Raw genomic sequence first — 57671 nt, 5'->3', positions numbered from 1 at the left:
ATTTCCCGCTGGCCGAAATCCGCCTCTATGACATTGATGCCGCCCGTCAGGAGACGATTGCGCCGGTTGTCGAGAAGGTCATTCGCGATCACAGCCAGAGCATCGTGTTTACCGTGACCAGCGACCCGGAGGTGGCCTTTAGCGGCGCACATTTCGTATTCGCCCAGATGCGCGTGGGACAGTACAAAATGCGTGAGCAGGATGAGAAAATCCCGTTGCGTCACGGTGTGGTAGGTCAGGAGACCTGCGGACCCGGCGGGCTGGCGTATGGCCTGCGGACCATCTTGCCGATGGTAGAACTGATCGACAGCGTGGAACGTTACGCGCACGAAAAAGCCTGGATCGTTAACTATTCCAACCCGGCAGCCATCGTGGCGGAAGGGGTACGTCGTCTGCGTCCTCATGCGCGCGTGCTCAACATCTGCGATATGCCGGTCGCGGCGATGCGTAACATGGGGGCGATACTGGGCGTTGACCGACATAAACTCGAAGTGGACTATTTTGGTCTGAACCACTTTGGCTGGTTTACCAGCGTGCGGGTAGACGGCGAAGAAAAATTACCTGCCCTGCGTCAGCACATCGCAAAATTCGGTCTGTTAACGGAAGATGCCGCCAAAACCGATCCGCAGCATTCCGATCCGTCCTGGGTGAAAACCTGGCGCAACATTAAACCGATCATGGATAATTTCCCCGAGTATCTGCCCAATCCGTATTTGCAGTACTACCTGATGCCCAATCAGATCGTCGAACATCAAAATCCGGACTACACGCGTGCGAACGAAGTGATGAACGGACGTGAGAAAAAGCTGTTTGCGGCAGCCGAGGAGTACAAACGAACCGGCGTGCTTTCAGATGCATTCCACGTGGGCGTGCACGGCGAGTTTATCGTGGATGTGGCCCGCTCTCTGGCCTTTAACCTGCGCCAGCGCCATCTGGTCATGGTTGAAAACAGAGGCGCGATCGTCAATCTTCCGTACGATGCAGTGGTTGAAGTCCCGGCCTATATTACCTCTGAAGGACCCGAACCCGTCCGCGTGGGCAAAGTGCCTCTGTTCCATCAAACCCTGCTTCAGCAACAGCTGGCGTCAGAACAACTGCTGGTAGAAGCCACGGTGGAAGGCAGCTACGAAAAAGCGCTGCAGGCCTTCACCCTTAACCGTACCGTACCGACGATGGAGCATGCAAAAGCGATCCTCGATGAGATGATCGAGGCCAACCGGGACTACTGGCCTGCCCTGCAAAAAGCCTGGCAGGACGGCGAAGCGGTGAAAAAATAAGGGGTTGCTCGCGAGTTGAACGTGGGGTGCTTGTCGGTGTCAGAAAAAACACCGACAATCCTTTTTTAAGGAAAAATGGAGGCACCCCATGTCCACCTCATATTTTGTCTCTGCCGACTGGCTTATTGAGCACGGCGACGACCCGGAAGTGCAAATCCTTGATGCAAGAATGGCCCCTCCCGGTCAGGAGCACCGTGACGTTCCCGCGGAATACCGCGCCGGGCATCTACCTGAAGCGGTATTTTTTGATATCGAAGCCCTCTCCGATCACCACTCTCCCCTGCCGCACATGCTACCGCGCCCTGAAGCCTTTTCCGTTACCATGCGCGAGCTCGGCGTCAGCCGTGATAAGCACCTGGTGGTGTATGACGAGGGGAATCTGTTTTCCGCCCCGCGTGCATGGTGGATGCTGAAAAATTTCGGCGTCGAAAAGGTGTCGATTCTGGCGGGCGGGCTTGCTGGCTGGAAACGGGATGAACTGCCCTTGCAGGAAGGCGATGTGCGTCTGCCGGAAGGGGAATTCGATGCCACCTTCGAGGCAGAGGTCGTCAAACGTCTGACCGATGTGCTGGTGGTCAGCCACGAAAAGACCGCGCAGATCGTTGATGCCCGTCCTGCCCCACGTTTCAACGCCCAGGCGGATGAACCGCGTCCGGGACTGAAGCGTGGCCACATTCCCGGCGCGCTGAACGTACCCTGGGGCGATCTGGTGTTTGAAGGTGAGCTTAAAACCACCGACGAATTGCGGGACATTTTTGAGCGACAAGGCGTCGATTTGCAGCGTCCCGTCATTGCCAGCTGTGGCTCCGGCGTGACGGCGTGCGTGGTCATTCTGGCTCTCGCCACGCTGGGCATGACCGACGTAACGCTTTACGACGGTTCGTGGAGCGAATGGGGCGCACGGGACGACCTTCCCGTTGAACCGGCTCGATAATGGATAACCGACTGGCAACGCTGCTCACGCGGGGGGAATCCCTTACGCGTGCAGAATATCGGGTGCTGGCGCATCTGACGGAACACCCGTTGCTGGTCGGCAATATCACGGTACGCGAACTGGCGCAGGCGACCTTTGTCTCAACCGCCACCATCATGCGACTGTGCCAGAAACTGGGCTTCAGCGGTTTCAGCGAGTTTATCTGGCACTGCAAACAGCTGCTCACCGACACGCCGCATATTCCCTCTCAGGTGCAGGGGGCGTTGCATCTCCCCGCCCTGTTTAGCCAGTTCATCGCCAACTATCAGCGCACGTTTCACTGGGTGACCGAAGAGAAGCGCTATCAGTTTTCGTCCCTGCTGCGTGAAAAAGAGAGCTTTTTCCTTTATGGCGCCGGGTTTTCTTATCTGTTTGCGGAGTATCTCACCAAGAAGCTGCAGGTGCTGGGGAAGACGGCGTTTATTTCCGGGCCGGGCGACAGCCGGAATATTTTTCTCAGCAACGCGGCTCGGTATCAGGTGTTTATCGCGGTGTCCCGCAGCGGCGAAACGGAGCAGGTGCTGGATAAGGCGAAAATCGCCAAAAATGTCGGCATGACGGTGGTGGCCTTCACCCGGGCATCAGCGAACTCGCTGGCAGGCATGGCCGATCTGCATTTTGCACTGTACGACGAAGCGGTGCATTACGCCGCCGAGGCCGCGGGCGTCACCTCGTTTGAGTCGAATCTGGTATTGCTGATGGATCTCCTGCTGCTGGAAGCGACGGGGTGAAGACTCACCCCGCGTCATCAGATAATGCGGGTAGTTTTAAGATCGCGCAGGAAACCGCCCCAGCGACGCTCATAAAACGGCGTGATGTGCTCAGTGATAAAGTGGCTAATGCCCTTCTCATCCTTTCTCACCTGACAGATATCAATGGGTTCATCACCCGGCAGCGTATCGGTGGCAACGCTGCCCGCCGCCTGAATAATTTCATCGATATCGCCGTCTGCTTCAATGCCGATCAGCAGCACCGGCTGTTCTTCCGTGCTCTCTTTAATCGAACACAAGAACGCGCGCCTGACGGGTTTCAGGGTCTTGAAAAGCGTAGTCAGTGAATCAATCATCTGGGCTGGCGGCTCGGCCACTTCTGAAAGCAACAGCGTTTCGCCCCCTTCCAGCACCTCCTGCGTGCTGAGCGGGTTACCCTCTTCGCCGATCAGATGGCTGATTTCACGCGGCGTGAACTCTTTACCCGTTGGCAACTTCGCGTTCAGGAAAAGCGTTTCGCCGAGCGTCATTTCAAACAGCGTGCGTACCGGCATCACCACAAACGCCTGCTCATCTTCAACGGCTTCCTGGAGGGCTTCAAGCGATGTGAAAAACGGAATAACCGAGGTGCCGTCCTCTTTTTCCCAGTGCAGCAGATCCAGCGCACTGTCTTCAACAACCTGCTCGCCTTCCGCTGCGGTGCCTGGCACCCAGACGGTCGACTCCAGCAGGCTGCGGAAAAATGCCGGACGGTGGGCAGGTTCCGTTGCCGCCTTTTCAAGCAGCGTTTCTAATTCGTTTTTGGTTTCTGACATAGTTTGGCTACTTCGTAAAAAAGCCGGGTGGCGCAACGCTTTACCCGGCCTGGAAAATCCGTAAGCCCGGTAAGCGCAGTGCTCCCGGGCAAGAGAATTACTCGGCGGTCAGCAGATTTGCAATGGTACGCACGCCCAGACCGGTGGCGCCTGCAGACCACTGCTCAACGCCCGCTTTACGGTAGGTCGCGGAACAGTCGATGTGCAGCCAGCCTTCGTGGTAGTTCTCAACAAAGTGAGACAGGAAACCTGCCGCGGTGCTTGCCCCAGCCGGATACGCCGCGCTGGCGGTGTTATTCAGTTCGGCAAAATTAGACGGCAGCTGGCTGCGATGGAATTCGGCCAGCGGCAGGCGCCAGAATGGCTCGTTCTCTTGTGCAGCGCTGGCGAGCAGACGAGCGGCCAGCTTGTCGTCGAAGCTGAACAGGGCATGGTAGTCGTTGCCAAGGGCAGTTTTCGCCGCACCGGTCAGGGTCGCCATATCAATGATTAACTCTGGTTTCTGCGCAGACGCGTCAATCAGACCATCCGCCAGCACCAGACGCCCTTCTGCGTCAGTGTTCATCACTTCAACGTTTTTACCGTTACGGTAGCGAATGATATCCCCGAGCTTAAAGGCATTGCCGCTGACCATGTTATCTGCACAGCACAGATAGAGCTTCACGCGCTTGTTCAGACCACGATTAATCGCAAAGGCCAGCGCCCCGGTAATGGTGGCAGCGCCGCCCATGTCCGATTTCATGGAGTCCATGAACGCGCTCTGCTTCAGGCTGTAGCCGCCGGTATCGAAGGTGATACCTTTACCCACCAGGCAGGCATAAACCGGGGCTTCTTTATCGCCGGTTGGGTTGTAATCAAGCGCCAGCAGGACCGGTGGACGTTCAGATCCGCGGCCTACGGTGTGGATACCCATGTAATTTTGTTCGCGGAGATCTTCGCCTTTGGTGATGCGGTAGGACATTTTATCTCCTGCCGCGCCGCTCAGCAGATCGACTGCACGCTGAGCCAGCTGCTCCGGCCCCAGCTCTTCTGCTGGCGCGTTGATCGTATCACGCACCCAGTCGATAATGGTGAGGCGGCTTTCCAGCTCTTTCTGACCTGCTTCGTCGAGGCTTGCCCACTCCACTTTACGCGTGCCTTTAGGTCCTTTAAAACCGGCCCAGAATGCCCAGCTGCGGTCGATGTCCCAGCCTTCGCCTGCCAGCGTAACGTGCTTAATACCCAGACCGTCGATTTTGCGTGCAGCACGCTGAATCAGCCCCAAATCATCGGTGCCGTTCAGGTGCAGAGTGATGCCGTCATTGTTGATGCTGTAGGGCGCTTTTTCGCCCCAGCGTGCGTCCGCTGGCTGAGTCGAAATCGTAATCTTCATCGCTTCGGTCATTGTCTTTTTCCTTATTAGCAACTAGCAAACGGGCCGCCCAGAGGCAGCCCGTTTCGTTATCTATTCTGCTTCATCTAACCAGACTAACAGAATCGCCTCCAGAATTTTTTCACTGGATGCGCTGGGATCGTCATCAAAATCCTCCAGATCGCAGATCCACTGATGCATATCGGTGAATCGCACGGTCTTCGGATCGAGATCCGGGTTGGCGTCGTACAACGCTTCACCGATTTCACGGCTGTCGGTCCACTTGAGTCCCATACTCACCTCTGTTAATGCTCGCGAGCATGGTTAATGGTGTAACGCGGGAATTCAACCACCAGGTCTTCATCGGTAACGCGTGCCTGACAGCTTAAACGGCTGTCTGGCTCCAGACCCCAGGCCTTATCCAGCATATCATCTTCATCTTCCGTGCTCTCCGCAAGGGAGTCAAAACCTTCACGGACAACGCAGTGGCAGGTGGTGCAGGCACAGGATTTTTCACAGGCGTGTTCCACTTCGATACCGTTACGCAGGGCAACATCGAGAATGGTTTCGCCGGTCTCAGCTTCCAGAACTACGCCATCCGGACAGAGGTCCGCATGGGGCAGAAAAACAATCTTTGGCATATCAAACCTCGTCCACGGACTGACCTTTCAACGCAACACGAACAGATTTGTCCATGCGGCGAGCGGCAAAGTCCTGGGTTTCTTTATCAACGTTTTTAATCGCTTGTTCTATTGCGTCAGCGTCATCTTCTTTGGCAACGGTGCGTAAATGCGCCGCCGCCTCATCAATCACCTGGCGCTCTGCGGCGCTTAGCAGCGCGGCATCAGCAGTGAGTGCGCCTTCCAGACTTTCCAGCACGCGTGCCGCTTCAACTTTTTGTTCAGCCAGCATGCGCGCCTTCACGTCCTGTTCGGCATAGCTCATTGAATCCTGAATCATGGAGGCGATTTCGCCATCGGTCAGACCGTAAGACGGTTTCACCTGGATGGACGATTCCACGCCGGTGGATTTCTCCATCGCCGTCACGCTCAGCAGTCCGTCCGCATCGACCTGGAAAGTGACGCGAATATGCGCCCCGCCCGCAGGCAGCGCCGGAATGCTGCGCAGGGCAAAGCGTGCCAGAGAGCGACAATCCTGAACCAGTTCGCGCTCACCCTGCATAACGTGGATGGACATCGCGGTCTGGCCATCTTTAAAGGTCGTGAACTCCTGGGCACGCGCCACCGGAATGGTGGTGTTGCGTGGGATCACTTTCTCAACGAGACCGCCCATGGTTTCTAAGCCCAGGGAGAGCGGGATCACGTCAAGCAGCAGCATTTCGCTGTCCGGCTTATTGCCCACCAGAATGTCGGCCTGGATAGCGGCACCCACGGCAACGACTTTATCCGGGTCGATAGAGGTGAGCGGCGTGCGGCCAAAGAACTCACCTACGCGGTGACGCACCAGCGGTACGCGCGTTGAGCCGCCGACCATCACCACTTCAAGCACCTCGCTCGCCTCTACGCCAGCATCTTTCAATGCGCGGCGACAGGCCAGCAGGGTACGTTTAACCAGCGGGGCAATCAGATCGTCAAACTGTTCACGGGTGATTTCACCCTGCCAGCCCGCCACGTTAACGGTGACAGTCTGCGCATCGCTCAGCGCAATTTTGGCGTCGATAGCCGCGTCCAGCAGTTCACGCTGCACGCGGTCGTCGCTACGATCGGCCACGCCCGCCTGCTCGCGAATATAATCCGCCAGCAGATGGTCAAAATCATCGCCACCCAGCGCAGAATCGCCGCCGGTGGCCAGCACTTCAAACACCCCGCGGCTTAAGCGCAGAATGGAGATATCAAAGGTGCCGCCGCCCAGGTCATACACGGCAATGACGCCTTCCTGACCGGAGTCCAGACCATACGCGATTGCCGCTGCGGTCGGTTCATTGAGCAGACGCAGCACGTGCAGGCCCGCCAGACGCGCCGCGTCTTTCGTGCCCTGACGCTGTGCATCATCAAAATAGGCCGGAACGGTGATCACCACGCCGTCCAGCTCGCCTTCCAGCGTTGCCGTCGCCCGTGCCGCCAGCGCTTTTAAAATATCGGCAGAGACACGAACCGGGTTCAACAGACCTGCAGGGGTGTGAATCATCGGCAGACCGTTTTCGCTGGCCTGCAGCTGATAAGGCAGATGCGGATAACGTTGCTGAATGTCAGCAAGGGAGCGGCCCATCATGCGTTTGACCGAACTGATGGTATTCGCAGGATCTTTGGCGGCATTGGCGCGCGCGGCGTACCCGACCGTGTGCCCCTCTTTCTGGTAGTTCACCACGGAAGGCAGAAGATGACGTCCGTCGACATCCGCCAGGGTTTCGGCCTGCCCACTACGGACGGTTGCCACGAGGGAATTGGTGGTGCCTAAGTCTATGCCCACCGCCAGACGACGCTGGTGCGGTGCGGCGCTCAGGCCAGGCTCACTAATTTGTAATAAGGCCATAATTGCTTCCGAAATTAAAAATCGAGCAGTTTTTCTTCGAGTTGTTCTGCACTGCTGCGTAGTTTATCGAGAAAACGGAGCTTGCGTACAGTGTCCGCTGCCACGTCCCACGTCTCGTGATTCAATTGTTCAACCATGAGCTGATGGCGAGAATCAAACATTCCCTTCACCCGTTTGATGAAGCTTTCAAGGCGCGCTTCGTCTTTGGCGTGTTCAATCTCATCCAGCTCTTCGCGCAGTTCAAGCTGCTCCATCAGGAACGCCGTGTCGCGCACGGTGTGCTGTTCGCTGGCCAAATCAGTACCGTGGAGTGAAAGGAGATACTCTGCACGGCTGAGCGGATTGCGCAGCGTCTGCCAGGCCTGATTGATGGTCGCGGATTGCGATACGGCTGCCAATTGCTCTGACGGGGTACCACTGGCGAATTTGTCCGGATGGTACTGACGTTGCAGATCCTGGAAACGGACCGTCAGCGCCGGGAGGTCAATGGAGTATTGAGCGGGTAATCCGAAGAGAGTGAAGTAATCCATAACAATCTCAGGGGTAGGCTTTGAACAAACCCCACGCGCAGCGTGGGGTTTCGGATGACGCGCGGTTAAACGTGGAAGCTTTCGCCGCAACCACACTCGTCTTTAACGTTCGGGTTCGTGAATTTAAAGCCTTCGTTCAGGCCCTCTTTCACAAAGTCCAGCTGAGTGCCGTTGAGGAACTGCAGGCTCTTGCCATCGACCACTACCTTCACGCCCTTGTCTTCAAACACGGTGTCATCAGTCGCCGGTTCGTCAACAAACTCCAGTACGTAAGCCATACCGGAACAGCCGGAGGTGCGTACGCCCAGTCGCAGGCCAAAGCCTTTACCACGGTTCTCCAGGAAGGAGCTTACTCGCGCGGCAGCACTGTCGCTAAGGGTAATCGACATACTCAAACCTCAATTATTTTGCTTCACGTTTGCTTTTGTAATCCGCAATAGCGGCTTTAATCGCGTCTTCTGCCAGAATAGAACAGTGAATTTTCACCGGCGGCAGTTCGAGTTCGTCAGCAATATCGGTATTTTTAATTGCCTGTGCTTCGTCCAGAGACTTGCCCTTCACCCATTCGGTGACCAGAGAGCTGGAAGCGATAGCAGAACCGCAACCGTAGGTCTTGAAACGTGCGTCTTCAATGATACCGTCATTGTTGACTTTAATCTGTAATTTCATCACGTCGCCACAGGCAGGTGCACCCACCATGCCGCTGCCTACGCTGTCGTCGCTGTTGTCAAAAGAGCCAACGTTGCGTGGGTTTTCGTAATGATCAATAACTTTTTCGCTGTATGCCATGATTGAATTCTCCTTACCTGCCGATTAGTGATGTGACCATTCGATGCTGTTCAGATCCACGCCCTGTTTGAACATTTCCCATAGTGGAGAAAGGTCACGCAGACGGCCGATAGAGTTACGAACCAGCTTGATGGTGTAGTCAATCTCTTCTTCGGTAGTAAAACGACCCAAAGAGAAGCGGATAGAGCTGTGTGCCAGCTCGTCAGTCATACCCAGTGCGCGCAGCACGTAGGATGGCTCCAGGCTTGCAGACGTACAGGCAGAACCAGACGATACCGCCAGGTCTTTCAGGGCCATAATCAGCGATTCACCTTCAACATAGTTGAAGCTGACGTTAAGAATGTTAGGAGCGCCCTGCTCAAGATCGCCGTTCAGGTACACTTCTTCCATGTCCTTCACGCCGTCCCACAGACGGTTACGCAGCGTACGCAGGCGTGCCATCTCGGTTTCCATCTCTTCTTTCGCGATGCGGTAAGCTTCACCCATGCCCACAATCTGGTGAACAGGCAGCGTACCGGAACGCATACCGCGCTCGTGACCGCCGCCGTGCATCTGTGCTTCGATGCGGATACGTGGCTTACGACGAACGTACAGTGCGCCAATCCCTTTCGGGCCATAGATTTTGTGGCCGGAGAAGGACATCAGGTCGACTTTCAGCTGGCTCAGGTCGACAGGCAGTTTGCCCACGCTCTGGGTCGCATCAACGTGGTAGATGATGCCGCGCGCACGGCACATTTCGCCGATAGTCGCGATATCCTGAACCACGCCGATTTCATTATTCACGTGCATGATGGAGACAAGAATCGTGTCTTCACGCATCGCAGCTTCAAGCTCTTTGAGATCGATAATACCGTTGCTCTTCGGCGCAAGGTAGGTCACTTCGAACCCTTCACGCTCGAGCTGACGGCAGGTATCCAGCACGGCTTTGTGCTCGGTTTTGCTGGTGATGATGTGCTTGCCTTTTTTCTGATAGAAGTTGGCCGCACCTTTAATCGCCAGGTTATCGGATTCAGTCGCACCGGAGGTGAAAACAATTTCACGCGGATCGGCACCGACCAGGTCAGCAATCTGATTACGGGCGATATCAACCGCCTCTTCAGCATGCCAGCCAAAACGGTGTGAACGGGACGCTGGGTTACCAAAGTTTCCGTCCAGGGTCAGACACTGCATCATTTTCTCGGCAACACGCGGGTCCACCGGCGTGGTTGCGGAGTAATCGAGATAGATCGGTAATTTCATTGCTCTATAAACTCCGTACATCGCTTCAATGCAAGGAACCAGGCTACCGGCTGGATGTACGACCGTGTAGACGGGGCGCGTGCCCCGGCCTGATTCTGAAATCTTTTTACGCTTTTGTTTTCAGGCCGCGTTTAACCAACCTGAACCGTATCGCGTCTTTTATTTATGCGCGCAGCTTAACGTTAATGGCGTCTTGCCCGCGGGTACTGCGTTGTGATTCATGGCTATGCTGACGTCCTGACACATCAAGAACTTCCTGGTTATTCACCAGTTCGCCCAGCGTGATGTTATTCAGGAAACCGGTCAGACGATCGCTCAGGTCGCGCCACAGCGCGTGGGTCAGGCATTTGTCGCCGCCCTGGCAGCCGCCTTTACCCTGGCAACGGGTCGCGTCGACGGATTCATCCACAGCGCTGATGACTTCACCAACGGCGATGCTGCCCGCATCTTTACCCAGGAGGTATCCGCCGCCCGGGCCACGAACGCTGGAAACCAGTCCATTTTTACGCAATCTGGAGAACAATTGTTCCAGATAAGATAATGAAATTCCCTGTCGTTCAGAAATATCAGCCAACGGAACCGGGCCCGTTTCAGAGTTGAGCGCGACGTCCAGCATCGCGGTCACGGCATAACGCCCTTTAGATGTCAGTCTCATGTCTTACTTAACCTCAAACTCGCCCCTGCCCGGGGTTTTTTATTGTAAAATGGGGGTCTTGCATAGCAGGGCCAAGTCTGACATTCCCGACTAAATTGGTCAACTATTTACTTGACTGTTTTAGTCAGGTATTAAACGTTCTGTGCCATTTTGCCGTAGCCTGAGCGTATGCCCTGACCACGGCGCTTTCCCCCGGGGAGAGGGAAACAGGGGGCACTATTCTTTATTCTTCTGCTCAATCGACGCCAGAATCCCGCGCAGGATATTAAGCTCCTGGCTTTCCGGACGCGCACGGGTAAACATTCGGCGCAGTTTATTCATTACCTGCCCCGGATGCCCTTCCCGAATAAAGCCGGTAGACAGCAACGTCTGCTCAAGATGGCCGTAGAAACGCTCCAGATCGTCCACCAGCGGATAGGGTGTCTCTTCATCCTGCACAGCGTCGCCTGACTCCTGCTTTGCCAGCCAGGCCATGCGCACTTCGTAGGCGATAACCTGCACCGCCATGGCCAGGTTGAGCGAGCTGTATTCCGGGTTTGCCGCAATCGCCACGTGGTAATGGCACTTCTGCAACTCTTCGTTCGTCAGGCCCACGCGTTCGCGACCAAACACCAGCGCGACCGGCGCATGCTCGGCTTCTGCGGTGCTTTTCAGGCCACATTCACGCGGGTCGAGCATCGGCCACGGCAAGGTGCGCGAGCGCGCACTGGTACCCACGACCAGGCTACAACCTGCCAGCGCTTCGTCCAGGGTGTCAACGATGTGCGCACTGCCGATGACATCGCTGGCACCGGCGGCCAGCGCGATCGCCTGCGAGTCTGGTTTTACCAGCGGATTCACCAGCCAGAGATTGGTTAAGCCCATGGTTTTCATTGCGCGGGCAACAGAGCCCATATTGCCGGTATGCGATGTTTCGACCAGCACGATTCGAATGTTTTGCAGCATAATATTTAGTTGTCTGAGGCCAGTGTCTGAAGAATATTCCGGCATATTATCATAAACGAGAGACATGATCCGAACTCGCTGCTATACTCTGCGCCGTTTTCGTTTCCCCTGTTCTTTAACATCCAGTGAGAGTAACCGATGCAACATCCTATGTTGACCATCGCCGTGCGCGCAGCGCGCAAGGCGGGTAATGTAATTGCCAAACACTACGAAACGCCAGATTCTGTAGAGACCAGCCAGAAAGGCAGCAATGACTTTGTGACTAACGTCGATAAAGCCGCAGAAGCGATGATTATCGAAACCATTCGCAAATCTTACCCGCAGCACACCATTATCACCGAAGAAAGCGGTGAGCATGCAGGCGAAGATCAGGATGTTCAATGGGTTATTGATCCACTGGATGGCACCACCAACTTCGTTAAACGTCTTCCTCATTTCTCTGTATCCATTGCCGTACGCATTAAAGGCCGTACAGAAGTGGCCGTGGTTTACGATCCAATGCGTAACGAACTGTTCACCGCGACCCGTGGTCAGGGCGCACAGCTGAATGGCTATCGTCTGCGTGGCACCAACGCTCGCGATCTGGATGGCACCATTCTGGCGACCGGTTTCCCGTTCAAAGCCAAACAGCACGCGACCACCTACATGAAAATCCTCGGCAAACTCTTTACCGAATGCGCGGACTTCCGTCGTTCAGGTTCTGCTGCTCTGGATCTGGCCTACGTGGCTGCCGGGCGTGTGGACGGTTATTTTGAAATTGGCCTCAAGCCGTGGGACTTTGCTGCGGGCGAGCTGATTGCACGTGAAGCAGGCGCGCTGGTCTGTGACTTCACTGGCGGACATAACTTCCTGATGAGCGGCAATATCGTGGCGGGTAACCCACGCGTGGTGAAAGCCATGCTGGCGAACATGCGTGACGAACTGAGCGACGCGCTGAAGCGCTAAATTCCGCTTCTGGCGGTTCTCTCTTTTCAGGGAGAACCGCTTGTACTCAAAACGGACGCAGTCCCCTACCTACCGGCACCGCGCTTACCCAAAGCGTCACAGCTGCCGCCAGGAGAATCACCCCGCCCGCCAGGGCCAGCGTTGTCCAGCCAACCTGCTTCCAGAGAACCGGCGTTGCGTTGCCGCTTAGCTTGACGGCCAGTTGCCGAAAACTGTGAACCAACAGCGCCAGTGATGTAATGGTTAACGACGTGCCTGCCGCCATCGCCAGAGCGGATATCACTCCCCAGCTAAAGACCCCAATCACTTTACTGAACAACAGCACCATGATCGCTCCCGAGCAGGGTCGCATTCCCATAGAGAGTATGATCATCAGCCGTGCCCGCCAGTCCTCCCCGCTTTGAAGCTGTGCCTGGGTCGGTAAATGTTGATGCCCGCAGCCGCAATGCGCATCATGGACATGATGCGGCGTAAAGGTCTTAAACACGGGCTTTCGCACTAACAGGCGCAGTTTTTTCAGCGCTCGCCAGCACAGGAGCAGCCCCAGGACACCCACCAGGGCATAGCTGCCTTTCTCCAGCCAGAAACTGCTCAGATGCAGCTGGCGTGCGGGTAACTTCAACAGCGTTAACACCACCACCACCAGCACGATCGCCACAATCCCCTGCAACAGCGAGGAAGCCAGCGTCAGGCCAATACTTGATTTCAGTTTTGAGGGATGGGTCGCGAGCCATGTTGTGATGACGATCTTCCCGTGTCCCGGCCCCAGCGCATGAAGCACGCCATAAAGAAAGCTGAAGATCAGCAGCGATCCGCCAGCCTTTGTCGGATCGGCCGCCACGGCCTTCAGCAAACTGCTCATCTGCTGATTGACCTCGCGCTGCCAGAGAATGCTTTTCATCATGACCTGCGGCCACGCCTGCCATAACCAGAGTGCACCGGCGACCGACAACAGCAGGAAGAGCATCAGCGGCCACCACTGCAGCCAGCGGGGTCTCTTTTTCACGGAAGTTATGATTACTGACATTGTACTTTCACCACCTGCGCAAATTGTTTACCCAGCTCCATGTCCTCCGGCGGGGCATCTTCTTTATCAAGTGAAATAGCAAAGTTAAGCGTTTCTTCACTGGGGTTGGGCGTGGTTACGCTGATTTTACACTGCTGCTGCAATGCCGCAGGGAGGCTGACGTCACTCTCTTCGGCATAGCTCATATCAACATAGTAAGTGGGATCAAAGGTCGAAAAGGTATAGGTTTGCCCGTCGAGCGGCTGAGGCTGCGCCAGCGGCAGAATAAAGGTCAACACCGCCTGGTGCCCCTCGCGCGCCATTCCGTAGGTTGTGGGCCGATTGAGGAATTTCACCTTTTGCCCGTTATGCCAGAACTCGGTGAAATAGTGCTGGCCCAGCACGTTTGCCATCACCTCTGCCGCCAGCTTTTTCCAGACTTCATCACCCGGCTTTGCATTTCCGGCATCATAAAGCAGATCGGCTGAGGTGATCTCATCCATAGTCCAGCGCATTTTCAGGCCGCTAAGCTGATGGTTTTCGGCCACCAGCGTCGTTTGCAGCGTGATAAAACTGTGAGGATGCGCCACCGCACTGAAAGATAAAACCGCACATATTATTGCGCAGGCGCTGTGTTTAACTGTTTGCATCAATTCCTCACGTCATAAATTCTGTGATGTTCGCCCGCAATCCTGAGTGAAAGAGCTGCCGGCGCGCTTTCCAGCCCACATCCTTTAGCTATTCTTATCAAATACTCTTACTGGATACCCTGCAGATGATGACGACTCTCGAAATTCCATCTGTGCTTTCCAGTTCGCAGCGTCGCTGCCAGGTGCTCATGATGTTTTACCTGCCCGGATTCGCCGTAACTTCGCAATCGATTATTGATTTAAACGGAGTCGACAGCGACATTGCACGGCAAGATATAGCGGAGACGCGCGATGAAATCCAGCGCTATCACCGTCTGGACATCGCCACGCATCATGACGGCAGCTACCGGATGGAAGGCACAACCCTGGACAAACGTTTATGCCTGTTACACGGATTGCGCCGGGCGCTGCGTCTGTGTCCGCACTTTGTCTCGGGGCAGTTTACCCCGGCGCTCAAAACAGCCCTTAAACAGATGGGCATTCCCCGCACGTTATACGATGACACCAACCTGCGGGCGCTGATCAACTTCTGTTCGCGCCGTCTGCAACGGCAGTTTGAGTGTCGAGATATACAGTTTTTGCAACTCTATCTGCAATATTGCCTGATTCAGCATCACCTGGGGCAAACGCCGCAGTTTTCTCCCGTCCAGCGTAACTGGGCGCAGTCTCGCGGGGAATATCTTACCGCCCAGGAGATCGTTCGTCACTGGCAGCGCCGGGTTGCGCAGCTGCCCCACGACGATGAACATCTCTTTTTATCCCTGCTTTTTATGATGTTGCGAACGCCCGATCCCCTTCGCGACGCGCATCAGCAGGATGAACGCCTGCGCCAGACTATCGTTCGGATGATCGCCCGCTTCCAGGCAGAAACCGGCATGCGCTTTAGTGACGAACAGGGGCTTACCGATCAGCTCTATATTCACCTTGCCCAGGCGCTGGACCGCTCTCTGTTTGGTATCGGCATTGATAACGCGCTGCCCGAGGAAATTGGTCGCCTTTATCCGCGTTTAATGCGCACCACCCAGGCCATTCTGTCTGAAGTGGAGGCTGAGTTTGGCCTGCGATTTTCGGATGAAGAGATGAGCCTGGTGGCGGTTATCTTTGGCGCCTGGCTGATGCAGGAGACTGACCTGCACGAAAAGCAGGTGGTCTTGCTAACCGGGGAGGATAAAACCTGCGAAGAGGTCATTGAGCAACAGCTGCGTGAATTGACCCTGTTGCCGTTGAATATCCGCTATCTGGCGTTAAATGTGTTCCAGCAGGAGGGCGCACCGCGGGAAGCCGCGCTGGTCATTACCCCCTACGCCACCGCCCTGCCGCTGTTTTCACCGCCGCTCATTCACGCCGTCGAGACGCTTAATGAGCAGCAGCAAAAACATATCCGCGCCATGCTGGAGTCCTGAGGTTAGCGTCGCGCCGCGACCTTTGGACGTACCAGTATGGCCGGTATCGCCACCAGCGCCATCACCCAAAACACGCCGTGCCCCAGATGCTGATACAGGAAGCCGGCAAAGACGGTCATGATGGCGATACTGCCGCCCATCGCCACGGCGGAATAAATGGCCTGAAGACGAATGACATCGCCCCCTTCACGCGCCGCGATATAGCGCATCGCCGCAAGGTGGCAAACGGTGAAGGTACCGCAGTGTAAAATTTGCGCCACGATGAGCCAGGGCAACTCCGTCGTCCACCCCATAATTCCCCATCGCGCCACGCCGCAGAGGGCGGACAGCAGCAGTAAATCGCGCGCGCCAAACCGACGGAACAGTTTTTTGCTCAGGGCAAAAATAACCACTTCGGCTACCACGCCCAGCGACCACAGATAGCCCACCGCTGAAGCGGAGTATCCCGCCTCCTGCCAGTAAATTGCGCTGAAGCCATAGTACGCCGCATGTGCGCCCTGCAGCAGACAGACGCAGGCAAGGAAACGCCAGCTTTGTACCACTAACGTGCGCCAGGCGGGCCAGCCAGCACTCTCCTGCTGTCGTGTTTCACCGTGCGGCATGACCGATGGACGCAGCAGCATCCCCAGCACCATCGAAGCAATCCCCACGCTAAGCAACGCCAGGATCGCCCGATAGTCATATAGGCTGACCAGTTTCCCCACCAGCGCAGAGCCGATCACAAAGGCAATTGATCCCCACAGGCGGACACGGCCATAGTCCATGGTGATCTGTTTTTGCCAGGTATTCGCCAGCGCATCGGTTAAGGGCACCAGCGGCGAGAAGAAGAGGTTAAATCCAACCATCACCACCATCAGCCAGGCAAACTGATGACTGACCCAGAAAGCGGCCAGGAACACCAGCGTCAGGAGTGAGAGCACCCGCAGCGCTTTAATGAGCAGGGAAGGATCGCTCACGCGTGGGGCAATGATCAGGCTGCCAAGGAAACGAGCGACCAGCCCCGATCCAAGCAGGATGCCGATCGTTTCAGGCGTCAGGCCAATACCGGCCAGCCAGACGCTCCAGAAGGGCAAGAAAATACCGTAGCTAAAGAAGTAGGTAAAATAGCTGAGTGCCAGCCAGCGCGTGGAATGCAAAACCATGAATCCCTCCCGTTTTGGAGGCGATAGTCTGGCGGGAATAGGGAAATATAGCAAGTCGTTAGCGGGCTATAAATTAACGTTTATTTAACAAAAAATGTCCTGTCCATGCCCAAAAACAAAAAAGGCCGCAAGCGCGGCCTTTTTGATACGGGCAAAGCAGGATTATGCGTAAACCGGGAAGCGTGCGCAGATATCCAGAACTTTACCTTTAACGCGCTCGATTACCGCGTCGTCATTGATATTGTCCAGCACATCACACATCCAGCCAGCCAGCTCTTTCACTTCGGCTTCTTTGAAACCGCGACGTGTCACAGCCGGAGAACCGATACGGATGCCGGAGGTCACAAACGGGCTCTTCGGATCGTTTGGCACGCTGTTTTTGTTCACGGTGATGTTCGCACGGCCAAGGGCTGCATCCGCTTCTTTACCGGTCAGGTTTTTATCCACCAGATCCAGCAGGAACAGGTGGTTCTCAGTACCGCCGGAGACCACTTTGTAGCCACGGTTCAGGAAGACTTCGACCATCGCTTTGGCGTTTTTTGCCACCTGCTGCTGGTAAACTTTGAACTCTGGCTCCATGGCTTCTTTCAGCGCCACCGCTTTCGCCGCGATCACGTGCATCAACGGGCCGCCCTGCGCGCTTGGGAAGACGGCAGAGTTCAGTTTCTTATACAGATCTTCGTCGCCGCCCTTCGCCAGGATCAGGCCACCGCGTGGACCCGCCAGGGTTTTGTGGGTGGTGGTGGTCACAACGTGAGCGTGTGGAACCGGGTTCGGGTAAACATCTGCGGCAATCAGGCCCGCAACGTGTGCCATATCAACGAACAGGTACGCGCCGATGCTGTCTGCGATTTCACGCATTTTTGCCCAGTCAACCACACCGGAGTAAGCAGAGAAGCCACCGATAATCATCTTCGGTTTGTGCTCTTTAGCCTGCTTCGCCATGTCTTCGTAGTCGATTTTACCGGACTCATCAATGCCGTAAGGGATAATGTTGTACAGTTTGCCAGAGAAGTTAACCGGAGAGCCGTGAGTCAGGTGGCCGCCTTGCGCCAGGTTCATACCCAGAACGGTATCGCCCGGTTGCAGCAGCGCGGTGTAGACCGCGAAGTTAGCCTGAGAGCCGGAGTGCGGCTGGACGTTAGCGTAGTCGGCGCCAAACAGCTCTTTTGCGCGATCGATGGCCAGCTGTTCAACAATATCAACGTATTCGCAGCCGCCGTAATAGCGCTTGCCTGGATAACCTTCAGCATATTTGTTGGTCAGCTGAGAACCCTGTGCCTGCATCACGCGCGGGCTGGTGTAGTTTTCGGAGGCGATCAGTTCGATGTGCTCTTCCTGACGTACTTTTTCCTGCTCCATAGCCTGCCACAGTTCGGCATCATAATCGGCAATGTTCATTTCACGCTTTAACATCCGCATCTCCTGACTCAGCTAACAATAAAATTTTGGCCTTAAAAGCCAGTCCTGTTGGACAACGCGCAACAGTATAACCGAATCGTTCTGCGATAACAGGTCTTGACAAACGAATTTACGCAAACGATTACCTTCACGCCACGCAAGGGTTTGAGGAATAAAGCTCTCGGGATATTCAAGGGATTTCTTTTCAGGTTTGTGATGCATATTTTTCACGTTGCAAAGAACCATTTACAACGCAGGGTTATTTTTTATAAGATGCATTTAAAATACATCATTAAAGTAACATTAAAGGAAGCTGCTATGCTCGACGCTCAAACCATCGCTACCGTTAAATCCACTATCCCGCTGCTGGTCGAAACCGGTCCGAAGCTTACCGCCCACTTTTACGACCGCATGTTTGCGCATAATCCGGAGCTCAAAGAAATTTTTAATATGAGCAACCAGCGTAATGGCGATCAGCGTGAAGCTTTATTCAACGCCATCGCCGCGTATGCCAGCAATATCGACAACCTGGCGGCCCTTCTGCCTGCGGTCGAGAAAATCGCCCAGAAGCATACCAGTTTCCAGATCAAACCCGAGCAGTACAATATTGTTGGTAGCCACCTGATCGCGACGCTGGACGAGATGTTCAGCCCGGGTCAGGCGGTGCTGGAGGCCTGGGGCAAAGCCTATGGCGTGCTGGCAAATGTCTTTATCCAGCGTGAAGCCCAGATCTACAGTGAACATGCTGAAAAAGCAGGCGGCTGGGAAGGCACGCGCGCTTTCCGTATCGTGGAAAAAACACCGCGTAGCGCGCTGATTACCAGCTTTGAATTCGAACCGGTCGACGGCCAGGCGGTGGCGGATTATCAGCCAGGCCAGTATCTGGGCGTGTGGCTGAAACCTGAAGGCTTCCCGCATCAGGAGATTCGCCAGTACTCCCTGACCCGTAAACCCAACGGCAAGGGTTATCGCATTGCGGTAAAACGTGAAGACGGCGGACAGGTATCCACCTGGCTTCACAACGAAGCTCGCGTGGGAGATGTGGTTCACCTTGCGGCGCCTGCAGGCGATTTCTTTATGGCCGTGGACGCCGATACGCCGGTGACCCTGATCTCCGCAGGCGTCGGCCAGACCCCGATGCTGGCGATGCTGGACACGCTGGCAAAATCGCATCACCGCGCGCAGGTAAACTGGTTCCACGCCGCGGAAAACGGCGAGGTGCATGCGTTTGCGGATGAAGTGACAACGATTGCAGCCAGCCTGCCGCGCTTTACTGCCCATACCTGGTATCGACTGCCGACCGAGGCCGATCGCGCCGCAGGACGCTTTAACAGCGAAGGTCTTATCGAGTTAAGCCAGCATGAAAGCGCGTTTAGCGCACCGGAGATGCAGTTCTATGTCTGTGGGCCGGTAGCGTTTATGCAGTATGCGGCGAAACAGCTGGTTGACCTGGGCGTCAACAAAGAGAACATTCACTACGAATGTTTCGGGCCGCATAAAGTGCTGTAATCAAAAAGCCCCTCAATGTGAGGGGCTTTTTTTGCCGGGTAGCGGCTGCGCCTTACCTGGCCTTTAAAATGCGGGCAGCGTTAAATCGCGGCGTCGTCTTCTTCACCAGTACGGATACGGATGACGCGCGCCACGTCAAAGACGAAGATTTTACCGTCGCCAATTTTGCCCGTTTGCGCCGTGCGAATAATGCTATCCACGCAGGTGTCCACGATGTCGTCGGTGACCACAATCTCAATTTTGACTTTCGGCAGGAAATCCACCATATATTCAGCGCCACGATACAGCTCGGTGTGGCCCTTCTGACGACCAAAGCCTTTCACTTCTGTCACGGTCATCCCGGTGATGCCGACCTCTGCCAGCGCTTCACGTACATCATCCAGTTTGAAAGGTTTAATAATCGCATCAATCTTTTTCATGGTGGGTCCTTAAACGCTTGCCAGTCAGTCGCTTCGTAATCGATTGCTCACAGTACCATATTCAATCCATTTTTGCGGTACTACTCTTTAAAATCGTTGGCTTCCAGCTCGTGCCGAGACAGCAGTTTATAAAACTCGGTGCGGTTGCGTCCCGCCATGCGCGCAGCGTGCGTGACGTTACCTTTGGTGATCTGCAACAGCTTACGCAGATAGTTCAGCTCAAACTGATTACGCGCCTCTACAAAGGTCGGTAGCGCTGTGTTTTCCCCTTCCAGCGCCTGCTCCACCAGCGCATCGCTGATCACCGGCGATGAGGTCAGCGCCACGCACTGTTCAATCACGTTCACCAGCTGACGCACGTTACCAGGCCAGCTTGCCGTCATCAGGCGCTTCATGGCATCGGTTGAAAAAGCGCGGACAAAGGGCTTATGCCGGTCGGCTGACTGGCGAAGAAGATGATTTGCCAGCAGAGGAATATCTTCCGCACGCTCTGCCAGTGCGGGTATTTTCAGGTTGACCACGTTCAGACGGTAGTAGAGATCCTCACGGAACTCTTTACGCTCCATGGCCTTGGGCAAGTCGCGGTGCGTAGCGGAGATGATACGCACGTTAATGTCGATATCACGGTTACTGCCCAGCGGGCGCACTTTGCGCTCCTGCAAAACACGCAGCAATTTAACCTGCAGCGGGGCGGGCATATCCCCGATTTCATCGAGGAACAGCGTGCCGCCTTCTGCCGCCTGGAATAACCCTTCCCGGCTGCTCACCGCCCCGGTGAAGGCGCCGCGCGCGTGGCCAAAGAGTTCAGACTCCAGCAGTTGTTCCGGCAAGGCCCCGCAGTTGATGGCGATGAACGCATTTTTACTGCGCGGGCTGGCGTTATGTATGGCCTGCGCCAGGATCTCTTTGCCCGTACCGCTTTGCCCGTTGATCAACAGGCTTACATCAGACTGCGCCACCATGCGCGCCTGCTCTAGCAGGCGAAGCATCATCGGGCTGCGGGTGACTATCGTCTCGCGCCATTTTTCATCGACCGACGGCGCGGCATGCTCCAGCGCATCATCGATGGCTTTATACAGCGCATCTTTGTCGACCGGCTTGGTCAGAAAACTAAAGACGCCCTGCTGCGTGGCAGCCACAGCATCCGGAATTGAACCATGCGCGGTAAGAATAATCACCGGCATTCCAGGCTGCAGCTTTTGGATCTCGGCAAAAAGCTGCATCCCGTCCATTTCATCCATGCGCAGGTCGCTAATGACTAAATCGACTTTCTCGCGGCCCAGCGCTTTCAACCCTTCCATACCGCTTTCTGCGGTCACAATGCTATAACCTTCGCTGACCAGACGCATCCCTAAGAGCTTAAGCAAGCCGGGATCGTCATCCACCAGCAAGAGATGAGCAGGTTTGCGGCTTGTCATGGCTTCACATCCTCTTGTTTTGGCGCGTCACTGTCCTGATCCGACGTTTTTTCTGACTGCGCCGCACCTTTCTGTCCGTCTGGCAGATAGCTGCTGGCGGGCTTACGGGTGGAAAGTTGACGTTCGATATCCGTCAGGTTTTCCAGCTTGCGGGTGGTGGTTTCAAGCTGAGCACGTAAATACTGTTGCTGCTGGCGAAGGGTATCCAGCTCCGCGTCGGTGGACTGCTGGAGTTTACCGTAACGGTAACGCTCCTCGGCAAGCTGTAACTGCGAGGCCTGACCATCACGCCAGAGCTGATAAAGCGGACGAACCTGGGCGGGTATTTGTGGGCTGAGCGCATCCAGACGCGTGGTATTGGTTCGGCGTTCCACCGGATTGATTTTGGCATTCGCCAGTAAAATGCCGAGTTTAAAAGAGTCCTGCCAGGTGTTATCCGTCCACTGATGGGCCTGCGCGCGGGCATCTGCCGGCGATAAACGCTCGGCGCAATCCATGCTTCGCAACCAGTATAGCGGGTTGGCCTCCACGTCATGCCCCTTCAGCCACCAGATGTTGTCACACTCGGTAGACAAAAAATCCGCCAGCTGATGCTCAGGCAATTTATCATCCTGCTTATCGCTGATGGCGCTTTTCGGGGTATGCGCTGCGCAACCGGCCAGAAGTAAACAGGGCAGGCTGACGCGAAAAAATGTGCTGGAAAACACCGCGTTACAAGCGCGGGAAAAAACGTGTGACATACTCACCAGACTTAATTTCATTTCATTAATTTATTCGGTTCAAGGGGCAGCTCAATGCGGAAACAGACATCCACGCGGGTATCCTGCGCGATGTAAAGCTCCCCATGCATACGGCGTATACAGTCCCGGGCAATGCTTAAACCCAGGCCGCTTCCTTTGACCGCACCTTTTCGCTGATGACTTCCCTGGAAAAAAGGTTCGAAGATCATCGCTTTTTCATCATCCGGAATAGGCGTGCCGGTATTGGCGACATCAATACATACGCGCGGGCCATTTTGAAAACTGCGTATATAAATGTTACCGGATTCAGTACCATAGTGCACCGCATTGGAATAAAGATTATCCAGCACACTCATTAATAGCATGGGTTCGGCAAAACAGGCCGATTCATTGAGTTCCAGCTCGGTATGCATCATTTTAGCTCGTGCCGGCAGGCTATGAGCGGAAATCACCATATCGATTAACGGCTCAATCTCGACGCGCTCCAGCTCCACCGCACCATCAGCCAGTTTACGGTTATAGTCCAGCAATTGCTCAATCAGCTTTTGTAAATTTCGACTACTGGCATCCAGGATATCGACAATCTCTTTTTGCTCCGTCGTCAACGACCCAGCCACCTCATCGGCCAGCAGTTCCGTGCCTTCGCGCATGCTGGCAAGCGGGGTTTTTAATTCATGGGAGATATGACGCAGAAACTGGTGGCGTTGCGATTCGAGCCACGCCAGGCGTTCAGAAAGCCAGATAATGCGCTGACCGACTGACCGCAGTTCGCGAGGCCCCTTGAAAACAACGGTATTACCCAGCGATTTCCCTTCGCCAAGACGATTGATCATGCGTTCAATGCCTTTTACCGGACCGATAATCATTCGGGTAAAGAGCATGACCAGGCCGAGGCTCACTAAAAACAGCACCAGCGCCTGCCAGCCAAAAAACTGCCCGCGCTCGGCGATCTCCTGCTGGAGTTGCTGCCCTCGCGAGAAAATCACCGTACGGGTTGCCTGTACCATTTCCGTATTGGCATTGGCGAAGGCTTCAAGGCGAGGCGTCGCGATCTCATCCGGGCCACTATTTTTACACCGCAACTGCCCAAGATCGTTCAGATCCTGACGTAGCGCCTGGTAGAGTTTATCGTCAGGTAAAACGCCCGCATGCGCATCCAGCATTTCGCTGTAGCGCTTGCGTTGATTTTGATAGACCCTTTCCAGCGTTCGGTCGTCCAGTACGCAATACTGGCGATAGCTCCGCTCCATTTCGAGCGCAGCATTGGTCATCGCCTCGCTACGACGTGCATCGATAAGCGTGGTACGGTTAGTGAGTGCGGCCTGTGCGCTAAGCGCGTTCAGGCTTTGCCAGGCTTGCCAGGCCAGCACCAGCAAGGGCAGCAGGATGAGCAAAAAAGCCATCATCACGAGCTGTCGCAGGGAACGGGGGAAAAGGGACCAGCGTCTCAACGCATTACTCTCTTATCAGGGGTGTTGAGTGATGCTAACTGAGTCAGCCCTTCAGATACAACAAAGCCGGGTAAAAACCCGGCTTTGTGTTGGAATGAGGCGGTGCCTTACTCGACGTTTCGCCCGGATCTGATAAAGCCGAAGCAATAATCAGTAGTTGGACGGCAGGCACCTTTTTGTGCGTCATTCGAAGTTTATGTAGCGCTTCCCGAAGGGGCTGACATAAGAAGGTGAATGAGCCACTGATTACTATTATGCAACACCCGTGCCAGATATCAAATAATATTATTAACTAGCTAATTTTATTAGGTTTTATAGATTTATTTACTTCATTTCTCAGCGAATGATTTCCAGGCTAACTGTCTCTGATTAGCAACACCTTAAGAACAACCTTATTACCACCAGTAAAATCAATACTTTAAGTGTCGCCTTTTGGAGACACCTCTTTTGGCGCTTTGTCGCAATTTACCGACAGCCATAAAAAAGCCCTCCGAAGAGGGCTTACAGGTCATTAAACGTTTAACCGAGCTGCTTACGCGCGTTGCGGAAGATACGCATCCATGGGCTGTCTTCGCCCCAGTTTTCCGGATGCCAGGAGTTACTGACGGTACGGAACACACGCTCAGGGTGCGGCATCATAATCGTCACGCGGCCGCTTTCATTGGTGACTGCCGTGATCCCGTTGGCTGATCCGTTCGGGTTTGCCGGGTAGGTTTGCGTGACCTTACCGAAGTGATCGACGAAGCGCAGCGCCACCAGACCTTTGCTTTCAAGCGTGGCCAGATGCGCGGCATCACGCACTTCCACCTGCCCTTCACCATGAGAAACGGCAATGGGCATCTGCGATCCAACCATCCCCTGCAGCAGGAGTGACGGGCTTTGCGTCACTTCGACCAGGCTGAAACGCGCCTCAAAACGATCCGACTGGTTACGTACAAAGCGTGGCCAGGCTTCGCTGCCCGGGATCAGCTCGCGCAGATTAGACATCATCTGGCAACCGTTACATACCCCTAAGGCCAGGGTTTGTGGACGATGGAAGAAGGTTTCAAACGCATCGCGTACACGGTTATTGAAGAGGATGGATTTTGCCCAGCCTTCCCCCGCGCCCAGCACGTCACCGTAAGAGAAGCCGCCGCAGGCCACCAGCGCCTGGAAATCTTCCAGACCGGTGCGCCCTGCCAGCAGGTCGCTCATGTGCACGTCGATAGCATCGAAGCCCGCACGGTAGAAGGCCGCAGCCATCTCAACGTGGGAGTTCACGCCCTGCTCGCGCAGAACGGCAACCTTAGGACGTGCGCCAGTGGCAATGTACGGAGCGGCGATGTCTTCGTTAATATCAAACGAAAGCTTCACGTTCAGGCCCGGATCGTTGTCATTGGCTTTTGCTTCATGCTCCTGATCGGCGCACTCCGGGTTATCGCGCAGGCGCTGCATCTGCCAGGTCGTCTCTGCCCACCACATGCGCAGGGTGGTACGGCTTTCGCTGAATACCGCCTTGCCGTCCGCTTCGATCACGAAACGGTCGCCCTGCACGGCTTTGCCCAGATAGTGTACGCAGTCTTCCAGACCATGCTGTGCCAGTACGGCTTCCACGGCGTCACGGTCTGCCGCACGAACCTGAATCACCGCGCCCAGCTCTTCGTTGAACAGGGCCGCAAGACGATCCTCGCCCAGGGAGGCGATGTTCGCTTCCACACCGCAGTGACCGGTAAAGGCCATCTCAGCCAGGGTCACCAGCAGACCTCCGTCTGAACGGTCGTGGTAGGCCAGCAGTTTGCGGCCTGCTACCAGCGCCTGAATGGCGTCGTAGAACCCTTTCAGTTTGGCGACATCGCGCACATCGGCGGTTTTGTCCCCCAGCTGACGGTAAACCTGCGCCAGCGCGGTCGCGCCCAACGCGTTATGACCTTGTCCCAGATCGATAAGCAGCAGGGCGTTATCTTCCGTAGACAGCTGCGGCGTCACGGTGTGGCGCACATCTTCTACGCGGGCAAAGGCGGTGATGACCAGCGACAGCGGAGACGTCATCTCGCGCTGCTCGTTCCCTTCCTGCCAGCGGGTTTTCATCGACATGGAGTCTTTCCCCACCGGAATGGTCAGACCCAGCGCCGGACATAACTCCTCACCCACCGCTTTAACGGCTTCATACAGGCCTGCATCTTCGCCCGGGTGACCGGCTGCGGCCATCCAGTTTGCGGAGAGCTTAATGCGTTTGATGTCGCCAATCTGTGTGGCAGCAATGTTGGTCAGCGCCTCGCCAACCGCCAGGCGGCCGGATGCGGCAAAGTCCAGTAAGGCAACGGGAGTACGTTCGCCCAGCGCCATCGCTTCGCCGTAATAGCTGTCGAGACTTGCCGTGGTGACCGCGCAGTTGGCTACCGGGATCTGCCAGGGGCCTACCATCTGATCGCGCGCCACCATACCGGTGACCGAGCGATCGCCAATGGTGACCAGGAAGGTTTTTTCGGCGACCGCAGGCAGATGCAGCACGCGGTTTACCGCATCGGCAAGGGTAATGTCCCGACGGTCCAGAGCTTTACCCGCCGCTTTACGCGTTTGCACGTCGCGCGTCATCTTCGGCGTTTTGCCCAGCAGCACATCCAGCGGGAGGTCGATAGGCTGGTTGTCAAAATGCGGATCGTTCATGGTCAGGTGCAGGGCTTCTGTCGCTTCACCAATTACCGCATACGGCGCACGCTCACGGCGGCATAATTCGTCGAAGAGCGGCAACTGATCGGCCGCCACGGCCATCACGTAGCGTTCCTGAGATTCGTTACACCAGATTTCCAGCGGGCTCATGCCTGGCTCATCGCTGAGGATTTTACGCAGATCGAAACGTCCGCCACGCCCGCCGTCGCTCACCAGCTCCGGCATGGCGTTGGACAGGCCACCTGCCCCGACGTCGTGAATAAACAGAATCGGGTTCGCGTCGCCAAGCTGCCAGCAACGGTCAATGACTTCCTGGCAACGACGCTCCATTTCCGGGTTATCGCGCTGTACGGAGGCAAAATCGAGATCGGCATCAGACTGACCGGACGCCATGGAAGAGGCTGCCCCGCCGCCCAGACCGATATTCATTGCCGGGCCACCCAGCACAATCAGTTTCGCGCCAACGGTGATCTCGCCTTTCTGAACGTGATCCGCACGGATATTGCCAATCCCGCCCGCCAGCATGATCGGTTTGTGATAGCCGCGCAGCTCTTCGCCGTTGTGGCTGTCGACTTTCTCTTCATAGGTACGGAAGTATCCGTTTAACGCAGGACGGCCAAATTCGTTGTTAAACGCCGCGCCGCCCAGTGGGCCTTCGGTCATGATATCCAGCGCGGTGACAATGCGTTCCGGCTTGCCGAAATCCTCTTCCCACGGCTGTTCAAAGCCCGGGATGCGCAGGTTGGAGACGGAGAAACCGACCAGGCCCGCTTTAGGTTTTGCCCCGCGTCCGGTAGCCCCTTCATCACGGATCTCACCGCCGGAACCGGTCGCCGCACCCGGCCATGGGGAGATAGCCGTCGGGTGGTTGTGTGTTTCGACCTTCATCAGGATATGCGCAGGCTCCTGATGGAAATCGTAGCGCCCTGCTTCGCGATCGGCGAAGAAGCGGCCCACCTCGGAACCTTCCATGACCGCCGCATTGTCTTTATAAGCAGACAGCACGTGGTCCGGGGTACATTCAAAGGTATTTTTAATCATTTTGAACAGCGATTTCGGCTGCTGCTCGCCGTCGATGACCCAGTCGGCGTTAAAGATTTTATGGCGGCAGTGCTCAGAGTTAGCCTGGGCGAACATGTACAGCTCAATATCATTTGGGTTGCGGTTCAGCTTGATGAACGCATCCTGCAGATAATCGATTTCATCTTCCGCCAGCGCCAGACCTAAGCGCTGGTTAGCCTCCGTCAGTGCCTGACGGCCCTGTCCCAGCAGATCCACACTTTGTACGGGCGCAGGCTGATGATGGGCGAAAAGCTGTTGCGCGTCGTCGAGAGAGGAAAACACGCTCTCCATCATGCGATCGTGCAGTTCATCGGCCACCGTCTGCCACTGCCCGTCGGTCAGCGTGGAGGCTTCAACATAATATGCCACGCCGCGCTCAAGACGATTAATCTGGCTCAGGCCGCAGTTGTGGGCGATATCGGTGGCTTTGGAAGACCAGGGGGAGATAGTACCGGGACGAGGTGTGGCGAGGATCAGTTTGCCGGATGGCGTATGGCTGCTAAGGCTCGGACCATACCTGAGCAGGCGACCAAGCTGCTCTTGTTGCTGCGCGTTCAACGGCGCATTCAGGTCAGCAAAATGGACATACTCAGCGTATATCGTGCTTACCGGAAGGTTGGCTGCCTGAAAACGTGCCAGCAGTTTGTTAATACGGAAGGCAGACAGTGCAGGCGAACCACGCAGAATTTCCATCATAAGTCTCTCGTCTTCGAAGCGCCTGAGGCGCTTACAGTGTGCGCAAGGGGAAAACGGGCGTCATTATAGAGAATAGTGCGCGCCGACGAAACCGTTTGCGTCGAAATAAAATCGACGTTTACGTTTAACAATAGATGTCACCGAATTCTCTAATTTGTTGCCAACTGGCGCAAGTTTACGCAAAATGCCGCTCATTCAATGACAAACCTTACACCAAACATGACTACAGCACGTTGAGGCATCGCACGGCGCAGAGAATTAACTAATTGAAAAAATTAAAGATTAATTATCTGTTCATCGGCATCGTCACCTTGCTGCTGGCAGCGGCCTTATGGCCTTCAATCCCCTGGTTCGGCAAAGCCGAAAACCGTATCGCTGCGATTCAGTCGCGGGGAGAGCTGCGCGTCAGTACCATTAACTCCCCCCTGACTTACACCAACATTAACGGCAAAATCATTGGGCTGGATTATGAAATCGCCCAGCATTTTGCAGACTACCTGGGCGTTAAGCTCAAAATTACCGTTCGCCAGAACATCAGTCAGCTGTTTGACGATCTGGATAACGGTGATGCCGATATTCTGGCCGCAGGGCTGGTCTATAACAGCGAGCGCAGTAAGAGCTATCAGCCGGGGCCAACCTACTATTCTGTTTCACAGCAGCTGGTCTACCGTGTGGGCAGCCTGCGTCCGCGCAGCCTTGAAAACCTCACCGACGCGCAGCTGACGATTGCGCCGGGTCACGTGGTCATTGATGATTTACGTGAACTGAAAGAGAAAAAATTTCCCAATCTGAGCTGGAAGGTGGACGACAAGCTGGGCACCACAGCGCTGATGGCGATGGTCAAAGATAAAAAATTACCCTATACCATCGCGGACTCGGTTGCGATTAGCCTGTTCCAGCGTGTGCATCCCGAGCTGGCCGTCGCGCTGGACGTAACCGATGAACAACCCGTGACCTGGTTTAGTCGACTCGATGAGGATCAGACGCTTTCGGCTGCGATGCTCGATTTTTATAGCGCCATGAATGAAGACGGCACGCTGGCACGCCTGGAAGAGAAGTATCTGGGCCATGGGGATGACTTCGATTACGTAGACACCCGCAGCTTCCTGCGGGCGGTTGACAGCGTGTTACCGGAACTGCAGCCGCTGTTTGAGAAATATGCGCAGGAGATCGACTGGCGCCTGCTGGCGGCCATCTCTTATCAGGAGTCTCACTGGGATACGCAGGCCACCTCCCCAACTGGCGTACGTGGTCTGATGATGCTCACCAAAAATACCGCGCAAAGTCTGGGCCTGACCGATCGCACCGATGCCGAGCAGAGCATCAGCGGCGGCGCACGCTATTTGAAGGATATGATGGGCAAAGTGCCTGAGACGGTACCTGAAGAGGAGCGAATCTGGTTTGCGCTGGCGGCATATAACATGGGTTATGCGCACATGCTTGATGCACGTACCCTGACCGCAAAAACCAAAGGCAATCCTGATAGCTGGTCTGACGTTAAGCAGCGTTTGCCGCTTCTGAGCCAGAAGCCCTGGTACAATAAATTAACCTACGGCTATGCGCGCGGGCACGAAGCTTATGCCTACGTGGAAAACATCCGTAAATACCAGATTAGCCTGGTGGGCTATCTACAGGAAAAAGAGAAAGAGGCAACAGAAGCGCAGCAGCTGGCACAAAGTTATCCGGTGGTTTCACCGGCGGAGCTTAATCACCCTGTGCCTTCAGTTCTGCCCTTTGTTGCTTTTTCTGTTGACGGCGCATTCGAAAGAAGTCACTTAGTCGCGCCGAACAGTCTTGTGCAAGTACCCCACCGATGACGTTCACCTGGTGATTCATGCCCGGATGGCCGAGAACGTCCATCAGCGATCCGGCTGCCCCGGTTTTTTCATCACGCGCACCGTAAACCAGCGTCCCGATGCGGCTGTGGACCATCGCCCCGGAGCACATCACGCATGGCTCAAGGGTGACATACAGCGTGGTATCCAGCAGACGGTAGTTTTGCAGGACTAACCCCCCCTGCCGCAGCGCCATGATTTCTGCATGCGCGGTGGGATCGTGGCGACCTATCGGGCGATTCCACCCTTCCCCGATGACCTGGTTATTATGTACCAGAACAGCACCCACGGGCACTTCGCCCTCATCCCAGGCACGTTGGGCCAGATTGAGCGCGTGGCGCATCCAGTATTCATGATCATGTTCTGGGTTGGACAACGATTGATACTCCCGTCTAAAAGCGGGCGGCATTATACACACCCGCTCCAGATAAGACTATTCAAGTTGCTGAAGTTCACCCACGGGGGTGACGCGCCAGCGGTGCTGACAGAAATAAAGAAGAGGGTTGTCCTGCTTGCTGTCACTGTAGCCGCTGTAGAGTCGCAGCGGCGTACCGATGCGTTTTTCCAGCTGCACCACCTTCTCATGCCCCAGACAGCGCAAAGTCAGGACCCAGCCGCCGTACCGTCGCGTCATCTGCGTGGCGATAATATTAACGCGGGGCAGCCAGGGGGTATCGAAATAGACCTGCTCCACCAGCGGTTGGGGAGAACCGGTAATTAACCAGATATCGGCATCGTTGGCATTGAGATAGCTGGTGAGCCGCTCCTGCACCACCGGGAAGGCCGTGACGTGACTGCGGAACCAGTGTGCAAAATCCTGCTGAAGCTGTTTGAGACGCGCCTCGCTGTGTCCAAACGTGCAGCCCCAAAGCAGCAAGCTCATCGGCCAACGCGCCGCCCGGCCCTTAACCAGCAGCGCCACGCCAATGACCGGTAAAAGAGGCAACACGAGAAGCACATTCAGGGGCTGACGCCGTAACAGGTAGCGCATAAAGGTGCCGAACATATCCTGCTGATGTAGCGTACCATCCAGGTCAAAAAAGACGACGCGACGCTCGTGATTTGCCAAACCTTACTCCTCTGTGTCGATAGATGCTGACAGCCGGATTAACGGGATTCCGGCGATCGTCACTAACAGATAGCCTAACAGATAGAGCATGACTTTTCCGGTGACGAGGGTGATTGTCCTGGTAAAGGGACAATTTCCCTCCTCATCCCCGTTGCGCGCTTATCCTTCTAACGCCGCGCGCAAGAAACCCTGGTGTGCATCAAGTTTGGTCCGGGCGGCTGCGGCATCCATTCCGCTCAAAATCATTAAGATGGCGGGCTTCACGTCATGATCGGTTTGCTTAAGCACCGCTTCGGCCTCTTCGCGGCTTGCTCCCGTGGCTTCCATCACCATACGGCAGGCGCGGTCCACCAGCTTGATGTTGGTGGCTTTCATATCCACCATCAGGTTCTGGTACACCTTGCCAAATTTCACCATGGCCCCGGTAGAGATCATGTTAAGCACCAGCTTTTGTGCGGTACCTGACTTCAGGCGCGTTGAACCGGTCAAGGCTTCTGGCCCAACGACGGGGGAAATCGCGATAGCCGCTATCTGCGCAATCGGAGATCCAGGGTTACAGGAGATCGCCACTGTTGTGCAACCGACCTCTTTGGCGTATTCCAGCCCACCGATCACGTACGGCGTTCTGCCGGATGCCGCAAGCCCAACCACCAGATCGACGGGCGTCAGGTCTAACGCCCGCAGATCGTCGGCGCCTAATTGTTGGTCGTCTTCAGCGCCTTCAACCGCCTTGAGCAATGCCCCGGGCCCGCCGGCGATGAGTCCCACAACCAGACCGTGCGGCACGCCAAAGGTTGGCGGACACTCCGACGCGTCCAGCACGCCCAGACGTCCACTGGTGCCGGCCCCCATATAAATAATCCTGCCGCCTGCCTTCAACGCCCCGGCGGCGGCGTCTACCGCTTTCGCCACCTCTGGCAATGTCTCTTTCACTGCCAGCGCGACCAGCGTATCCTGTTGATTAAAGCGGTTAACCAGGTCGAGCGTGGTGAGCGCATCCAGATCCATGGTTTGCGGGTTACGGGTTTCAGAAACTAACGAGCCTAGATTCATTTTTTTCACCTCAAGAATATTTAATTCAATCTAACCGTACTATAATGGAATATTAAATTCATTCAGGCGAGCAAATCATGATTTGCAACGGCTGTCACACTTTCGCCAGGAGAAGGTATGAACTGCTTAATACGAATTCGACAGCGTTACGCGGGCTTTGCTCAGAGCGATAAGAAACTGGCTGATTTTCTGCTGTCCCAGCCCGATCGTGCCCGGCACCTCAGCTCTCAACAGCTGGCGAGTGAGGCCGGGGTCAGCCAGTCGAGCGTGGTGAAGTTTGCCCAAAAGATCGGTTTCAAAGGCTTTCCCGCGCTGAAACTGGCGCTAAGCGAGGCGCTGGTCAGCAATCCTAACCCGCAATCCATGCCGCTGCATAATCAGATTCGCGGCGATGATCCTATGCGCCTGGTTGGCGAAAAACTCATTAAAGAAAACGTGACGGCGATGCACGCGACGCTTGATGTTAATAGCGAAGAGAAACTGCTGGAGAGCGTCGCAATGCTGCGATCGGCGCGGCGCATCGTGTTGACCGGCATTGGTGCTTCTGGCCTGGTTGCGCGTAATTTTGGCTGGAAACTGACAAAAATCGGCCTTAATGCCATCGTCGAGCAGGATATGCACGCCCTGCTGGCCACCGTCCAGGCGATGGATCCCAACGATCTGCTGCTGGCGATCTCCTATTCCGGCGAGCGTCGTGAAATTAATATGGCTGCCGATGAAACGTTGCGCGTGGGGGGCAAAATTCTGGCCCTGACCGGCTTTACCCCGAACGCGTTGCAACAGCGAGCAACACGTTGCCTCTATACCATTGCCGAGGAGCAAGCGACGCGAAGCGCGGCAATCTCTTCGACCAGCGCGCAAATGATGCTGACGGACCTGCTTTTCGTGGCGCTGGTGCAACAGGATCTTGAGCATGCGCCGGAGCGTATTCGCCACAGCGAAGCGCTGGTAAAAAAACTGGTCTGAGCAGGAAATGAGCGTATAATGCCCGCCCTGTTTGTGTTGTTTCTGAGAAATTCCTGATGGCGCTGTTAATCACCAAAAAATGTATCAACTGCGATATGTGCGAGCCTGAATGCCCGAACGAAGCGATTTCAATGGGTGACAGTATCTATGAGATTAACAGCGACCGCTGCACCGAGTGCGTCGGCCACTATGAAACGCCCACCTGCCAGAAAGTGTGTCCGATTCCGAACACTATTCTTAAGGATCCAGCGCATGTCGAGAATGAAGAACAGTTGTGGGATAAGTTTGTCCTGATGCACCACGCGGACAAACTTTAACCTTCGACAATCACCGTGGCGCAGGCGTAGTGTCGTTCATCGGCCAGCGTCACATGCATGTGCTGAACCCCCATTCTTTCTGCCAGTTTTTGCGCTTCGCCCCACAAACGCAGACGCGGTTTACCCAGCTCATCGTTGAAAACTTCGAACTGGTTAAACGCCAGCCCGTTACGAATTCCGGTTCCGAATGCTTTTGCTGCGGCCTCTTTCACCGCGAAACGCTTCGCCAGAAAGCGCTCCGGCTGTTGATGCGTTTCCCAGACAGACCATTCATTTTCACTTAACACGCGCCGGGCAAGGCGATCGCCACTGCGAGCGATCACCGCTTCGATGCGGGCAATTTCAACGATGTCCGTACCTAAGCCCAGGATTGCCATTAGCTGCGCGCTTCTGTCATCAGGCGTTTCATTTCGGCTACCGCCTCTTTCAGGCCGCTCATCACTGCACGGCCCATAATGGCGTGGCCGATGTTCAGTTCATGCATTTCCGGCAACGCAGCAATCGCTTTCACGTTATGGTAGGTCAAACCATGGCCCGCGTTGACCTTCAGGCCGAGACTGGCCGCGTACGTGGCCGCACTGGCGATGCGTTCTAACTCTTTGCGCTGCGTCACTTCGTCTTCTGCATCGGCATAGCAACCGGTGTGAATTTCGATATAGGGGGCGCCCACTTCGGCGGCGGCCTTAATCTGATCACCATCAGCATCAATAAATAACGAAACCAGAATACCGGCATCCGCCAGGCGTTTGCAGGCGTCGCGCATCTTCTCACGCTGACCGGCAACATCCAGCCCGCCTTCCGTTGTCACTTCCTGACGTTTTTCCGGCACCAGGCAGCAGAAATGCGGTTTCGTCTCACAGGCAATCGTCAGCATCTCTTCCGTGACGGCCATCTCCAGATTCATGCGGGTATCCAGCGTCTGGCGCAGGATACGTACGTCACGGTCGGTAATATGGCGGCGATCTTCACGCAGATGAACCGTAATGCCGTCGGCGCCAGCCTGCTCGGCAATAAAAGCCGCCTGAACCGGATCAGGATAAGCCGTTCCACGTGCGTTACGCAGCGTGGCAATGTGATCGATGTTGACGCCTAACAGTAATTCAGCCATGACAATCCTCGGTTTTATCGTAATTCGTTAACGCTTTGGCAAAAACTGCCTGAATAATTCGCGGCTCTTTAAGGGCTTGCCACCAAGATACGGCTTGAGGGCAATTCGGGTAAAGCGTTTTGCCGCCCGCAGGGTGTCTGCGTCCGGAAACTCACGTTCGTACAATGCCCTGAGGTGCCGTCCCGTAAAGGTCGTGTTGTCGATGACAATGCTGGCGATAAAGCCTTTCTCTTCCCGATAGCGGTAGGTCATGGTGTCATCCACGGGGTCGCCGCTGCCGGCACAATGCAGAAAATCGACGCCGTATCCCAGATGCGCCAGCAGCGCCAGTTCAAAACGCCGCAACGCGGGTTCCGGCGACGCCGTTGCGCCAGCAAGCTCCTGAATACAGTGCAAATAATCGAAGAAAAGTTCTGAGAAGCGCGTCTCATGTTCAAGAACACGTGAGATGAGTTCATTGACATACAGACCGCTGTAAAGGGTGATACCGGAGAGAGGAAGCGCCAGAGAGACGGCTTCAGCACTGCGAAGGGTTTTGACATCCCCTCTCCCGCCGAAACGGACCAGTAAAGGGGTAAAGGGTTGCAAAGCCCCTTTAAGATTGGAACGTTTGGAACGTGCGCCTTTTGCAACAAGGCGCACGCGGCCCGACTCTTCCGTGAAGACGTCCAGCATCAGGCTGGTTTCGCTCCAGGGACGACTATGGAGGACAAACGCACGCTGCCAGCCTTCCATTATGTTTGTCGTCTTTTAGGTTGCAGTGTGAACGTTATTGATCGTCGCCGTAACCGAGGCTGCGGAGTGCGCGCTCATCATCGGCCCAGCCTGATTTCACTTTCACCCAGAGCTCCAGGTGAACCGGGGCTTCAAACATCTCCTGCATGTCTTTACGGGCTTCGATACCGATGGTTTTGATCTTGGCGCCTTTGTTGCCAATCACCATCTTTTTCTGCCCTTCACGCTCAACGAGAATCAGGCCATTGATATCGTATCCGCCACGCTCGTTGGTCTGGAAACGTTCGATTTCAACGGTGACAGAATAAGGCAGTTCCGCTCCCAGGAAACGCATCAGCTTTTCACGGATGATTTCGGAAGCCATAAAACGCTGCGAACGATCGGTGATGTACTCTTCCGGGAAATGATGAATCGCTTCCGGCAGATGCTTGCGCACGATACCTGCGATGGTATCAACGTTCAGACCGGTCTCGGCAGACAACGGAACGATATCAAGGAAGTTCATCTGGCTGCCCAGCCACTGCAGATGCGGCAGCAGGTCGGCTTTTTCCTGCACATTGTCAACTTTATTGACGGCAAGGATGACCGGGACTTTGCCGTCACGCAGCTTGTTCAGAACCATCTCGTCGTCCGCCGTCCAGCGGGTGCCTTCAACAACAAAGATCACCAGTTCGACGTCGCCAATCGAGCTGCTCGCCGCTTTGTTCATCAGGCGATTAATGGCACGTTTCTCTTCCATGTGCAGACCCGGGGTATCGACGTAAATCGCCTGATACTCACCTTCTGTATGGATACCGACGATACGGTGACGCGTGGTCTGCGCCTTACGAGAGGTAATAGAGATTTTCTGCCCAAGCAGATTATTCAATAAGGTGGATTTGCCCACGTTCGGACGTCCGACGATGGCAATAAATCCGCAATAGGTTTTTTCTTCGCTCATTCCAGCTCCAGCATTTTTAACGCCTGTTCGGCGGCAGCCTGTTCAGCCTTACGTCGGCTTGAACCTGTGCCAACCACCGGTTCACTCAGGCCGCTAACCTGGCAATGGATGGTAAATTCCTGATCGTGCGCTTCTCCGCGCACCTGCACCACCAGATAGGATGGCAGCGGCAGATGGCGACCCTGCAGATACTCCTGCAAGCGCGTTTTCGGATCTTTTTGTTTATCGCCCGGGCTAATTTCGTCCAGGCGAGTTTGATACCAGTTCAGAATCAGTTGCTCAACCGTCTGGATATCGCTATCGAGGAAAACGCCACCGATTAATGCTTCGACAGTATCGGCGAGAATTGATTCCCGGCGAAAACCACCGCTTTTCAATTCACCCGGGCCGAGGCGCAAACATTCACCCAGCTCAAACTCTCGTGCAATTTCAGCCAGCGTATTGCCGCGCACTAGCGTTGCGCGCATGCGGCTCATATCGCCTTCGTCCACACGAGGGAAACGGTGATAAAGCGCATTCGCAATGACGTAACTCAAAATGGAGTCACCCAGGAACTCTAAACGCTCATTATGTTTGCTGCTGGCACTTCGATGGGTTAATGCCTGTTGCAATAATTCATGATGCTGAAAAGTGTAGCCCAGCTTCCGTTGAAGCCGATTAATTACGATGGGGTTCATGCGATACCAATAGGATAAATGCGTCAAAAATTCAGCACACGAAACCGACCTGAGTAAAACCAACGCGGTTTCGTGTGCCGTGGCACCCGCAGGAGCCAACCATAAACTTCGGGGGAATATTCTATACGCAACGACCGGGGATGTCGTTAGTTCGAGGGCATTTATCGCTTAAATAATTCACATAGCCGCCAATTAAGACGGCTATGTGTTCATTTAATGAGAATTAATGGATGCCGCCAATGCGATTGAGACGAACGCCCGTAGGCCATTCACCTTCCTGCTTCTCAAAGCTCATCCAGATCGCGGTAGCTTTACCGACCAGATTTGCTTCAGGCACAAAGCCCCAGTAACGGCTATCGGCAGAGTTATCCCGGTTATCACCCATCATGAAGTAATGCCCAGGTGGAACAATCCAGGTGGCGAGAGGCTGGCCTGGCTGCTGATAGTACATGCCCAGCTGATCCTGTGCGACCGGCACCGTCAGAATGCGATGGGTGACGTCTCCCAGCGTTTCTTTACGCTCCACCAGACGGATACCGTTCTCTTTGGTTTCCCCTGCTGGAAGCTGGAAGAATCCGCTGGTTGCTTCACCGCCGTTACGACGGGCAAAGGTTTGAACGAAATCGCTCGGTTCAACGTTGGAGTAAGTAATCGGCAACGCATTCCCGCAGGCCGTACCAGAGCTGCATCCCGGCTGAACGGTGACTTCTTTGGCAACCGGATCGTAGCTGACTTTATCGCCCGGCAGACCAACAGCACGCTTGATGTAGTCAAGACGCGGATCATCAGGGTATTTAAAGACCACGATATCGCCACGCTTCGGATGACCGGTTTCAATGAGCGTTTTCTGGTAAATAGGATCTTTAATGCCGTAGGCAAACTTTTCTACCAGAATAAAATCGCCAATCAACAGCGTTGGCATCATCGAACCTGACGGGATCTGGAACGGCTCATAAATAAATGAGCGCACCACCAGCACAATCGCCAGCACCGGGAAGACCGATGCGCCTGTTTCAAGCCAGCCCGGTTTAGGGCCCACTTTTTTCAGGGTTTTCGGGTCCAACTGATCGCCAGTGGCTGCCTGCGCGGCAGCCTGACGTTCATGTCGTTTTGGCGCGAAAATAAATTTATCCAGGCACCACAACAGCCCCGTCACCAGGGTTGCAATGACCAGGATCAGGGCAAACATGTTCGCCATGCCAACTCCTTAGAATTATTTGCCGTCTTTACCAACGTGCAGAATGGCAAGGAACGCTTCCTGTGGCAGCTCAACGTTACCAACCTGCTTCATGCGTTTTTTACCGTCTTTCTGTTTCTGCAACAGCTTCTTCTTACGGCTCACGTCACCGCCGTAGCATTTCGCCAGAACGTTTTTACGCAGCTGTTTAACGGTGGAACGCGCAATGATGTGGTTACCGATTGCCGCCTGAATCGCAATATCAAACTGCTGGCGAGGGATCAGTTCTTTCATCTTCTCAACCAGTTCGCGGCCACGATACGGTGCGTTATCGTTGTGTGTGATCAGCGCCAGCGCATCTACGCGCTCACCGTTGATCAGAACGTCAACGCGTACCATGTTGGACGCCTGGAAACGCTTAAAGTTGTAGTCCAGCGACGCATAGCCACGGGAGGTTGACTTAAGACGGTCGAAGAAATCAAGAACCACTTCAGCCATTGGAATTTCGTAGGTCAGCGCAACCTGGTTACCGTGGTACACCATGTTGGTCTGGACACCGCGTTTTTCGATACACAGCGTGATGACGTTACCGAGGAATTCCTGCGGCAACAGCATGTGGCACTCTGCGATTGGCTCGCGCAACTCTTCGATGTTATTTAACGGTGGCAGCTTGGAGGGGCTGTCAACATAGATAACTTCTTTGTTCGTCGTCTGAACTTCATACACCACGGTCGGTGCCGTTGTAATCAGATCCAGATCGTATTCACGCTCAAGACGTTCCTGGATGATCTCCATGTGCAGCAGACCCAGGAAGCCACAACGGAAGCCGAAGCCCAGTGCGGTTGAGCTTTCTGGTTCATAGAACAGAGAGGCATCGTTCAGGCTCAGCTTGCCAAGCGCATCACGGAAGTTCTCATAGTCATCGGAACTCACCGGGAACAGGCCAGCGTAAACCTGCGGCTTCACTTTCTTGAAGCCAGGCAGCGGTTTATCGGCCGGATTACGCGCCTGAGTCAGGGTATCACCCACCGGTGCGCCCAGAATGTCTTTAATAGCGCAGACCAGCCAGCCCACTTCGCCGCATTTCAGTTCGGTACGATCAACCTGTTTAGGCGTGAAGATGCCCAGACGATCGGCGTTATAGACCTGACCGCTGCTCATCACTTTAATTTTGTCGCCTTTACGCATGGTGCCGTTTTTAATACGGACCAGCGAAACCACGCCCAGGTAGTTATCAAACCAGGAGTCGATGATCAGCGCCTGCAGAGGTGCATCAGGATCGCCTTCCGGTGCCGGGATATCCCGCACCAGGCGCTCCAGCACGTCTGGCACACCGACGCCCGTTTTCGCGGAGCAGCGCACCGCATCGGTCGCATCGATGCCCACGATGTCTTCAATCTCTTCCGCAACACGCTCAGGATCGGCGGCAGGCAGGTCGATCTTGTTCAGTACAGGAACCACTTCCAGTTCCATTTCCATGGCGGTGTAGCAGTTTGCCAGGGTCTGGGCTTCAACGCCCTGCCCGGCATCCACCACCAGCAGTGCGCCTTCGCAGGCTGCCAGCGAACGGGAAACTTCATAAGAGAAGTCAACGTGGCCTGGGGTATCGATGAAATTCAGTTGGTAGGTTTCACCATCAGGAGCCTTGTAATCGAGCGTGACGCTCTGCGCCTTGATGGTAATGCCGCGTTCGCGTTCCAGGTCCATGGAGTCCAGAACCTGGGCTTCCATTTCACGATCAGAAAGGCCACCGCAAATCTGGATAATACGGTCCGACAGCGTCGACTTACCGTGGTCAATGTGAGCAATGATCGAAAAGTTACGTATGTTCTTCATATAGTTAAATAATTATGCCTTACGAATTCCTGGAGGCCGCTGTTCTTAGCCTGACGTTTTTCAGTGCGAAAACGCAGCATTCTACACTACATCTTCGTCACCAGGAAATGCTCTTGACCCCAAGCTTAGCGCGAAGACGCTGCGTTTTCTGTTCGGAGGTGTAAATAAAGATAAAGCCCGGTGAATTATCGGGCTTCGGAAGAGAGTGTTTCAACACGAAGCTGATCGGGCGCTAATGCCACGCTCAGGATGACGGGCTGCCAGGCTTCGCGTTCCGCCAGTTTTTGAGAAAACCCGCGCGCGAGTAAAAAACCGCCCACGCCACCCAGCGCGCCACCGCACATGGCGGCAAGATCGGTGCCGAACAGCATCTGGAACAGACCGCCGAGCGCAAACAATCCCACCAGCGGCGAGAGATAGACCAGCATCGCGGAACCCAGCAAGCTGCCTTCTGCAATACCCAGCTCGACTTTTTGCCCAGCGACCAGCGGTTGGTCGCTGGGTACGGAAATCGTGTGCGTCGTCTGTGGACCAAGCTTATTGAGCACCCGACTGCCGCAACCGGCACGGGAAGCGCAGCTATTGCAGGACGCTTTTACGTCGCAGCTCACCAGCGCAACGCCGTTTTGCCATGAAATGACGGTAGCCCATTCTTTGATCATTGAGCGGCCCTGAATTTAATACTGTCAGCAATACGTTTTGTGGTTTGCGGAGGAAGCTCACCCACGATGGTAATTTCTGCGTTGTCACGCACCGTCGTACTCACCGTCCGACGTCCTGTTCGAAGCATTTGATCGGAACTGGACGCCGTCGCACGGTTGATATTGACCGAGAAACTAAACAAGCCATCAGAATAGAGGCGGGATTCAACCGGCGTGTCGATCGTAGGAAGCTGACGGCGGCTGCTGGAGATCTCGTTGAATCCTTGTGGGATCCACGACGGAACCCAGTTGAAGTTCGCGGAGTCGCCAGCAGGCACGGAGAGAAGCGGAGGCAAACTGGCTTTAGCCAGATTTTGCATGCTGCTGCCAACCTGGTTGTTCACGGTGAATGAGATCACCCGGAACTGCTCCAGCGTCTCGCCGTCTCTGTCCAGTAAATCGATGCGCATTGGCAATTTGCTCTCCGCATCCATCCAGACAATGTAGCTATAACGCGTACCGTCTCTCGCCACAACGCGAATAACCTCACAGAGCCTGTCAGCAATACGCGTGCGGCCAACGGAGATAAAATCGTAGTACGGCGAAAGACGTTTAAAGTCGGTGTAGATCAGGGACGGAAGCGAATCGACGATATAATCGCCATTCAGCGTGAACGGCTCAAGGCCTGGTTCAAAATAGCTGATTTCATTACCACGCTGAACCACTTCCCGGCGCGGGCCGTCCATTTGCAGAAGCTGAGCGAGAGGCTGGTTATCAAGACGGGCATGGCGATAGCGCAAAGACTCAACGCCCTGCTTATTAATACTGATAAAGGCCAACTCATAATTGAGTGACTGGCTGGCCATGTTCATTTGCTGCAACAACGCCCCGGACGATAAATCAGCCGAGGCGTTTGCAGAGAAGAACATGCTACCCGCCACTAAAGACACGGTGCACCAAAGTTGCTTCATTACTGCGATTGCGTTCCTAAAGTTTGGGTTCCTGGCACTTGCACAGCCGCTTGCTGCGTTTGCGCTTTCTCAAACTGAAGCTGCTCAGAGTGCAGACGACGCTGCAATTCGTAGTCTTGCAACATCGCGTTGATGCGACGACGCTGTTCCTGAACCTGCTGTTGCTGGCCAGGACTCGCTGTGGCATCGGCTGGCACACCCAGACTCACCGGGCTTGCTTTACCACCCATCATCGGCATCGTATTAAAGACGGGCGCTTCAGGCGGCTGGTTGACTTCAGACTGATTGTTATACTGCTGCACACCTACGATAACTGCAAGCGATACGCATGCAGCCACGCCCATTTGGGTAAGCTGGCTCGCCCAGGGACGCACTTTTTGCCAGAACGGCATTTTCTGCCACTGGTGCGGTGCGGGTTGTGCTTCAGGAATCAGCGGCGTGGTCTGATGAACAGGCTCGTTTTCAATCGCTGCCATAACGCGGGCAGAGATATCAAAATGGAGAACATCGCTCGTATCACCACGAAGGGTGTCGCGAATGAGATGGTAGCTCTCCCAGGTCTCTTGCAACTCGGAAGAGTGAGAAAGCTCATCAAGCAGCTCACCATCCAGTGTTTCACCATCCATTAAAGCGGAAAGTTTTTCTTTCTGCATGCCTAATACCTTTTCCAGTATCCCGCTATCGTCAACGCCTGATAAGCGGTTGAACTTTATTATCAATAGCTTCTCGTGCACGAAAAATACGTGAACGAACCGTACCAACCGGGCAATCCATGATAGCGGCTATCTCTTCATAGCTAAGTCCATCAAGCTCCCGCAACGTAATTGCCATACGTAAATCTTCCGGAAGCGACTCGATCGTACGAAAAACTATCTGTCTCAGTTCTTCTGACAACATTAAGTTCTCAGGGTTCGAAATTTCTTTCAACGCGCCGCCACTTTCAAAGTTTTCGGCATCGATGGCGTCCACATCACTTGAAGGTGGACGGCGACCCTGAGCGACCAGATAATTCTTTGCTGTATTAACCGCAATGCGATACAGCCATGTATAGAAAGCACTATCTCCCCGGAAAGAATCCAGCGCGCGATAGGCCTTAATAAAGGACTCCTGTACCACGTCAGGGACGTCCCCTGAAGGCACATAACGAGAAACCAGACTGGCTACCTTATGCTGATAGCGAACCACCAGTAAGTTGAAAGCCTTCTGTTCTCCCTTCTGGACCCGTTCTACCAGGACCTGGTCCGTTAACTGCTCGCTCATCCGAGGTAATGTCTCCCCAAACCTAAATTCCACGCGTTATCGAAACGCCACTCTGCAACATTGCACTTTGAGCAAGCACCAGCTTAGAGTGTCTTTTATTCAATAAGTTCCGTAACGCCTTTGTTTTTGTTCATCGTGTCGCAGGCTGTTTATTTTCTCTCATTATAAGCCTGTTAACGATACGCACCCAGTTTCTGAGAAGAAATGGCATTTTACCGCCTGCAGAGTAACGCAACACGGGTTTAATTTCACCACAAAATCTGACGCTAACGATCTGCTTCGCAAAATATTTTCGTTATTTTACAGGATTTTTCTCCTTGCCCTCATGTTTAGGGGGCGCAACTCGATGCAAAAAAAACGTGCGATTCATCGCATTGAGGTGCTATTGTCAGGCCTCTGTGTTTAGTAAATTAAACAAACATTATGACTACATCTCCAGAATTGACCTGTGACGTTTTGATCATTGGCAGCGGTGCTGCCGGGCTTTCCCTGGCGCTTCGTCTGGCCGCGCATCAGAAGGTGATTGTGCTGAGCAAAGGACCGATGAGTGAAGGTTCAACGTATTATGCTCAGGGCGGAATCGCAGCCGTATTCGATGAAACCGACAGCATCGCGTCGCATGTAGACGATACCTTGATTGCCGGTGCCGGGATAGTGGATGCACATGCCGCTGAGTATGTCGCCAGCAATGCCCGCCACTGTGTACAGTGGCTGATTGACCAGGGCGTGCTTTTTGATACCCACGTTCAGCCTAATGGGGAGGAAGTCTATCACCTTACCCGTGAAGGGGGTCACAGTCATCGCCGCATTCTTCATGCAGCAGATGCCACGGGTAAAGAGGTGGAAACTACCCTGGTGGGCAAGGCCATGAACCACCCTAACATTCAGGTGCTGGAGCGCAGTAACGCAGTCGATTTAATCCTTTCCGATAAAATAGGTTTGCCCGGACACCGCCGCGTGGTGGGTGCCTGGGTCTGGAACCGTAATAAAGAGAAAGTAGAAACCTGCCAGGCGAAAGCCGTCGTGCTGGCAACAGGTGGTGCATCAAAAGTGTATCAGTACACGACGAACCCGGACATTTCTTCGGGCGATGGCATTGCCATGGCATGGCGCGCAGGCTGTCGCGTGGCCAATATGGAATTTAACCAGTTCCATCCCACCGCCTTATTCCATCCTCAGGCGCGTAATTTCCTGCTAACAGAAGCCTTAAGAGGCGAAGGCGCCTGGCTTAAGCGTCCTGACGGAACGCGCTTTATGCCTGAGTTTGATGAACGCGCTGAACTCGCTCCACGCGATATTGTGGCCCGGGCAATCGATCATGAGATGAAGCGTCTGGGCGTTGATTGCATGTATCTCGATATCAGCCATAAGCCTGCTGACTTTATACGTCAGCATTTTCCAACCATCTATGAAAAGTTGCTCGGCCTGGGAATTGATCTGACAAAAGATCCGGTCCCTGTCGTACCCGCAGCCCATTATACCTGCGGCGGCGTTATGGTTGATGACCATGGGCGCACGGATGTTGATGGCTTATATGCGATTGGTGAAGTGAGCTATACCGGTCTGCACGGCGCTAACCGTATGGCGTCCAATTCATTGCTGGAGTGTCTGGTTTATGGCTGGTCTGCTGCCGAAGACATAACCCGACGATTGCCCGACGCGCAGCAGGTTGATTGGCTGCCAGCCTGGGATGAAAGCCGCGTCGACAACCCTGACGAGCGGGTGGTGATTCAGCATAACTGGCATGAGCTGCGGTTACTCATGTGGGATTACGTCGGGATCGTGCGCACCACAAAACGCCTTGAGCGGGCGCTGCGACGTATCACCATGTTGCAGCAGGAGATTGACGAATATTATGCCAATTTCCGCGTCTCCAATAACCTGCTGGAACTGCGCAACCTGGTGCAGGTGGCAGAGCTTATCGTGCGTTGTGCGATGATGCGCAAAGAGAGCCGAGGTTTGCATTTTACTTTGGACTACCCGGAACAGCTGCCTGAATCCGGCCCGTCCATTCTTTCGCCACAGACTCACATAAACAGATAAAACGGCTGGGTCAGCGCAGTGTAATCCTCGGAATAACGTTGATCTGGCCCACGAATGACCATCCTGTCGCTAAAGCACTCTCCTTCTTTAGGTGACAATGCCAGCAATACACGATGGGGCAGTCGCCCTTCCGTATCGGCAATATCCGTTCTTAAACGTAAATGCCAGCCTATTCCCTGGGCTTTTTTGATAAAGGCGTTACCGGTACTTTCGGGAAGCACAACGCAGAAAAAACCCTCTTCCGAAATGAGATTGGCCGCGCTGACCAGCAATGCCTGATGATCGAGCGAACCGGTGTAACGCGCCTGTTCCCGTTCAGGCGTGGCGCACTCTACGCCCGGTTCGTAATAAGGAGGATTGCTGACGATCAGATCGTAGCGAGCCGTCTGTTCGGTGGCCCAGACCAGAATATCAGCGCATTCAACACGTACGCGTGACGCCCATGGCGATTCGGCCATATTTTCACTGGCCTGTTGCGCTGCCGACGCATCAAGTTCGACGGCATCGATAGTGACAGAGGCCTCAGTCCGTTGCGCCAGCATCAGCGCCAGTAATCCGCTGCCGCTGCCGATATCCAGAATGCGTTTCACACCCGCGACAGGCGCCCATGCGCCTAATAAAATACCGTCCGTACCCACTTTCATCGCGCAGCGATCGTGTGCAACAAAGAACTGTTTAAAGGTAAAACCATCGCGGCGCAATTGCGCTTTGGGTTGAGACATGTCAAAGCAACCTTCTTATCCAAAACGGGAGTAGCATAGGGGAAAGCGAAGTGGCGGAAAAGGGATATCCATACAAACAGATGAAGATTGCAGCCATAACGTCTATAATCAGCGCCCCACACAGAGGTAAAACATGACTGTAACGACTTTTTCCGAACTTGAACTCGATGAATGCCTGCTGGAAGCGCTCCAGAGTAAAGGCTTCACACGCCCGACTGCCATCCAGGCGGCAGCCATTCCGCCTGCACTAGAAGGCCGCGACGTACTCGGTTCTGCGCCGACAGGCACCGGTAAAACGGCGGCGTACCTGCTGCCTGTCTTGCAGCATCTGATTGATTTCCCTCGTAAGAAATCAGGCCCACCGCGCATTTTGATTCTGACGCCGACACGTGAGTTAGCCGTTCAGGTTGCAGAGCATGCGCGTGAACTGGCGGCGAATACCCACCTGGATATTGCGACCATCACCGGTGGCGTGGCCTACATGAACCACGCTGAAGTGTTTAGCGAGAACCAGGATATCGTGGTGGCCACCACCGGCCGTTTGATGCAGTACATCAAAGAAGAGAACTTTGACTGTCGCGCAGTGGAAACGCTGATTCTGGATGAAGCAGACCGTATGCTGGAGCTGGGCTTCGCGCAGGACATCGAACATATTGCAGGCGAAACGCGCTGGCGCAAGCAGACGATGCTGTTCTCCGCCACGCTGGAAGGCGATGCGATTAAAGACTTTGCTGAGCGCCTTCTGGAAGACCCGGCAGAAGTGTCTGCGACCCCTTCCACGCGCGAGCGTAAGAAGATCCACCAGTGGTATTACCGCGCAGATAACTTTGAGCATAAGCTCGAACTGCTGAAACATTTGCTCAAGCAAGATGACACCACGCGTACCATCGTCTTTGTGCGTAAGCGCGAGCGTGTGCACGAACTGGCCGACCAGCTTCGCTCAGCCGGCATTAATAACTGTTATCTCGAAGGCGAGATGGCACAGGTGAAACGTACCGAAGGGATTAAACGTCTGACCGAGGGTCGCGTTAACGTACTAATTGCCACCGACGTCGCCGCGCGCGGTATCGATATTCCAGACGTTAGCCATGTCATCAACTTTGATATGCCTCGTAGCGGCGATATCTATCTGCACCGTATCGGTCGTACCGGACGTGCGGGACGCAAAGGCATCGCCATTTCTCTGGTTGAAGCTCACGACTATCTGCTGTTGATGAAAATTGGCCGCTACGTTGAAGAGCCGTTAAAAGCCCGCGTCATCAGCGAACTGCGTCCGACCACGCGTCCACCGAACGAGAAAATGACGGGGAAACCGTCTAAAAAGGTGCTCGCGAAACGCGAAGAGAAGAAAAAAGCAGAGAAAGAGAAGCCGCGCGTTAAGAATCGTCATCGCGACGCCAAAAATATTGGCAAGCGTCGCAAGCCAAGTGGCAGTACGGACACGTCTGCAAAAGAAGAATAAAAAAACGCCGGGCTTATCACCCGGCGTTTTTTTTCGTCACCTTACAGGCTTTCAGTAAAGGTACGCGCAATCACGTCGCGCTGCTGTTCAGGCGTCAGTGAGTTGAAGCGAACGGCATAGCCGGAAACGCGGATGGTCAATTGCGGGTATTTTTCAGGGTGCTTAACCGCATCTTCCAGCGTTTCACGGCGCAGAACGTTAACGTTCAGGTGCTGACCACCTTCCACGCGAACTTCAGGTTGGACTTCCATAGGGATTTCGCGATATTCGATTTCGCCCAGTTTATTTACTGGTACAACTTCATCTTCAGCAAAACCGGCTTTCGCCACAACACAACGCGCTTCACCCTTTTCGCTGTCCAGCAGCCAGAAAGAGTTCAGCAGGTCGTCGTTTGCAGCTTTAGTGATCTGGATACCCGTAATCATGTGATGCCTCCCATAACCTACATTATTTGGTGTCGGCCAAGCGCGGCCAATTGGTAAAACCATTGTTTCTTGAGTGTATATATATCAGTCGACCCGCCCTTATTCCTTGACCTAAATCAACAAAATCCAGACCACACAAAGTATGTGGTTTGAATTTGTTGTTTTATATCAATTTTCACATCAGGAAACGGGAATTAAAGCTGTTTTTGCAATGGTTAAAGGATAGGCGGTATTAGATTTTGCACCTGTGGCGTAAGCGGTTAAGCTAGCCAAAGATAAACTTCGCAGGAGAGCGAGATGACCGCTTCATTAACCTGGCATGACGTACTGGCCGACGAAAAACAACAGCCCTATTTTATCAATACGCTCAATACCGTCGCCGCAGAAAGACAGTCCGGACAAACTATTTATCCGCCGCAAAAAGATGTCTTTAACGCCTTTCGCTTTACCGAACTTAACGATGTGAAAGTGGTGATCCTGGGTCAGGACCCCTATCACGGGCCAGGCCAGGCACACGGGCTGGCGTTTTCGGTACGTCCGGGAATCGCTACGCCGCCTTCCCTGTTAAACATGTATAAAGAGCTGGAAGGATCGATTCCGGGCTTTACGCGCCCGGCCCATGGCTATCTTGAAAGCTGGGCTCGTCAGGGCGTGTTGTTACTCAATACGGTATTGACCGTCCGGGCGGGACAAGCCCATTCACATGCGAGCCTTGGCTGGGAAACCTTTACGGATAAAGTCATTTCGTTGATTAATGAACATCGCGAGGGCGTGGTTTTTCTTTTATGGGGAGCACATGCACAAAAGAAAGGCGCGATAATTGACCCGCAACGTCATCACATTCTGAAAGCACCGCATCCCTCGCCGCTGTCGGCGCATCGGGGATTTTTTGGGTGTCATCATTTTGTCAAAGCGAATGAATGGCTGGAGAAACGTGGCGAGAAGCCCGTGGACTGGATGCCCGTATTACCGGCAGAGAGCGAATAAAAAATGTATCCCGGTGAACAAGACGTCACCGGGATCATGTGAACAACGCGTGATTACGCTTTGTTCTGACGCCACCACTCGGCGAGCAGTACGCCGGTTGCGACTGAGACGTTCAGACTTTCTACATTGCCCGTACCGTCGATAGAGACGCTCAGGTCGGCCGTTGAAAGCGCAGCATCGGATAAACCATCACGCTCCTGACCCAGCACCAGAACCATTTTACGCGGCAGCGTCGCTTTAAACAGCGGCGTGCCGGCATGGCTCGAGGTGGTCACAATGGAGTAGCCCGCCTTACGGAACTGTTCAATAGCATCCAGCACGCTTTCACCCGTAATCGGTTGAACGTGTTCAGCTCCCCCTTCCGCAGTACGGATTGCTGCGCCAGATTCCACCAGCGCCGCGTCCTGCAGCAGGACGCCTTTCACGCCGAAATGCGCACAGCTACGCATCATTGCGCCCAGATTGTGAGGGTTACCCACGTCTTCCAGTGCCAGTACGCAGTCGTCAGCATCAGCCTGACTCACCCACTGCTGCACGGTTGTCCCATTACGCTTTTTAATCAGGAAGCAGACGCCGCCGTGGTGTTCCGTGCCTGACGCTTTTGTCAGCTCTTCATCATCGACCACATGATAGGCTTTACGATTTGCCGCCATCCAGCGCAGGGCTTCTTTGAAGCGCGGGGTGACGCTCTGGATAAACCAGGCGCGGACGATGCATTCAGGGCGACTCTGGAACAGAGCCTGGCAGGCGTTCTCGCCATAGACGCGGGTCTCTTCTGCACGCTGACGGCGCAGGACTTCCGGGTCGATAAAGCTTTTACCGCTGATGCCGCCATGATCGGCTTTCGCCGGGGCTTCTTCGCCAGGGGCACGGGAAACCGTACGCCATGGTGAGGCATCACGTGGGGAATCATTGCGTTTGCGATCGTCACGCTTACGGTCATCACGTTTGCGGTCATCACCGCGGGAATTTCTGTCATCGCGGGCGGGGCGACGGCCACCGTCTGCACGAGAAGATGCCGGACGCCCTGCACCCTTTCCGGTACGCGGATTGACAGTGCGTTTGTCAGAATCATCATCACTGCGGACATACATCACTTTGACCTTGCCGCTTTTATTTTTCAGTTCGTCGTTCATGCTTTTCTCCACCAGCGCTGCGCGAAGCGCGCAGATTACCCGATGTACAAGCGCATAGCCATTAATTCGTACAAAAGCCTGTGACTATTATTCTCATTGAATAAAACGCATTGTCGTTTCAAACACGCTCACCGATAATATGTAACATATGAGAAACATCATCGGCATTTCGCCGTTGTGTCCCCCTGCTCTATCAGAGGTTAGTTATGAATACCGTATGTGCCAACTGCCAGGCTCTCAATCGCATTCCTGATGATCGAATTGAAGACGGAGCAAAATGCGGGCGTTGCGGACATGAGCTTTTCGATGGCGATGTGATCAACGCAACCAGCGAGACCCTGGACAAGCTGCTGAAAGACGATCTGCCTGTGGTGGTCGATTTCTGGGCGCCGTGGTGCGGCCCGTGCCGTAATTTCGCCCCTATTTTTGAGGACGTTGCTGAAGAACGCAGCGGCAAAATACGTTTCGTGAAAGTGAACACGGAAGCTGAACGCGAACTGAGCGCACGTTTTCGCATTCGCAGTATCCCCACGATCATGATCTTCAAAAAGGGCGAAGTGGTCGACATGCTGAATGGCGCAGTGCCGAAGGCGCCGTTTGAGAGCTGGCTTAACGAATCACTGTAACATTTACGGGGTACATCTTGTGCCCCGTTCTCCCCTCTGCGAAAATGGCGTTTTTCCTGCGCATCTTCCATGACTGATAACGCCGTCCTCCAATTACGCGCTGAACGCCTTGCGCGTGCAACACGCCCATTTCTTGCCCGTGGCAACCGCATCCGTCGCTGTCAGCGCTGTTTGCTGCCGCTAAAGCAATGCTTATGTGAAACGCTCTCTCCGAGCCAGGCGCAAAGTCGCTTTTGTCTGGTCATGTTCGATACCGAGCCAATGAAACCCAGCAATACTGGCCGGCTTATTGCTGATATTTTGCCTGATACTGCCGCATTTCAGTGGTCGCGAACCGAGCCACCGCAGGCTCTGCTGGATCTGGTCGCCTGCCCCGACTATCAGCCGATGGTGGTTTTCCCCGCCTCATATGCAGACACTGCACGTCAGGTGCTTACCGCGCCCCCAGCGGGTAAGCCTCCTCTGTTTATTATGCTCGACGGAACCTGGAGCGAAGCCCGAAAAATGTTTCGTAAAAGTCCTTACCTGGATGCCCTTCCCGTCATTTCGGTGGATCTGTCCCGCGTTTCCGCTTACCGGCTACGTGAAGCGCACGCGGACGGGCAGTATTGCACGGCGGAAGTTGCCATCGCGCTGCTGGATCTGGCGGGTGACACGCCGGCTGCCAGTGCTCTCGGCGATCATTTTTCCTGCTTCCGTGAACGTTACCTTGCAGGAAAGACCAGACATAAGGGAAGCATCACAGCACAGGAAGCGGAAAGCGTTTAAAATCATCAGGTCACTCGCCTTCACAGGAGACTTGTATGAGCCAGCGAGGGCTTGAAGCGCTACTTCGCCCAAAATCCATTGCCGTGATTGGTGCCTCCATGAAACCCGACCGGGCAGGGTATTTGATGATGCGCAATTTGCTGGCCGGTGGATTTAACGGTCCTGTGCTCCCGGTGACGCCCGCTTATAAGGCCGTGCAGGGGGTGCTCGCCTGGCCTGATGTGCAAAGCCTGCCGTTTATTCCGGACCTTGCCATCTTATGCACCCACGCCAGGCGTAACCTCACCTTACTGGAATCCCTGGGTCAAAAAGGGTGTAAAACCTGCATTATTCTCTCTTCGCCTCCTGAGCAGCAGAGTGAATTACTCGCCTGCGCCAGCCGTTATCAGATGCGGTTACTGGGACCGAATAGCCTGGGTTTATTAGCCCCCTGGCAGGGGCTGAATGCCAGTTTTTCGCCGGTTCCCATCCGGAAAGGCAAGCTCGCCTTTATTTCGCAGTCGGCCGCCGTCTCAAACACGATCCTCGACTGGGCACAGCAGCGTGAGATGGGGTTCTCCTACTTCATCGCCCTGGGTGATAGCCTAGATATTGACGTGGATGAGCTACTCGATTTTCTGGCTCGCGACGGTAAAACCAGCGCGATCCTGCTCTATCTTGAACATTTAAGCGACGCCCGGCGATTCGTGTCTGCCGCGCGAAGCGCGTCGCGCAATAAACCCATCCTGGTCATCAAAAGTGGCCGTAGCCCGGCGGCGCAACGTTTACTTAATTCACATTCAGGTCTGGATCCTGCCTGGGATGCGGCAATTCAGCGTGCCGGCTTATTGCGCGTGCAGGATACGCATGAACTATTTTCTGCGGTTGAAACGCTCAGCCACATGCGCCCGCTTCGTGGTGAGAAGTTGATGATCATCAGTAATGGCGCCGCACCGGCCGCTCTGGCGCTTGATGAACTGTGGAAGCGTAACGGCAAACTGGCGGCACTCAGTGAAGAGACACTTCAGCATCTGCGAGATGTTTTGCCTGCAAGCGTCGCCCCGGCGAACCCGCTGGACTTGCGCGATGATGCCAGTAATGAACGTTATATTCAGGCAATCTCAACCTTGCTCGACAGCCAGGATTTTGATGCCCTGATGGTTATCCATTCCCCCAGCGCAGCAGCTCCCGGCAGTGAAAGCGCGCGTGCCCTGATCGAAGCCGTTAAACGCCATCCGCGCGGGAAATATGTCACCTTGCTGACGAACTGGTGCGGGGAGTTTTCCTCCCAGGAAGCACGTCGTTTATTCAGCGAGGCGGGTTTACCTACCTATCGAACCCCGGAAGGCACTATTACTGCTTTTATGCATATGGTGGAATATCGTCGCAACCAGAAGCAGCTGAGAGAAACGCCTGCGCTGCCCGGTAATTTGACGGCCAATACCGCGGATGCTCACGCTTTGCTGCAACACGCTATTCAGGAGGGGGCACGTTCACTGGATACGCATGAAGTGAAACCTATTCTGGATGCGTATGGAATGCAGACGTTGCCAACCTGGATTGCCAGCGATAGCGCTGAAGCTGTGCACATTGCCGAGCAGCTCGGCTATCCGGTCGCCCTGAAGCTTCGCTCTCCGGATATTCCTCATAAATCAGACGTCCAGGGTGTGATGCTTTATCTGCGCACGGCGTCAGAGGTGCAACACGCTGCTGAGGCGATTATCGATCGTGTCAAAATGACCTGGCCACAGGCGCGGATCCACGGCCTGCTGGTACAAAGCATGGCCAATCGCGCGGGTGCGCAGGAATTAAGAGTGGTGGTGGAACACGATCCGGTCTTTGGACCACTGATCATGCTTGGGGAAGGTGGCGTGGAATGGCGGCCAGAAGAACAGGCTGTCGTCGCGCTTCCACCGCTTAACATGAATCTGGCCCGTTATCTTGTCATTCAGGCCATTAAAAGTAAGAAGATACGCGGTCGCAGCGCGCTGCGACCGCTTGATATCGCCGGATTGAGCCGCTTCCTGGTGCAGGTCTCAAATCTTATTGTGGATTGTGCTGAAATCCAGCGCCTGGATATTCATCCTCTTCTGGCATCCGGAAACGAGTTCACCGCCCTTGACGTCACGCTTGATATTGCGCCTTTTGAAGGCGATCGCGAAAGCCGGCTTGCTATCCGCCCCTACCCTCTTCATCTGGAAGAGAAGGTGCTGATGAAAAATGGCGAACAGGCGCTGTTTCGCCCGATTCTGCCGGAAGATGAGCCCCTGCTTCAGGCCTTTATCGCGCGAGTGACCAAAGAAGATTTGTACTATCGCTACTTTAGCGAAATCAACGAATTTACCCATGAAGACTTAGCCAATATGACCCAAATCGACTACGATCGGGAAATGGCGTTTGTTGCCGTTCGTCGCAGTGATGATGGCGATGAGATCCTGGGCGTGACGCGGGCAATTTCCGATCCGGATAATGTGGATGCAGAGTTTGCGGTGCTGGTGCGTTCGGATCTGAAAGGTCTTGGGCTGGGAAGGCGGCTGCTGGAAAAGCTCATTAGCTATACGCGAGATCACGGATTGTTACGCCTGAATGGCATTACTATGCCACATAACCAGGGCATGATCGCCCTGGCGCGAAAGCTTGGATTTGACGTGGATATACAGCTTGAAGATGGGATCGTCACCCTGTCTCTTGGCCTGTCTTCCCCTGATACTCCAGAGTAAGGTACTGGAAATGTTGACCACTTTAGGAAGTACTGGTGGTATCATTGTCCGCTTATATTGTCTGCAGATGACAGGCAAACCTTCAATGAACAGAGAAGATACGCACTGTGATGTTGTCAAAATTTAAGCGTAATAAACATCAACAACACCTTGCTCAACTACCGAAGATTTCTCAGTCAGTTGATGATGTCGAGTTCTTTTACGCCCCCGCTCATTTCCGGGAGGCGCTTCTGGAGAAAATCGCCAGCGCGACGCGGCGTATTTGCATTGTGGCCCTCTATCTTGAACAAGATGAAGGCGGCAGTGCCATTCTTAACGCCCTCTATGAAGCAAAACGCCAGCGTCCTGAACTGGATGTGCGAATTTTAGTTGACTGGCATCGTGGACAGCGCGGCCGAATTGGTGCTGCCGCATCGAACACCAACGCGGACTGGTATTGCCGCATGGCCCAGGAAAACCCGGGTATCGATGTGCCTGTCTATGGCGTACCGGTAAATACCCGTGAAGCGCTCGGCGTCTTGCACTTCAAAGGCTTTATTATCGACGATAGCGTGCTTTATAGCGGCGCGAGCCTGAACGATGTTTATCTTCATCAGCTTGATAAATACCGTTACGATCGCTACCAGCTGATTCGTAATCCGCAGATGGTCGATATCATGTTTAACTGGGTCGACCAGTATCTGGTCCATGGCCGTGGCGTGAATCGTCTTGACGATCCGCACCGTCCAAAAAGCCCGGAAATCAAAAACGACATTCGTTTGTTCCGTCAGGAGCTGCGTGATGCGATGTACCATTTCCAGGGGGATGCTAGTAACGAACAGCTGGCCGTAACCCCGCTTGTGGGCCTTGGAAAATCCAGCCTGCTGAATAAAACCATCTACCATCTGATGCCGTGTACTGAGCAGAAATTGACTATCTGTACACCTTATTTCAACCTGCCTGCGATCCTGGTGCGCAACATTATTCAACTGCTCCGGGACGGTAAAAAAGTTGAGATCATCGTGGGTGATAAAACGGCGAACGATTTTTTCATTCCTGAAGATCAGCCGTTCAAAATTATTGGGGCTTTACCCTATCTCTATGAGATCAACCTGCGCCGTTTCCTGAGCCGTCTGCAATATTATGTCAACACCGATCAGCTGGTGGTGCGCCTCTGGAAAGATGAGGACAACAGTTATCATCTGAAAGGCATGTGGGTGGATGACGAGTGGATGCTGCTGACGGGTAACAACCTCAATCCGCGTGCATGGCGCCTGGATCTGGAGAATGCGATTTTAATCCACGATCCACGTCAGGAACTGGCAGCCTCACGCGAAAGAGAGCTGGAATTGATACGTACGCATACCACTGTGGTTCGCCACTATCGGGATTTGCAAAGCATCGCGGACTATCCGGTTAAAGTGCGTAAGCTTATCCGACGCTTACGCCGCATCCGAATCGATCGCCTGATAAGTCGTATTCTCTGACACTCTGGCCCCGCTATTGCGGGGCTTTTTTCTGGAGCCAGCCTGTGCGTATTCCGCTTCTCTTTGCTCTCTTACTTCTTACGGGTTGTAGCCATATGGCGAATGACCGCTGGCAAGGCCAGGATAAAGCCCAACATTTTATCGCTTCCGCGATGCTGTCGGCTGCGGGTAATGAAGTCGCGCAGCACCAGGGATACAGCCGGGATCGCAGTGCAGCAATTGGCTTTATGTTTTCGGTGAGTCTCGGGGCGTCAAAAGAGCTTTGGGACAGCCGTCCTGCAGGAAGCGGCTGGAGCTGGAAAGACTTTGCCTGGGACGTAGCCGGAGCGACAACCGGCTACGCGGTATGGCAGATGGCTCATTACTAAAGGCGAATGCCTTTACCCTTGCGGTGCAGCATCAGGGAGACAATAAAGGCCAGCGCCCCCATCACGGTAACATACCAGAAGAACGTTGTTTCACTGCCCCAGGATTTAAGCGACAGCGCGACGTATTCCGCTGACCCGCCAAATAGCGCGTTAGCCACCGCATAGGATAAGCCTACCCCAAGCGCCCTGACCTGGGCAGGGAACATCTCTGCTTTCAATATCCCGCTGATTGACGTGTAAAAACTAACGATAACCAGTGCAACCATGATGAGTCCAAAAGCGGCATAGGGTGAGGTCGTATGCTGCAGCGCGCTTAATAGCGGGACGGTGCCAAGAGTCAGTAAACTGCCAAAAATCAGCATGGAGGTTCTGCGGCCTATTTTATCCGATAGCGCACCGATAGCCGGCTGAATAAGCATAAAGACCAGCAGGGCGAGGGTCATTACCACGCTTGCGACGTTAGCATGCATGCCGGAGGTATTGACCAGATACTTTTGCATATAGGTGGTAAAGGTGTAGAAGCTTAACGATCCCGCGGCGGTAAAACCGAGTACCATTAAAAAGGCTTTACGGTTACGCCACAGGCCTTTAAGGGAGCCCGCCTCCTTCAGTGCCCTGACCTCTTGTTGAGACGTTTCATCCAGCTGGCGGCGCAGCCACAGAGCCACAACAGCAAGAGCGGCCCCCATTGCAAAGGGGATGCGCCAGCCCCATGCGCGAAGATCGGCATCGCTGAGAATGTGCTGAAGGATGACAACAACCAGCAGAGCAAGCAGCTGCCCGCCGATTAGCGTGACATACTGGAATGAAGCATAGAATCCTTTCCGCCCTTCAACAGCGACTTCACTCATGTATGTCGCGCTGGTGCCGTACTCGCCCCCAACAGAAAGCCCCTGGAACAGTCGTGCCAGCAGCAGCAACGCGGGTGCCCATGTCCCGATAACGTCATAACCGGGAAGGCAGGCAATCACCAGCGAGCCCACGCACATCATGCATACCGATATGAGCATCGAGGTCTTGCGACCTTTTCTGTCGGCGATCCGGCCGAACAGCCACCCGCCGATGGGACGCATTAAGAACCCGGCGGCAAAGACGCCTGCGGTTTGCAAAAGTTGCGTTGTGGTATTACCGGAAGGGAAAAAGATATGTGCGAAATAGAGGGAGCAGAATGAATAAACGTAAAAATCGAACCACTCTACCAGGTTCCCCGATGAAGCCCCAACGATTGCCCAAACCCGACGGCGGGTATCTTTACCCGTTAAGCTTGTGTTTTCCGTATCTGTACTTGCTACGGTTTCAGTCATTTTAAATCCCCTGTCTCACATTGCGGGCCAGTGCCCACCCACAGTAAAACTGGATTTAAAACGAACCGTTAGGTAAATAAAATGTTTCCAGTATGTTTCATTACGTTTTGTGAAGTTGATCAGCTATCGAATTATTAGCGAACGTAGTAATCATCCCCACTTACTTTGATGCGCTTTTTTCCGCTGCAGATAATCTTCGTCCCCGCGGATTTTATCCCACCATGTTTTGAACACCGCGGCAGCTTCAGCTTTAACCGGATCGTGATCGAGGGGTTTAACCTGACGCTCTTTATCGTACTTTTTACCGCCTTTATGATTGGCGTATCGACGGGCACGTGTGTAGCCCATCTGGATGAATTTTCGGGCCATGTCCATGCCGACAAAGTCATTTTTTTGGCGGTATTCTTCAAACAGAGCATATATCGCTTTTGCAGAACGCGTCGCCACCTCCGCATTCTTGTATCGCCAGTGAGGAAGAATTTCACTTTTGTAGGGCTCAACCATCAAAACGCCCTGTTCTCCCCGACCAACCTGGTATAGCTCGGGACGTTCGCGGAAATTAATGCTGGCAAAATCTTGCTGATAATCAAATGGACGGGTCAAAGCGGCACCATTGTTAAAGTGTTTTTAACAATTTTAGACGGCAATGAGGAAAAGATGCGGGGCTTTTGGCTACAAAGCAAAAAACCCCGCACCTTACGGTACGGGGTTCTTCTTAATTAATGCCTGGCAGTTCCCTACTCTCGCATGGGGAGACCCCACACTACCATCGGCGCTACGGCGTTTCACTTCTGAGTTCGGCATGGGGTCAG

At 54.4% G+C, this 57671-nt stretch carries 56 protein-coding genes and 1 rRNA gene (1 of these 57 running past the window's edge); 17 read left to right on the top strand and 40 right to left on the bottom strand.

Annotated elements, in window-relative coordinates; genetic code table 11:
* From LZP96_RS17190 to LZP96_RS17180, 3 genes are all read left to right on the top strand, one after another.
* On the top strand, window positions 1-1277 hold the 3' portion of the coding sequence (locus LZP96_RS17190; protein WP_064326992.1) for a 6-phospho-alpha-glucosidase. The gene continues 91 nt to the left of window position 1, outside the view; 1277 of the gene's 1368 nt are visible here — the last part of the coding sequence; its start codon lies beyond the left edge, outside the window; the stop codon is at window positions 1275-1277.
* A gap of 88 nt (window positions 1278-1365) precedes the next feature.
* The gene (gene sseA, locus LZP96_RS17185; RefSeq protein ID WP_064326993.1) at window positions 1366-2211 is read left to right on the top strand and encodes a 3-mercaptopyruvate sulfurtransferase; all 846 of its coding nucleotides are present in this window, start codon (window positions 1366-1368) and stop codon (window positions 2209-2211) included.
* Window positions 2211-2981: a MurR/RpiR family transcriptional regulator gene (locus LZP96_RS17180; RefSeq protein WP_064326994.1), complete on the top strand. Its 771-nt coding sequence runs from the start codon at window positions 2211-2213 to the stop codon at window positions 2979-2981. Before sseA ends, LZP96_RS17180 begins: the two co-directional genes overlap by 1 nt.
* 17 nt (window positions 2982-2998) lie before the next feature.
* Here LZP96_RS17180 and sseB read toward each other — a convergent pair whose 3' ends face one another.
* The 11 genes from sseB to trmJ form a co-directional block, all read right to left on the bottom strand.
* Window positions 2999-3775 carry an enhanced serine sensitivity protein SseB gene (gene sseB, locus LZP96_RS17175; RefSeq protein ID WP_064326995.1) on the bottom strand — a complete coding sequence of 259 codons (777 nt, stop codon included), beginning with the start codon at window positions 3773-3775 and terminating at the stop codon, window positions 2999-3001.
* 97 nt (window positions 3776-3872) lie between these two features.
* Complete coding sequence (gene pepB / locus LZP96_RS17170) at window positions 3873-5159, bottom strand: aminopeptidase PepB (RefSeq protein WP_064326996.1); 1287 nt, start codon at window positions 5157-5159, stop codon at window positions 3873-3875.
* A gap of 60 nt (window positions 5160-5219) precedes the next feature.
* On the bottom strand, window positions 5220-5420 hold the full coding sequence (gene iscX, locus LZP96_RS17165; protein WP_015960017.1) for a Fe-S cluster assembly protein IscX: 201 nt from the start codon (window positions 5418-5420) through the stop codon (window positions 5220-5222).
* 11 nt (window positions 5421-5431) lie between these two features.
* On the bottom strand, window positions 5432-5767 hold the full coding sequence (fdx, locus tag LZP96_RS17160) for an ISC system 2Fe-2S type ferredoxin (RefSeq protein ID WP_015960018.1): 336 nt from the start codon (window positions 5765-5767) through the stop codon (window positions 5432-5434).
* A 1-nt stretch (window position 5768) separates the two neighbouring features.
* Window positions 5769-7619, bottom strand: coding sequence for a Fe-S protein assembly chaperone HscA (hscA, locus tag LZP96_RS17155; protein ID WP_258926186.1), 1851 nt, complete (start codon window positions 7617-7619; stop codon window positions 5769-5771).
* 14 nt (window positions 7620-7633) lie between these two features.
* Complete coding sequence (gene hscB, locus LZP96_RS17150) at window positions 7634-8149, bottom strand: co-chaperone HscB (protein ID WP_064326998.1); 516 nt, start codon at window positions 8147-8149, stop codon at window positions 7634-7636.
* Between the two features lie 65 nt (window positions 8150-8214).
* Window positions 8215-8538 (bottom strand): iron-sulfur cluster assembly protein IscA, encoded by a 324-nt coding sequence (gene iscA, locus LZP96_RS17145; RefSeq protein WP_064326999.1) that lies wholly within the window; start codon window positions 8536-8538, stop codon window positions 8215-8217.
* A 13-nt stretch (window positions 8539-8551) separates the two neighbouring features.
* Window positions 8552-8938, bottom strand: coding sequence for a Fe-S cluster assembly scaffold IscU (iscU, locus tag LZP96_RS17140; RefSeq protein ID WP_064327000.1), 387 nt, complete (start codon window positions 8936-8938; stop codon window positions 8552-8554).
* A gap of 24 nt (window positions 8939-8962) precedes the next feature.
* The gene (gene iscS, locus LZP96_RS17135; protein WP_064327001.1) at window positions 8963-10177 is read right to left on the bottom strand and encodes a cysteine desulfurase; all 1215 of its coding nucleotides are present in this window, start codon (window positions 10175-10177) and stop codon (window positions 8963-8965) included.
* A gap of 163 nt (window positions 10178-10340) precedes the next feature.
* Entirely contained in the window at window positions 10341-10832 is a 492-nt protein-coding gene (iscR, locus tag LZP96_RS17130) for a Fe-S cluster assembly transcriptional regulator IscR (protein WP_064327002.1), read from the bottom strand.
* Window positions 10833-11048: 216 nt separating this feature from the next.
* On the bottom strand, window positions 11049-11777 hold the full coding sequence (gene trmJ, locus LZP96_RS17125; protein ID WP_064327003.1) for a tRNA (cytosine(32)/uridine(32)-2'-O)-methyltransferase TrmJ: 729 nt from the start codon (window positions 11775-11777) through the stop codon (window positions 11049-11051).
* A 138-nt stretch (window positions 11778-11915) separates the two neighbouring features.
* On the opposite strand from trmJ, the gene suhB reads away from it, so the two are divergent.
* Window positions 11916-12722: an inositol-1-monophosphatase gene (gene suhB, locus LZP96_RS17120; protein WP_087892630.1), complete on the top strand. Its 807-nt coding sequence runs from the start codon at window positions 11916-11918 to the stop codon at window positions 12720-12722.
* Window positions 12723-12768: 46 nt separating this feature from the next.
* On the opposite strand, the gene LZP96_RS17115 is transcribed toward suhB, so the two are convergent.
* Window positions 12769-13749 (bottom strand): nickel/cobalt transporter, encoded by a 981-nt coding sequence (locus LZP96_RS17115; RefSeq protein ID WP_064327005.1) that lies wholly within the window; start codon window positions 13747-13749, stop codon window positions 12769-12771.
* A complete protein-coding gene (locus LZP96_RS17110; protein ID WP_064327006.1) occupies window positions 13740-14378 on the bottom strand; it encodes a DUF1007 family protein in 639 nt (212 codons plus the stop codon). The genes LZP96_RS17115 and LZP96_RS17110 overlap by 10 nt, the downstream gene beginning before the upstream one ends.
* Window positions 14379-14503: 125 nt before the next feature.
* On the opposite strand from LZP96_RS17110, the gene csiE reads away from it, so the two are divergent.
* Complete coding sequence (gene csiE / locus LZP96_RS17105) at window positions 14504-15781, top strand: stationary phase inducible protein CsiE (RefSeq protein WP_064327007.1); 1278 nt, start codon at window positions 14504-14506, stop codon at window positions 15779-15781.
* A gap of 2 nt (window positions 15782-15783) precedes the next feature.
* On the opposite strand, the gene LZP96_RS17100 is transcribed toward csiE, so the two are convergent.
* Window positions 15784-16923, bottom strand: a complete 1140-nt coding sequence (locus LZP96_RS17100; protein WP_064327008.1) for a 3-phenylpropionate MFS transporter — start codon at window positions 16921-16923, stop codon at window positions 15784-15786.
* Window positions 16924-17085: 162 nt separating this feature from the next.
* Window positions 17086-18339, bottom strand: a complete 1254-nt coding sequence (glyA, locus tag LZP96_RS17095; RefSeq protein WP_064327009.1) for a serine hydroxymethyltransferase — start codon at window positions 18337-18339, stop codon at window positions 17086-17088.
* Window positions 18340-18642: 303 nt separating this feature from the next.
* On the opposite strand from glyA, the gene hmpA reads away from it, so the two are divergent.
* Window positions 18643-19833 (top strand): NO-inducible flavohemoprotein, encoded by a 1191-nt coding sequence (gene hmpA, locus LZP96_RS17090; protein ID WP_064327010.1) that lies wholly within the window; start codon window positions 18643-18645, stop codon window positions 19831-19833.
* Between the two features lie 80 nt (window positions 19834-19913).
* Here hmpA and glnB read toward each other — a convergent pair whose 3' ends face one another.
* The 5 genes from glnB to purL form a co-directional block, all read right to left on the bottom strand.
* On the bottom strand, window positions 19914-20252 hold the full coding sequence (glnB, locus tag LZP96_RS17085; protein WP_064327011.1) for a nitrogen regulatory protein P-II: 339 nt from the start codon (window positions 20250-20252) through the stop codon (window positions 19914-19916).
* Window positions 20253-20332: 80 nt separating this feature from the next.
* Entirely contained in the window at window positions 20333-21670 is a 1338-nt protein-coding gene (gene glrR, locus LZP96_RS17080; RefSeq protein ID WP_064327012.1) for a two-component system response regulator GlrR, read from the bottom strand.
* The gene (gene qseG / locus LZP96_RS17075) at window positions 21667-22431 is read right to left on the bottom strand and encodes a two-component system QseEF-associated lipoprotein QseG (RefSeq protein ID WP_064327013.1); all 765 of its coding nucleotides are present in this window, start codon (window positions 22429-22431) and stop codon (window positions 21667-21669) included. Before qseG ends, glrR begins: the two co-directional genes overlap by 4 nt.
* Window positions 22428-23861, bottom strand: coding sequence for a two component system sensor histidine kinase QseE/GlrK (qseE, locus tag LZP96_RS17070; protein ID WP_258926185.1), 1434 nt, complete (start codon window positions 23859-23861; stop codon window positions 22428-22430). Before qseE ends, qseG begins: the two co-directional genes overlap by 4 nt.
* Before the next feature lie 519 nt (window positions 23862-24380).
* Window positions 24381-28268, bottom strand: coding sequence for a phosphoribosylformylglycinamidine synthase (gene purL, locus LZP96_RS17065; RefSeq protein ID WP_064327015.1), 3888 nt, complete (start codon window positions 28266-28268; stop codon window positions 24381-24383).
* 266 nt (window positions 28269-28534) lie between these two features.
* Between purL and mltF the strand changes: the two genes are divergently transcribed.
* A complete protein-coding gene (gene mltF / locus LZP96_RS17060) occupies window positions 28535-30085 on the top strand; it encodes a membrane-bound lytic murein transglycosylase MltF (protein ID WP_064327016.1) in 1551 nt (516 codons plus the stop codon).
* Here mltF and tadA read toward each other — a convergent pair.
* From tadA to murQ, 3 genes are all read right to left on the bottom strand, one after another.
* Window positions 29973-30512, bottom strand: a complete 540-nt coding sequence (gene tadA / locus LZP96_RS17055; protein ID WP_064327017.1) for a tRNA adenosine(34) deaminase TadA — start codon at window positions 30510-30512, stop codon at window positions 29973-29975. The genes mltF and tadA overlap by 113 nt on opposite strands.
* 24 nt (window positions 30513-30536) lie before the next feature.
* Window positions 30537-31172: a phosphatidylglycerophosphatase C gene (yfhb, locus tag LZP96_RS17050; protein WP_064327018.1), complete on the bottom strand. Its 636-nt coding sequence runs from the start codon at window positions 31170-31172 to the stop codon at window positions 30537-30539.
* A 159-nt stretch (window positions 31173-31331) separates the two neighbouring features.
* Window positions 31332-32225, bottom strand: a complete 894-nt coding sequence (gene murQ, locus LZP96_RS17045) for an N-acetylmuramic acid 6-phosphate etherase (protein ID WP_064327019.1) — start codon at window positions 32223-32225, stop codon at window positions 31332-31334.
* A 117-nt stretch (window positions 32226-32342) separates the two neighbouring features.
* Between murQ and LZP96_RS17040 the strand changes: the two genes are divergently transcribed.
* Window positions 32343-33191, top strand: coding sequence for a MurR/RpiR family transcriptional regulator (locus LZP96_RS17040; RefSeq protein WP_064327020.1), 849 nt, complete (start codon window positions 32343-32345; stop codon window positions 33189-33191).
* 56 nt (window positions 33192-33247) lie between these two features.
* A complete protein-coding gene (locus tag LZP96_RS17035) occupies window positions 33248-33508 on the top strand; it encodes a YfhL family 4Fe-4S dicluster ferredoxin (protein WP_064327021.1) in 261 nt (86 codons plus the stop codon).
* Here LZP96_RS17035 and acpS read toward each other — a convergent pair.
* From acpS to rpoE, 11 genes are all read right to left on the bottom strand, one after another.
* A complete protein-coding gene (gene acpS / locus LZP96_RS17030) occupies window positions 33505-33885 on the bottom strand; it encodes a holo-ACP synthase (protein ID WP_064327022.1) in 381 nt (126 codons plus the stop codon). The two genes, LZP96_RS17035 and acpS, sit on opposite strands and share 4 nt — an antisense overlap.
* The gene (gene pdxJ / locus LZP96_RS17025; protein ID WP_064327023.1) at window positions 33885-34616 is read right to left on the bottom strand and encodes a pyridoxine 5'-phosphate synthase; all 732 of its coding nucleotides are present in this window, start codon (window positions 34614-34616) and stop codon (window positions 33885-33887) included. The genes acpS and pdxJ overlap by 1 nt, the downstream gene beginning before the upstream one ends.
* Window positions 34617-34643: 27 nt before the next feature.
* A complete protein-coding gene (recO, locus tag LZP96_RS17020) occupies window positions 34644-35351 on the bottom strand; it encodes a DNA repair protein RecO (RefSeq protein ID WP_064327024.1) in 708 nt (235 codons plus the stop codon).
* A gap of 34 nt (window positions 35352-35385) precedes the next feature.
* Window positions 35386-36291: a GTPase Era gene (gene era, locus LZP96_RS17015; protein ID WP_064327025.1), complete on the bottom strand. Its 906-nt coding sequence runs from the start codon at window positions 36289-36291 to the stop codon at window positions 35386-35388.
* Entirely contained in the window at window positions 36288-36968 is a 681-nt protein-coding gene (gene rnc / locus LZP96_RS17010; protein WP_015960048.1) for a ribonuclease III, read from the bottom strand. Before rnc ends, era begins: the two co-directional genes overlap by 4 nt.
* Window positions 36969-37191: 223 nt before the next feature.
* Complete coding sequence (lepB, locus tag LZP96_RS17005; protein ID WP_064327026.1) at window positions 37192-38166, bottom strand: signal peptidase I; 975 nt, start codon at window positions 38164-38166, stop codon at window positions 37192-37194.
* Window positions 38167-38181: 15 nt separating this feature from the next.
* Window positions 38182-39981 (bottom strand): translation elongation factor 4, encoded by a 1800-nt coding sequence (gene lepA / locus LZP96_RS17000; protein WP_064327027.1) that lies wholly within the window; start codon window positions 39979-39981, stop codon window positions 38182-38184.
* Between the two features lie 185 nt (window positions 39982-40166).
* Window positions 40167-40643 carry a SoxR-reducing system protein RseC gene (rseC, locus tag LZP96_RS16995; RefSeq protein WP_064327028.1) on the bottom strand — a complete coding sequence of 159 codons (477 nt, stop codon included), beginning with the start codon at window positions 40641-40643 and terminating at the stop codon, window positions 40167-40169.
* Window positions 40640-41593, bottom strand: a complete 954-nt coding sequence (gene rseB / locus LZP96_RS16990; protein WP_064327029.1) for a sigma-E factor regulatory protein RseB — start codon at window positions 41591-41593, stop codon at window positions 40640-40642. Before rseB ends, rseC begins: the two co-directional genes overlap by 4 nt.
* Window positions 41593-42246, bottom strand: a complete 654-nt coding sequence (rseA, locus tag LZP96_RS16985; RefSeq protein ID WP_064327030.1) for an anti-sigma-E factor RseA — start codon at window positions 42244-42246, stop codon at window positions 41593-41595. The genes rseB and rseA overlap by 1 nt, the downstream gene beginning before the upstream one ends.
* 31 nt (window positions 42247-42277) lie before the next feature.
* Window positions 42278-42853 (bottom strand): RNA polymerase sigma factor RpoE, encoded by a 576-nt coding sequence (gene rpoE / locus LZP96_RS16980; RefSeq protein ID WP_032643655.1) that lies wholly within the window; start codon window positions 42851-42853, stop codon window positions 42278-42280.
* Between the two features lie 423 nt (window positions 42854-43276).
* On the opposite strand from rpoE, the gene nadB reads away from it, so the two are divergent.
* Window positions 43277-44896 (top strand): L-aspartate oxidase, encoded by a 1620-nt coding sequence (nadB, locus tag LZP96_RS16975; RefSeq protein ID WP_064327031.1) that lies wholly within the window; start codon window positions 43277-43279, stop codon window positions 44894-44896.
* Here nadB and trmN read toward each other — a convergent pair.
* The gene (trmN, locus tag LZP96_RS16970; RefSeq protein ID WP_064327032.1) at window positions 44881-45618 is read right to left on the bottom strand and encodes a tRNA(1)(Val) (adenine(37)-N(6))-methyltransferase TrmN; all 738 of its coding nucleotides are present in this window, start codon (window positions 45616-45618) and stop codon (window positions 44881-44883) included. The genes nadB and trmN overlap by 16 nt on opposite strands.
* Before the next feature lie 133 nt (window positions 45619-45751).
* Between trmN and srmB the strand changes: the two genes are divergently transcribed.
* Window positions 45752-47080 (top strand): ATP-dependent RNA helicase SrmB, encoded by a 1329-nt coding sequence (gene srmB, locus LZP96_RS16965; protein WP_064327033.1) that lies wholly within the window; start codon window positions 45752-45754, stop codon window positions 47078-47080.
* Window positions 47081-47121: 41 nt separating this feature from the next.
* Here the strand turns inward: srmB and grcA are convergent, their stop codons facing one another.
* Window positions 47122-47505, bottom strand: coding sequence for an autonomous glycyl radical cofactor GrcA (gene grcA, locus LZP96_RS16960; RefSeq protein WP_064327034.1), 384 nt, complete (start codon window positions 47503-47505; stop codon window positions 47122-47124).
* A gap of 297 nt (window positions 47506-47802) precedes the next feature.
* Between grcA and ung the strand changes: the two genes are divergently transcribed.
* Window positions 47803-48492, top strand: a complete 690-nt coding sequence (gene ung / locus LZP96_RS16955; RefSeq protein ID WP_064327035.1) for a uracil-DNA glycosylase — start codon at window positions 47803-47805, stop codon at window positions 48490-48492.
* A gap of 53 nt (window positions 48493-48545) precedes the next feature.
* Here the strand turns inward: ung and LZP96_RS16950 are convergent, their stop codons facing one another.
* A complete protein-coding gene (locus LZP96_RS16950) occupies window positions 48546-49628 on the bottom strand; it encodes a tRNA/rRNA methyltransferase (RefSeq protein ID WP_064327036.1) in 1083 nt (360 codons plus the stop codon).
* Window positions 49629-49834: 206 nt separating this feature from the next.
* Between LZP96_RS16950 and trxC the strand changes: the two genes are divergently transcribed.
* From trxC to LZP96_RS16920, 5 genes are all read left to right on the top strand, one after another.
* On the top strand, window positions 49835-50254 hold the full coding sequence (gene trxC, locus LZP96_RS16945; RefSeq protein WP_064327037.1) for a thioredoxin TrxC: 420 nt from the start codon (window positions 49835-49837) through the stop codon (window positions 50252-50254).
* A 69-nt stretch (window positions 50255-50323) separates the two neighbouring features.
* Window positions 50324-51022, top strand: coding sequence for a tRNA-uridine aminocarboxypropyltransferase (gene tapT / locus LZP96_RS16940; protein ID WP_064327038.1), 699 nt, complete (start codon window positions 50324-50326; stop codon window positions 51020-51022).
* Window positions 51023-51057: 35 nt separating this feature from the next.
* On the top strand, window positions 51058-53721 hold the full coding sequence (locus tag LZP96_RS16935) for a bifunctional acetate--CoA ligase family protein/GNAT family N-acetyltransferase (RefSeq protein WP_064327039.1): 2664 nt from the start codon (window positions 51058-51060) through the stop codon (window positions 53719-53721).
* 110 nt (window positions 53722-53831) lie between these two features.
* A complete protein-coding gene (gene pssA / locus LZP96_RS16925) occupies window positions 53832-55187 on the top strand; it encodes a CDP-diacylglycerol--serine O-phosphatidyltransferase (RefSeq protein ID WP_064327040.1) in 1356 nt (451 codons plus the stop codon).
* Window positions 55188-55231: 44 nt separating this feature from the next.
* Window positions 55232-55555, top strand: coding sequence for a YfiM family lipoprotein (locus LZP96_RS16920; protein WP_064327041.1), 324 nt, complete (start codon window positions 55232-55234; stop codon window positions 55553-55555).
* Here the strand turns inward: LZP96_RS16920 and LZP96_RS16915 are convergent.
* The 3 genes from LZP96_RS16915 to rrf all read right to left on the bottom strand — a co-directional run.
* The gene (locus tag LZP96_RS16915; RefSeq protein WP_064327042.1) at window positions 55552-56859 is read right to left on the bottom strand and encodes an MFS transporter; all 1308 of its coding nucleotides are present in this window, start codon (window positions 56857-56859) and stop codon (window positions 55552-55554) included. The genes LZP96_RS16920 and LZP96_RS16915 overlap by 4 nt on opposite strands.
* 150 nt (window positions 56860-57009) lie before the next feature.
* Window positions 57010-57462: a DUF4385 domain-containing protein gene (locus LZP96_RS16910; protein ID WP_064327043.1), complete on the bottom strand. Its 453-nt coding sequence runs from the start codon at window positions 57460-57462 to the stop codon at window positions 57010-57012.
* Window positions 57463-57583: 121 nt separating this feature from the next.
* A 5S ribosomal RNA gene (gene rrf / locus LZP96_RS16905) occupies window positions 57584-57671 on the bottom strand; the annotation flags it as partial.

The organism is Huaxiibacter chinensis (assembly GCF_022171985.1).
GTDB lineage: Bacteria > Pseudomonadota > Gammaproteobacteria > Enterobacterales > Enterobacteriaceae > Enterobacter > Enterobacter chinensis_A.
Note: the sequence above shows the minus strand (reverse complement) of the source record. Positions and strands in the feature narration are given on the sequence as shown.

Coding starts and splice junctions, on each gene's coding strand:
- sseA (WP_064326993.1), top strand. CDS start 1,366: ATGTCCACCTCATATTTTGTCTCTGCCGACTGGCTTATTGAGCACGGC.
- LZP96_RS17180 (WP_064326994.1), top strand. CDS start 2,211: ATGGATAACCGACTGGCAACGCTGCTCACGCGGGGGGAATCCCTTACG.
- sseB (WP_064326995.1), bottom strand. CDS start 3,775: ATGTCAGAAACCAAAAACGAATTAGAAACGCTGCTTGAAAAGGCGGCA.
- pepB (WP_064326996.1), bottom strand. CDS start 5,159: ATGACCGAAGCGATGAAGATTACGATTTCGACTCAGCCAGCGGACGCA.
- iscX (WP_015960017.1), bottom strand. CDS start 5,420: ATGGGACTCAAGTGGACCGACAGCCGTGAAATCGGTGAAGCGTTGTAC.
- fdx (WP_015960018.1), bottom strand. CDS start 5,767: ATGCCAAAGATTGTTTTTCTGCCCCATGCGGACCTCTGTCCGGATGGC.
- hscA (WP_258926186.1), bottom strand. CDS start 7,619: ATGGCCTTATTACAAATTAGTGAGCCTGGCCTGAGCGCCGCACCGCAC.
- hscB (WP_064326998.1), bottom strand. CDS start 8,149: ATGGATTACTTCACTCTCTTCGGATTACCCGCTCAATACTCCATTGAC.
- iscA (WP_064326999.1), bottom strand. CDS start 8,538: ATGTCGATTACCCTTAGCGACAGTGCTGCCGCGCGAGTAAGCTCCTTC.
- iscU (WP_064327000.1), bottom strand. CDS start 8,938: ATGGCATACAGCGAAAAAGTTATTGATCATTACGAAAACCCACGCAAC.
- iscS (WP_064327001.1), bottom strand. CDS start 10,177: ATGAAATTACCGATCTATCTCGATTACTCCGCAACCACGCCGGTGGAC.
- iscR (WP_064327002.1), bottom strand. CDS start 10,832: ATGAGACTGACATCTAAAGGGCGTTATGCCGTGACCGCGATGCTGGAC.
- trmJ (WP_064327003.1), bottom strand. CDS start 11,777: ATGCTGCAAAACATTCGAATCGTGCTGGTCGAAACATCGCATACCGGC.
- suhB (WP_087892630.1), top strand. CDS start 11,916: ATGCAACATCCTATGTTGACCATCGCCGTGCGCGCAGCGCGCAAGGCG.
- LZP96_RS17115 (WP_064327005.1), bottom strand. CDS start 13,749: ATGTCAGTAATCATAACTTCCGTGAAAAAGAGACCCCGCTGGCTGCAG.
- LZP96_RS17110 (WP_064327006.1), bottom strand. CDS start 14,378: ATGCAAACAGTTAAACACAGCGCCTGCGCAATAATATGTGCGGTTTTA.
- csiE (WP_064327007.1), top strand. CDS start 14,504: ATGATGACGACTCTCGAAATTCCATCTGTGCTTTCCAGTTCGCAGCGT.
- LZP96_RS17100 (WP_064327008.1), bottom strand. CDS start 16,923: ATGGTTTTGCATTCCACGCGCTGGCTGGCACTCAGCTATTTTACCTAC.
- glyA (WP_064327009.1), bottom strand. CDS start 18,339: ATGTTAAAGCGTGAAATGAACATTGCCGATTATGATGCCGAACTGTGG.
- hmpA (WP_064327010.1), top strand. CDS start 18,643: ATGCTCGACGCTCAAACCATCGCTACCGTTAAATCCACTATCCCGCTG.
- glnB (WP_064327011.1), bottom strand. CDS start 20,252: ATGAAAAAGATTGATGCGATTATTAAACCTTTCAAACTGGATGATGTA.
- glrR (WP_064327012.1), bottom strand. CDS start 21,670: ATGACAAGCCGCAAACCTGCTCATCTCTTGCTGGTGGATGACGATCCC.
- qseG (WP_064327013.1), bottom strand. CDS start 22,431: ATGAAATTAAGTCTGGTGAGTATGTCACACGTTTTTTCCCGCGCTTGT.
- purL (WP_064327015.1), bottom strand. CDS start 28,268: ATGATGGAAATTCTGCGTGGTTCGCCTGCACTGTCTGCCTTCCGTATT.
- tadA (WP_064327017.1), bottom strand. CDS start 30,512: ATGCCGCCCGCTTTTAGACGGGAGTATCAATCGTTGTCCAACCCAGAA.
- murQ (WP_064327019.1), bottom strand. CDS start 32,225: ATGAATCTAGGCTCGTTAGTTTCTGAAACCCGTAACCCGCAAACCATG.
- LZP96_RS17040 (WP_064327020.1), top strand. CDS start 32,343: ATGAACTGCTTAATACGAATTCGACAGCGTTACGCGGGCTTTGCTCAG.
- LZP96_RS17035 (WP_064327021.1), top strand. CDS start 33,248: ATGGCGCTGTTAATCACCAAAAAATGTATCAACTGCGATATGTGCGAG.
- acpS (WP_064327022.1), bottom strand. CDS start 33,885: ATGGCAATCCTGGGCTTAGGTACGGACATCGTTGAAATTGCCCGCATC.
- pdxJ (WP_064327023.1), bottom strand. CDS start 34,616: ATGGCTGAATTACTGTTAGGCGTCAACATCGATCACATTGCCACGCTG.
- recO (WP_064327024.1), bottom strand. CDS start 35,351: ATGGAAGGCTGGCAGCGTGCGTTTGTCCTCCATAGTCGTCCCTGGAGC.
- era (WP_064327025.1), bottom strand. CDS start 36,291: ATGAGCGAAGAAAAAACCTATTGCGGATTTATTGCCATCGTCGGACGT.
- rnc (WP_015960048.1), bottom strand. CDS start 36,968: ATGAACCCCATCGTAATTAATCGGCTTCAACGGAAGCTGGGCTACACT.
- lepB (WP_064327026.1), bottom strand. CDS start 38,166: ATGGCGAACATGTTTGCCCTGATCCTGGTCATTGCAACCCTGGTGACG.
- lepA (WP_064327027.1), bottom strand. CDS start 39,981: ATGAAGAACATACGTAACTTTTCGATCATTGCTCACATTGACCACGGT.
- rseC (WP_064327028.1), bottom strand. CDS start 40,643: ATGATCAAAGAATGGGCTACCGTCATTTCATGGCAAAACGGCGTTGCG.
- rseB (WP_064327029.1), bottom strand. CDS start 41,593: ATGAAGCAACTTTGGTGCACCGTGTCTTTAGTGGCGGGTAGCATGTTC.
- rseA (WP_064327030.1), bottom strand. CDS start 42,246: ATGCAGAAAGAAAAACTTTCCGCTTTAATGGATGGTGAAACACTGGAT.
- rpoE (WP_032643655.1), bottom strand. CDS start 42,853: ATGAGCGAGCAGTTAACGGACCAGGTCCTGGTAGAACGGGTCCAGAAG.
- nadB (WP_064327031.1), top strand. CDS start 43,277: ATGACTACATCTCCAGAATTGACCTGTGACGTTTTGATCATTGGCAGC.
- trmN (WP_064327032.1), bottom strand. CDS start 45,618: ATGTCTCAACCCAAAGCGCAATTGCGCCGCGATGGTTTTACCTTTAAA.
- srmB (WP_064327033.1), top strand. CDS start 45,752: ATGACTGTAACGACTTTTTCCGAACTTGAACTCGATGAATGCCTGCTG.
- grcA (WP_064327034.1), bottom strand. CDS start 47,505: ATGATTACGGGTATCCAGATCACTAAAGCTGCAAACGACGACCTGCTG.
- ung (WP_064327035.1), top strand. CDS start 47,803: ATGACCGCTTCATTAACCTGGCATGACGTACTGGCCGACGAAAAACAA.
- LZP96_RS16950 (WP_064327036.1), bottom strand. CDS start 49,628: ATGAACGACGAACTGAAAAATAAAAGCGGCAAGGTCAAAGTGATGTAT.
- trxC (WP_064327037.1), top strand. CDS start 49,835: ATGAATACCGTATGTGCCAACTGCCAGGCTCTCAATCGCATTCCTGAT.
- tapT (WP_064327038.1), top strand. CDS start 50,324: ATGACTGATAACGCCGTCCTCCAATTACGCGCTGAACGCCTTGCGCGT.
- LZP96_RS16935 (WP_064327039.1), top strand. CDS start 51,058: ATGAGCCAGCGAGGGCTTGAAGCGCTACTTCGCCCAAAATCCATTGCC.
- pssA (WP_064327040.1), top strand. CDS start 53,832: ATGTTGTCAAAATTTAAGCGTAATAAACATCAACAACACCTTGCTCAA.
- LZP96_RS16915 (WP_064327042.1), bottom strand. CDS start 56,859: ATGACTGAAACCGTAGCAAGTACAGATACGGAAAACACAAGCTTAACG.